Below are 57671 nucleotides of genomic sequence, written 5' to 3' on the forward strand. Positions count from 1 at the left end.
GGGTGTCCGACCCCGCGGCCACCGCTGAAACGATGCTACGTCCTCGACGACGGCCGTCCCGGGTCTGATGCCCGGGTCGGTCCGTGAGGTTCCACCGGCCCGTGATGTACTCGGCGAACAGGAGAGATGCGCGTTCGCGGGGGGAGATCGACGCGCCATACGGGGTCGGGGGAACCTTTCTCGCACCCGGTGGCAACAGATTCCCGACACGCTCACCACCGAGTCCGAAAGGCGCCACAGCATGTCCGGGAACCCCAGTACCAGCAGCAGCACCCCTCCGTCCGCACCGAACGGCGGCCGGGTCCTCCACACCACCGACAGCGCCGGCAACCACGTGGACGTCCACTACGACGAGGACGGGAACGTGATCCTCGTCGAGGCCGACACCGACGGGGACGGGCGCGCCGACACGGCTGCCGCTCCCACCGCGGACGGGGGATCCGTCGTCGCCACCGACGACGACCGCGACGGCACCGTCGACCGGGTCGTGCACTACGACGCGTCCGGGGACCGGATCCGGGTCGACCACTACGAGGACAGCCGCCTCGTCGCGCAGACCCTGGACACCGATGGGGACGGGCGCGCCGACACGCTCCTCGAGGACACCGACCGCGACGGCTCCCCCGACACCCTGTCCGTCGACAGCAATGCCGACGGCCGGATCGACGCGGTCGCCGTCGACACCGACGCGGACGGACGCTACGACACGTTCGCCGTCGACACCGACCACGACGGCAGCGTCGACGTGCTCGGGCGCGACCTCGACGGCGACGGCCGGATCGACGTGTTCATCGACGAGGACGGCGCGTACGGCAGCGAGCCGTCGGACCCGTACAGCGGCGGCCACGCTCACGGCCACGACGACATCGACGTCTGACCGATCCCACCGGAGAGGTCTCCGTCCCCGCTCGGACGATCAATTGATCAGACCCGAGCGGGTCAGGAAGGCGCGCGCGTCCTCCAACGAGTTCAGGTCCGACATCCTCATGACGACGCCGCTCTTGGGGTTGGCGTACCGGAACGAGTACCGCTCGGACCCCGGTGCCACCTGTGTGACCTCCGCGGCGGCCGACCGGGCTGTGTCCTCCACGAGTTCGCATCGCTCGCGATCGTCGAAACAGTAGGTGCGGTTGCGGATGTCGATGATGTCGCGGTTCGCCTCGTTGACGTCGACGTTGAAGGTGAAACTCATGATCCCCGTGAGGAATCCCTCGCCGAGTCCGGCGAGGGGACTGTCCTTGGAGATCTCGCAGCTCACCGATGTCGCGCCGTTCCCGTTCGCCCCGTTCACCCGGTTGCGCTCGCATCCGGTCAGGTAGGACTGCAGGGCGGCCGGCAGCTGACGCCGCGCCTGCTCGACGTCGGTGAGGATCGGACCCTCGTCCTCTCCCGTCGGCCACGAGTCCCGCGGGTCGGTCTCCATGGTCTCGGTCGGTGTCGACGCCTGCGGCACCGGCTCGTCGCCGCCGCGGGTGGCGGCCACGACTCCCACCACCGCCGCGACGACCGCCGCCGCGGCCACACCCGCCGCGGCGATCCGCTTCCACCGGCCCCGGGTGGCCGCGGACTGTTGACCCCCGGACTCGGGCCGGGTGTGCCAGGACGGCATGAGCTCGGCCGGCGCGGGCACCGGGCGCGGCTGCGTCGGCGCCGAGTCGGCCAGCACGGTCAACAGGGCGCCCTGGGCCACAACGGTCTTCGGATCATCGAGGGTCGCCACCGGACCGACCTCCCCGAGGCGTCGCTGGACGAGCGGGATCCTCGACGACCCGCCCGTCAGGTACAGCGCCGTGAGCTGACCGGGGTGGGTCAGGCCGGCATCGGCGAACGTCGCACGGGTCAGATGCAGCGCAGCCTCGACCGCGGGGCTGATGAGTTCGTCGAACTCGTCACGCGTGATCTGCAGGGTGATCCGTCCTGCCGGTCCGGGCACGGTGATGGTGGCCGACGGTGTCTCCGACAGCAACTCCTTCGCCTGCTGCACCGATGCCTGGAGCGCCTGGACGGCGTCGATCGGCGCCCCGCGACGCAGCCAGGACGCATGGTCGGGGTCCCGGTCGGCGACGCGATCCTCCACCCAGCGCTGCAGCAGCGCATCGAAGTTCTTGCCGCCCAGGCCGTTGTCGCCGCGCGCGGCGATCACGCGGAAGCCGTTCGTGTCGGTCACCTCGAGAACCGCCACGTCGAGGGTGCCGCCGCCGAAGTCGAACACCGCGATCCGCGCGCCGTGCTGGAGTGCGTGGGAGCGCGAGTAGTGTCCCGCCGCCGCGCGCGGCTCGGAGACGGTGGTGATCCGCTCGCGCGGGATTCCGGCGGCCATCGCGGCGTCGACCAGCACCTGGATCTGCCGGGGCGCCCACGCCTCCGGGTGTGTGAGGACGACCCGGTCGGGCATGACGCCGGCATGTGCGGCGAGACCGCGACCGACGATGGCGCGCATCACCGCCGCCACCAGTGCGGATGTCGGCACGTCGAACCCGTTCGCCCGGACGCCCGGCTGCTGTCCGATGAGCCGCTTGGGTGAGGCGACGAACCCGGCCGGGTTCTGCGCGGCGGCGTTGAGCGCCGCCGCCCCGACCAGGATGCCGGCGGGCCCGTCGACGAACACCGCCGACGGCATCAGGTTGCTCGTGTGACTCAGCGACAGTGCCTCGATGCTGCCGCTGGTGGCGCCGGAGTGCGCGGCCGCCGAGTTGGAGGTGCCGAAATCGATGGCCAGAGACCACGTGTGGGATGCAGCTGTCATGGCGTGGGGATGTTCCTCGGTGGCTGGTGGCCTGTGGCCAACATCGTGTAGATCCGGATGAGGGTGACCAGCGCGGCGTCCTCGGCGGCCGAGCGGGTCGCGAGCGTGCGCTGTTGCGCGGCCGCGAGGAGTCGCTGTGCCCGGACGGCGATCTCCCCCGGCGGGGTGGTCTCCGCGAGGCCGACCCGGCCTGCCGGTCCGGTCGCGGTGAGGATCGTGCGCAACTCGTCGGTCACCGGCGACTGCGGGTCGGTGTCGAGCATGCGCTGATAGTCCTCGAGGACGGTCACCGGCAGCAGCGCGGGATCGGCGCGCAGGGTCGCCGCGATGGTCCGGATGTGGTCGCGCGCAGGATGGTCGAAGGCCAGCCGGTCGAGGCGGGCCAGGATGCGGTGCGCCCGGTGGAGGACGGCGAACCGCGTGGTCGAGGCCCGGAGTGCGCGACGCAGCGCGGCCAGGCCGGAGCGATCCGCCAGCCAGGCGTTCAGCGCGGCCGCCCCTCCGCCCGCCGCGATCCCGCGACCGTTGAGCACCCCGTACTCCCCCAGCAGGCCGAGGAGCTCGACCCGCTCCGCGGGCGGGATCGGACCGGCCGCGGGATCGGCGGAGTCGAAGATGCGCAGCACGTCCAGCCGGCCCACACCGTGCAACCGCGCCAGCGACGCGGCGTGACGTTCGGTCAGCAGCCCGGTGTGACTGGTCTGCGCCATCAGTCCCGACACCGGGACGACCTCGCTGACGACATCGCTGAGGCGGGCGGCCAGCCGCACCGCGTGCTGTCGTGCGTGATCGAGCGGATCTGTTCTGCCCCAGGCACCCTCGCCGAAGGAATCGGCACGCGAGAGAACCCCCAGCGTGGTCAGCGGGGTGAACGGCAGACGGTTGAGGAACTCGATCTCGTCCGCGCGGGGCGCGGCGTCGAACAGGAAGACCGCGGCGTCGGCGTCGACCGACGCGTTCCGGGTCTGCTCGAAGCCGTCGATCGTCACACGGCGGGTCGCCGCGTCGTTGGCCACGGTCAGCGTCGACAGGCCGGGGGTGTCGATCAGCGTCTGTTCGCGCAGCGCCGCCGACGGGAGCCACCGGTCGACATAGGCGATGTCGCCTGCGAACAAGGGGGATTCGACGCCGCTGGCCGGCCCCAGGGCGGCGGGTCGACGGGTGCCGTCGAGGCCGACGACCTCGGCCCGCGACGGCGCACCGTCCTGGTAGACGGTGACCACGTTGGTCGCCTCCAGCGCCGCGGTCTCGGCCACCGGCGCCCCGATCAGCGCGTTCACCAGCGTCGACTTACCCGCCTTGAGGCGGCCGACGACCACGACACGGGGTGGGGACCAGAGAATGGCTCCGATCGAATTCGCTTGTGCGACACAGTCACCGCCCAGGGCGGCCAGCTGACGCAGCCCGCGGTCGAGCGCGACGTGGATGGGATCGTTCGACGCGGTCACGTGGGATCGCCCCCGCTCAGGATCGTCTCGGCGGCGACGATGCGCTTGTCGACGATGGCCAGATTCGAGGTGAGCCGTTGCGTCGTCTTCTGCCGGGCGGCGGCCGACGCGGCGGCGGCCTCCTGCACCTCGTTGATCGTCGTCTGCAACTGCTCGATGCCGGTGCGCAGGTGGTCGCGGTAGTGGATGACGATCTCCGGTCGCGCCTGCGCGACCGCGCTGTCGAGCAGGCGATTGGTCGCGGTCTTGGTGGTCGCGAGCGTTTCCCGCAGCCAGGACAGAAGGTTGGTCTTGCCCGCCCGGATCGCCCGGAAGCTCAGGTTCACCCCCACCCACACGGTGCCGACGACGATGCCCACGCCGAGCAACGCCGACAACCCGAGAAGCCCTCCGAGAGTGGACGATCCGACGACGCCCATCGTCAACAGCGTCGGGTCGAGGAGGCCTTGCGTCTTGCTCGCGACCTGGTGGGTCTCGATCCTCTTGTCCTGCAACGAGTTCACGATCCGACTGCTCACCTCGGCCCACACCGTCGGGTCGTCTGCGAAGCGGGGTGCGACGACGACGTCGTGCAACCGCCGCAGGAAGCCGGTCAGGGTCTCGGCCATCGCCATCTGCAGGTCGGCCTGCATGTCGGCGGCGAACTTCTGTTCACTCCGACGCAGCACCTCCATGCCGTTCTTGTTGATGTGGGTCGTCCACTTGTCGCGGATCGCGTCGAGCCGACGCTCGAGGTCGTCGATCGCCTCCTGTCGCAGGAGGGTCAGATCGCGGGCGAGATACTGCTCCCATTGACGGGACTGGGCCTGCAGTTCGGTGAGGCGGTCACGTTCGGCCGTGAGATCCGGGAGCGCGGCCTCGCCGGCCTCGACCGCCGCGAGTTCGTCCGCGATGGACGCACGCACCACGCGCAGTCCTTCCAGACAGGTACGCACCGCGTCGATGTGCGGCGAGGCGACCGCCCGGTCGAGGCGGGTGACGACGGCGTCGCGTAGTTCGGTGATCCCCGAGTCGGCTTCCAGACGGTCGCGCAGGCCGGGGTCGGGGCTCTCGGCGCCGAGGACGGCGAGAAGGCTCGACACCCCGATCACCGGGACCTCCCGGCCCAGGTGCTCGGCGATGAGCCGCCGGTTCTCGACGACGACCTCCCGCCAGCGGCCGAGGTTCTTGTCGGTCTTGGTCACGGCGACCACGACCGCATCGACCGTCGACCCCGCCTGCCGGACGAACTCCATCTCGGGCGCGGTGATCGGGGACGAGGCATCGCACACCAGCACCAGCACACAGGCCTGCCGGGTGGACTCGGACGCGAGCTTCGCCAGGCCGGGGTCGAGTCCACCGACGCCGGGCGTGTCGACGAGGGTGACGTCGGCGACCCGCGCGTCCCGGAGGGCGATGGCCGCGGCCGTGGGCAACTCGTCGACGGTCCGGTCGCGCACCTTCTGCCCGTCGACGGTGACCCAGTCGGCCAGTTCCGCCGGCGAGACCGGCCGCGGCCCGGACGGAAAGTACAGTTCGGCGCGCTCGGCGTCGGCCTCCGGCCCGGCGGTCACCGACACCGTGACCGAGGAGGTCACGTCGACCCCGACCGGACAGAGGTCGCGACGACCCACCAGCGCGTTGACCAGGGAACTCTTGCCCCGCTGGACCTCTCCGGCGACGACGACGATGCGCTTCGGCCGTCGGTTCAGCCGGTCCTCGGCCAGATCGGCGACCGCGTCCTTCTGGTATGCGCGCAACACCTTGACGGCATCGGCGACGACCGTCCGCGCGGACTCGGGGACCGATGCGAGCGGCGCGCTCATGCGATGCGCCGCCCTGCGGCGCCACCGCCACCACCCCACCCGGTCATGCGATCATGCTGATCGACCGGACGCCTGAGCGCAAAAAAGGGGCCGACGCGTCTCCCCCCGGCCAGTCCTCCGAACAGAGGACGCGAGTGCCGGTGACCGCCCGATGGTCGGGGCGCGGCGGACCGGCTGGGCGACCGGCGGACATCCGGCACTATCCTGCATTCACCACAGAATCGTGCAGATTCGGTCTAGGGGGAACCAGCGGGGGTTCGCGCGGCAACACATCCGGTGAGAAACATCGATGAACGCCGCCGCTCGGAGGAACTCTCCGCGGGGCAGGGCTGCAGGGGAGGACTCCGAGATGAAAGATTGGCGCCCGATCGTCGCCGTGGCGACGGCGGCCCTGGTGGTCGCCGGGACCGCGGCATGCACCACCGACGGCCAACCGGTCCCCTCCGCGAAGGACGCCGAGCCCGCGACGTCCTCCGTCGATCTCGCCGCGCTCGACACCGGCGACTACCCGACGGAGCCGCGACCGCCGTTCGACTACCCCGCCGACGACGCCGAGTTCCTCCGCGTGGAGGGCCAGCGGATGGGCCAGTTCATCATCCCTCCGTTCGAGCTCGCACCCGACGTGACGCAGCCGAACGCCCTCTTCACGGCCCCCATCGCCAGCCGCGCGGCGCTCGGCGTGCTCTTCGGCGAGGGTGCCGCGACCATCCCCGCGAACGAGCGGTTCCTCGGCGGGTTCTCGACGAGTGCCCGGACGCCGGCGAGCGGACCGCGGGAACAGCGCAATCTCCAGATCGTCGTCCTGCGCTACCTGACCCCCGGAGATGCCCGGGCCGCCGTGGACCAACTCGCCCGGATCACCTCGCGGGACTGGAACAACGCGCCGATCACGCCGCTGCAGGGAGTCCCGGGCGGCGTCTTCCTCAACGCCGTGTCGCCCGGCGACGGCGGACATCACGCGGCCGGCTACACCCAGCGCGACGTGTACGCGGTCTACGCGTGGACGAGGGTGAGCACCGCGGAGGCGGCGGCGCAGTCGGAGTCGCTGATCCGCACCGCGCTGACCCGACAGGCCGATCTGATCTCGAAGTTCCCCCGCACGCCGTCGGCCCAGGACAACAGGAACATGGGTCGGGCCCCGGTGGCGGGCCGGCCCCGCATGGACGAGAACAAGATCCTCATCTACGCGCTCCCCTACTCCGACCAGGAGATCGCCGAGAAGAAGACCGGACTCAACCCGTTGGCCGTCCGTGCCGTCTACGGTCCTCGCGGACTCGCGCACTTCGCGGCCGACCCGCCCATGACCCTCAACGCAGCCGAGCGGGCCGGTTCCCTCGCGACCGCCGTCGACCGCTCGATCGTCTTCCGGGCCGAGACCCCGGAGAAGGCCGAGGAGTACCTGATGCCCAAGGCGGACGACTCGGACAGCACCACCGCCATCGCCCCGCCGCCCGGACTCCCCGCCGCACGGTGCGAGGCCACCCCCACCGGGGGCGACCGGACCGCGTACCAGTGCGCGGTCCAGGTGGGGCGATACGTCGCGATTTTGGGCTCGTCGAGCAAACGCGACGTCTACCAGCAGACCTCGGCGCAGTACCTGATCCTCACCAAGGCCGATCAGAACGCCAACTAGGAGCGGGGAGTGGGGCATCGGCGTCGGGAGCCGCAGCGGTCGCGCCCGCGACGTGGCCGGCTCGCCGGTGTTCCGCTCCGCGAGCGCGGGTAGGAGCGGTGAGCTCGTCGAGAAGCCGGCGACGGCGACAGGGAGGCGGCCCACCAACAGATCCCGCGCCGGTATCCGATCCGGGCGACCGCCGATCAGCCGGCAGTGGACGACGCCTCGTCATCCCGCGGCGCCGGCGGACGCCAAACGAAAAAGACCAGATCGCTTGCCCGCGATCCGGTCTCGTCCGGTGAGCTTGCGCTCTCGGTGGGCGAAGGGGGACTTGAACCCCCACGTCCCGAAGGACACTGGCACCTGAAGCCAGCGCGTCTGCCATTCCGCCACTCGCCCGTGGCCGCCGGTCTCCCGGCGAGCATGTCGTCGGATGTTTTCCTCCAACGCCTGGACGACGATAACAGCACTCCGCCGTCGATTCAAAACCGGGTGGGCGGACCGGCTCCGGCACCGCCGGTGAGCTGGGAACCGACAGATCCAGGGAGAGACTGGCCACAGTGCTGGTACAGGTGTTACACACGGTGCACCAGTTGTCGTGGTGGCACAGTTGTCCTTTCTTGTCGCTATCATCAAACAAGGCCAGATGCACGGCGACACGCTCGTCCAGCCCGCGAAAGGAGGTCTCGGTGGGGATACTGCAACGGATCGAACGCAAGCTCGAGGGCGCCGTCGACGACGGATTCGCTCGGGTCTTCGGTGGTCAGGTCGCCCCGCAGGAGATCGAACACGGACTGCAGCGTGAAGCCGAGGAGTCGCTGGAGAACCTCGGCGACGGCGCGATCCTTGCGGCGAACAGCTACACACTGCTCCTGAGCCCGTCCGACCACGAGCACATCGCCGCGGAATACGAACTGAACCGCAAGACCTTCTCGAAGCATCTGGAACACTTCATCAAGGACAACGGTTGGCAGACCTACGGCCAGGTGGTCGTAGAGTTCGAACAATCGCCGACCCTGCACACCGGGATCTTCCGTGTCCGCGGGGCGGTCAACCCGGATGCGCGGCCCCGACCGGTGCCGTCACGTCCGGGACACGACGCCCCGCCCCCGAAGGCCCCGCACCACCCTGCCGGACAGCCGGCCCCGAATCCTCTCCAGGCCAACCCAGACCAAGGAGCCCCGAACATGACTCAGAACCCCGGATACGACCAGCGCAGGGGCGCCGATCCCGCCTACGACCAGGCAGCCTACGACCAGCAGGCGTATGACCAGCAGGGTTACGACCAGTACGGTCGGCAGGGCTACGACCAGCAGCAGCCCGCGTACGAACAGGGCGGCTACGAGCAGCAGGGCTACGGACAGCAGCCGGCCTACGACCAGGGCTACGGCCAGCAGGGCTATGGTCAGGGATACGGCCAGCAGGGCTACGACCAGCAGGGCTACGGACAGCAGCCCGGTTATGGTCAGCAGCCCGGCTACGACCAGGGCTACGGCCAGCAGCCCGGTTACGACTACCAGCAGGGCTACGGCCAGCAGGGCTATGACCAGGGCTACGGCCAGCAGCCCGGCTACGACCAGGGCTACGGCCAGCAGCCGGCGGGCTACGACTATCAGGGCGGCTACGACCAGGGTTACGGACGCCCGGCCGGCGGCTACGCGCCGACGACGATCACCCTCTACCTGGAGGACGGCAGCAACCGCACCTTCCAGCTCCACGAGGGCTCCAACGTGATCGGACGCGGCCAGGACGCGCAGTTCCGTCTTCCCGACACCGGTGTCTCGCGCCGGCACGTCGAGATCCGCTGGGACGGCACCACCGCGCTGCTCACCGACCTCAACTCGACCAACGGCACCACCGTCAACGATCTGCAGGTCAACACCTGGGAGCTCGCCGACGGCGACCGCATCCGGGTCGGCCACTCGGACATCACCGTCCGGTTCTCCTAGGCGACACCGCTGCCGGGGCCCGCGTACGCGATCGGCCCGGCCGGACGCCGTCGGTCGCGGCGGCGTCGGGTCGCCTGTGAGCGACTTCCGGATGCCGGTTCAGTGGCTCGTTGATACTGAACTGTCATATGTGAATGACCGGCTTCGGGAGAACTGCCCATAAGATGCACACGGGTCCGCCGGTTCGATCGGCACCGACACGGTGCGCGGCGGATCTCTCGATGACCGGACCGAGATGTGACGGCGCTGGAGGTGAACACACGACATGCAGGGCTTGGTACTGCAGCTGACCCGTATCGGGTTCCTGCTGCTGCTCTGGCTGTTCGTCTTCGCCGTCATCCGCACGCTGCGGGCCGACATCGCGACGGCCGGCGGCATGCGCATCCCGCGTTACCCCGGCGGCTCGGACAAGCGCCGGCGCGGTTCCGGTCGCGGCACCGCCCGCTATCTCGTGGTCACCCACGGCGCGCTGGCGAACACCCGTATCGGTCTCGGCCAACAGCCCGTACTCATCGGGCGCGCCGACGACTCGACGCTGGTCCTCACCGACGACTACGCCTCGGAGCGTCACGCCCGGCTGTCGAGACGCGGTGACGACTGGTACGTCGAAGACCTCGGTTCCACCAACGGCACCTACCTCGACAGGTCCAAGGTGACGACCGCGGTCAAGGTCCCGCTCAACACGCCGATCCGCATCGGCAAGACAGTGATCGAGTTGCGCCCGTGACCCTCGTGTTGCGCTACATCGCGCGCAGCGACCGTGGCCTGGTCCGGTCCAACAACGAGGACTCGTTCTACGCCGGTCCGCGCCTGCTCGCGCTCGCCGACGGCATGGGCGGACACGCCGCGGGCGAGGTCGCCAGCCAGCTCGTCATCCGCGCCCTGTCCGCACTCGACGAGGACGAACCGGGCGGCGACCTGCTCGGTCAGCTCGACCGTGCGACCCGCGCGGGCAACGAGGCCATCGCGGCCCAGGTCCAGGAATCGCCGGAACTCGACGGCATGGGCACCACGCTCACCGCGATCCTCTTCGCCGGCAGCCGGATCGGCCTGTGCCACATCGGCGATTCGCGCGGATACCTGTACCGCGACGGCGTCCTCACCCAGATCACGCGCGACGACACGTTCGTCCAGACCCTCGTCGAGGAGGGTCGCATCACCCCGGAGCAGGCGCACACACATCCGCAACGCTCGCTGATCATGCGGGCGCTGACCGGGACCGAGGTCGAACCCACGCTGACGATGCGCGAGGCGCGCGCCGGTGACCGATACCTGCTGTGCAGCGACGGCCTGTCGGATGTCGCCAGCGAGGAGACGATCGCCGAGACCCTCGGCTCCATCGCCGACCCCAAGGAGTGCGCCGACCGTCTGATCGAGCTCGCCCTGCGCGGCGGCGGTCCCGACAACGTGACCGTCGTCCTTGCCGACGTAGTCGACACCGAGTACGGCGATTCGCGGCCGATCGTCGGCGGCGCCGCCGGGGGCAACGAGGAGCACTACACGCCCGACCCCGCGACCGCCGCCGGCCGCGCCGCGGCGCTGCGTCCCCCGCCCGCCGAACCGCAGCGGCCCACCGTCCTCGCCGATGCCGTGGAGGAGCCGCGACCTCGATCACCGCTGCGCCGCTGGCTCGTCGCGGGTGTCGTGATCGCCGTCGTCGCCGCACTCGTCGCGGGCGTCTTCGTCGTCCGCGCGATCGTGCGCAACAACTACTACGTCGCCGCGGACTCTGCCGGGGACGTCCTGATCTATCGCGGCTCCCCCGCCGATGTGTTGTCGTTCTCCCTGTCCGAGCCCGTCACGCGGGTGTGCGTGGAGGACCTCGATCAGGAGAAGCCGAGGTACACGTTCATCTCGTACTCCGACGAGTGCGAGTTCCCGCTCAACCTCGAGGACCTCGTGTCGGGTCCGGCGCAGTCGGTCAAGGACGTGATGATCCGCGACCGCAGCTCCGAGGAGATCGAGGGCGTGGTCACCAGGGAGCTCACGTTCAAGTGCGACAACGCGCTGTCGGCTCCCCCGGTCCCGCCGGCCTCCTCGACCCCGCAGGCCTCCCCGGCACCGGCCTCGAGCGCACCGCCCGCCCCGCGGGCGACCCCCGCGCCGTCGGGCATCCCGCAGCGCGGCGCCACCGAGTCGGTGGCCCCGCCCGCGCCCGGCGACGCTCCCGCCGACAGACCCGCACCACCGGAGGACGCCGGTAAGAGCTGCCGGCAGCAGGTGAGATGACCCAAGCCGCACCCGCCCCTCACGCACCGCCGCGCCGGCCCGCGACGAGCACCGGCCGCAACGCCGAGCTGCTCCTACTCGGGTTCGCGATCGGTCTGGTGACGGTCGCCCTGCTCATCGTGCAGGCCGCCCAGGACCAGAGCCTGTCGTGGGACATCCTCAAGTACATCGCCGCGTACTCCGTGCTGTTCGGCGTCGCGCACGTGGTGGTCCGTCGCTACGCACCGCACGCCGACCCGATCCTGTTGCCGGTCGTGGCGGTGCTCAACGGACTCGGACTGGTGCTGATCCACCGGCTCGACCTCGGGTCGGGCAACACCGGCGAGTCGATCACCCCCACCGAGGCCACCCACAACGCCGACCAGCAGTTGCTGTGGGCGACGCTGGGCATCATCGCGTTCTCGGCGATCCTGATCCTCATCCGGGACCACCGCACGCTGTCGCGATACGCCTACACGCTCGGCCTGGGCGGACTGGTCTTCCTGGCGATCCCGGCGATCCTGCCGAGTTCGTTCTCGGAGATCAACGGATCGAAGAACTGGATCATCACGCCGTTCTTCTCCATCCAGCCCAGCGAGTTCTCGAAGATCCTGATCATCATCTTCGCCGCGGCAATCCTGGTCTCCAAGCGCGACCTCTTCATCACCGCCGGCCCGCATGTGCTGGGCGTGGACCTGCCCCGCGCGCGGGACCTCGGTCCGCTGCTGGCCGCCTGGGGTATCGCGATCGTGGTGATGATCGTGCAGAAGGACCTCGGCACATCCCTGCTGATCTTCGCGACCATCCTGACGATGCTCTACGTCGCGACGTCCCGCGTGGAGTGGCTCGTGCTGGGCATCGGTCTGTTCGCGATCGGCGCCGTGGTGGCCTGGTCGATCTTCTCGCACCTGCAGACCCGCGTGTCGGTGTGGCTCGACCCGTTCGAGGACTTCGACGGTTCCGGCTACCAGATCGGACAGAGCCTCTTCGGACTGGCGACCGGCGGCCTGTTCGGCACCGGCCTCGGCTCCGGCCGTCCGCACATCGTGCCGTTCGCCAACACCGACTTCATCGTCGCGACCATCGGCGAGGAGCTCGGGCTGGCCGGTCTCACCGCGATCCTGCTGCTCTACCTGATCTTCATCCACCGGGGACTGCGCACCGGCATCGCCGTGCGCGACAGCTTCGGCAAGCTGCTGGCCACCGGCCTGGCGTTCACCATCGCGATGCAGGTCTTCGTGGTGGTCGGCGGCGTCACCAAGCTGATCCCGCTGACCGGTCTGACCACGCCGTTCCTGTCCTACGGCGGTTCGTCGCTGCTGGCGAACTACATCCTGGTCGCACTGCTCATCCGTATCTCCAACGCCGCGCGCGAGCCGGATCCGGCCAAGAAGCGACCCGCCCCCAAGCCGGTCGACGCGCTGCCCACCCAGGTGGTGAGGCGCCGATGAACAAGCCGATCCGCAACGTCTCCATGGCGGTCATCGTCATGATCGTCGCGCTGCTGGCCAACGCCACCTATGTCCAGGTGTTCAAGGCCGACGCGCTGAAGACCGATCCGCGCAACAACCGCGTCCTGCTCGACGAGTACTCGCGGCAGCGCGGGCTGATCACCACCGCCGACGGCACGGTGATCGCCCTGTCGGTCCCGACCGACACGCGCTTGAAGTTCCTGCGCCAGTACCCGCGGGAGGGCGCCGACGCGTTCGCGCCGGTGACCGGGTTTTACTCGTTCCAGTACCTCGCCAGCCAGATCGAGCACTACGAGAACGCCATCCTCAACGGCTCGGACGACCGGCTCTTCGGTCAGCGCTTCATGGACATGTTCTCCGGGCGCGATCCGCGCGGCGGCAACGTCGTCACCACCATCAACCCGAAGGTCCAGATGGCGGCCTACCGGGCGATGCTGAACGGTCCGTGCGACGGGCCGTGCCGCGGCGCGGTGGTGGCCCTGCAGCCGAACACGGGCAAGATCCTGGCGATGGTCTCGACCCCGAGCTACGACCCGAACAAGCTCGCCAGCCACGACCAGGAGGTCCGGGAGCGCGCCTGGGAGGCCTGGAACCGACCGGGTGACACCTCCCAGCCGATGCTCAACCGCGCGATCAACCAGCTCTACCCGCCGGGTTCGACGTTCAAGGTCGTCACCTCCGCGGCGGCGCTGCGCGATAACATCACGCCGTCGATCCGCCTCACCGCGGCGCCGTCGTACCCGCTGCCCGGCACCAACGTGTCGCTGCCGAACTACGGCGGCCAGACGTGCCCGGGCTCCTCGGGGGGAACCGTCTCGCTGGAGACCGCGTTCAAGTACTCGTGCAACACCGCCTTCGCACAGCTGGTGACCGAGAAGATGTCGGACGCGATCGGGAAGTTCACCGAGACCGCGCGCCTCTTCGGACTCGACCAGCCCGGCCCCGACATCCCGATGCCCGTCGCCGACTCGACCGTGGGGCCGATCCCATCGCTCGACGTCCTGGCCCAGGCATCGATCGGACAGCGTGACGTGCGCGTCACCCCGTTGCAGAACGCGATGATCGCGGCAACGGTCGCCAACGGAGGGGTGCGTATGCAGCCGTACCTGGTGGACAAGCTTCAGTCGGCGGATCTGCGCACGTTGCAGACCACCCCGCCGACCACCGCCAACAAGCCGATCACGCCGGAGCAGGCCGCCGAGCTGACGGCGATGATGATCGAATCCGAGCGCGCCACCGCGGGCGCCGGCGGGCCGGTCTCGATCGCATCGAAGACCGGCACGGCCGAGAGCGGCTCGAGCACGGACACCCCGTACGCCTGGTACATCGCGTTCGGTCCGTCGTCCAACGCGCAGATAGCGGTGGCCGTCGTGGTGGAGAATGGACGGTTCGGTGCGGATTCCGTCGGCGGGACCGTCGCCGCGCCGATCGGGCGAGAAGTGATCAATGCACTGGTGGGAGGTGGCAGTCGATGACCCTGCAGAACGGCACCACCATCGGTGATCGTTACCGGCTCATCCGCCTGATCGCGACAGGCGGCATGGGACAGGTGTGGGAGGCGCTCGACACCCGGTTGAACCGTCGGGTCGCGGTGAAGGTCCTCAAGGCCGAGTACACCAGCGACCCGGAGTTCATCGCCCGGTTCCGCGCCGAGGCGCAGACGACGGCGAAGCTGAACAACCCGGGCATCGCGAACGTCTTCGACTACGGCGAGACCCCGGACTACAACGGCGGCGAGCCGCTGGCGTACCTGGTGATGGAGCTGGTCGACGGCGAGCCTCTGAACTCGGTCATCGCCCGGCTCGGCCGGCTCTCGCTCACCAACACCCTGGACATGCTCGAGCAGACCGGCCGCGCGCTGCAGGCCGCGCACAGCCAGGGCCTGGTGCACCGCGACGTCAAGCCGGGCAACATCCTGATCACCCCGACCGGCCAGGTGAAGATCACCGACTTCGGCATCGCCAAGGCGGTGGACTCGGCCCCGGTGACCAAGACCGGCATGGTGATGGGCACCGCCCAGTACATCTCGCCCGAGCAGGCGACCGGCGACGAGGCGACCGCCGCATCCGACGTGTACTCGCTCGGCGTCGTCGGGTACGAGGCCCTCACCGGCCGGCGTCCGTTCCTCGGCGACGGGGCGATCACCGTGGCGATGAAGCACATCCGCGAGGCCCCGCCGCCGCTGCCGACGAACCTGCCGGCCAACGTCCGCGAGCTCATCGAGATCACGATGGCCAAGGATCCCCGCCACCGGTACGCCAACGGCGGAGAGTTCGCCGACGCCGTGGCCGCGGTCCGGGCGGGCCGCCGGCCACCGCGTCCGGGAGCGGCGGGTGCCGCCGTCGCCGGGGCCGACGCCGGTACGGCCGTGCTGGGCAACACCGTCGCCTCCCGTCCTCCGACGGCTCCGGCGAGCGCGTCGCGGCCGGTCACACCCCGGCCGACGGGCCGCACCCCGGTGGCACCGCCGCCGGACGACTCCTGGACCACGGGCCAGAAGGTGCTGGCCGGAGTGGCCGGGGCGCTGCTCGTCGGTGCGATCTGCCTGATCGGTTTCTATCTGGTGAGCAGCAGCGGCGACGACACCTCGCCGCCGGCCCCGTCGACCTCGTCGACGGTCACGCAGACGTTCACCACGACCGTGGCCCCGCCCCCGGAGCCCGACGACACGACGACCACCACGCAACGGACGACCCGGACCACCTCCGAGGAGACCACGAGCACCAGCGAGGAGACCACCACCAGGACCACACCGACGCAGCCACCGACGGACAACACGACCGAGGAGAACCCCGACACCGGCGCGGCGCCCGGAACGCCGTGCTTCCCCGGTGTGCCGTTCCCGTTGTGTTAGATCAGATCCATGCCCGACCCGCATCAGCGAGAAGCGTTCCTGTCGACATGACAGGCTGACCCCCGAGGCCGATGACGACACCACACCTCCTCTCCGACCGCTACGAGCTCGGCGAAACGCTGGGCTTCGGAGGCATGTCCGAGGTGCACTACGCCCGGGATCTCCTGTTGCACCGGGACGTGGCGATCAAGGTGCTGCGTGCCGACCTGGCCCGTGACCCGTCGTTCTACCTGCGGTTCCGCCGCGAGGCCCAGAACGCGGCCAAGCTGAATCACCCGACGATCGTCCAGGTCTTCGACACCGGCGAGGCCGAGACCGAGGACGGTCCACTGCCGTTCATCGTCATGGAGTTCGTCGACGGCGAGACGCTGCGTGACATCCTGCGGTCCAACGGGCCCATCGCGCCGCGGCAGGCCATGACCTGGATGGCCGACGTGGCGGCGGCGATGGACTTCTCGCACCGCAACGGCATCGTCCACCGCGACATGAAGCCGGCGAACGTGATGATCGACAAGTCCGGCGCGGTGAAGGTGATGGACTTCGGCATCGCGCGCGCGATGAGCGACTCGACTTCGACGATGACCCAGACCTCGGCGGTCATGGGCACCGCCCAGTACCTCTCACCCGAGCAGGCGCGCGGCATCAAGGTGGATCCGCGCAGCGACATCTACTCGATGGGCTGCGTGCTGTTCGAGCTGCTCACCGGAGAGCCGCCGTTCACCGGTGACTCGCCGGTCGCCGTCGCCCACCAGCACGTGCACGAGGACCCGCCGTGGCCGTCGCACGTCAACCCCGACGTCCCGCGCGAGCTCGACTCGATCGTGCTCAAGGCGATGAGCAAGAACAAGGACAACCGCTATCAGTCGGCCGCCGACCTCCGCGCCGACCTGATCAAGGTCCTCGCCGGCGGCAAGCCGTCGGCCCCGATGCTGCTCACCGACGAGGAGCGCGCCGAGCTCATCGACACCGGGCCGCGGCGGCCCACCCGCTCGGAGTCCACCGGCCCGCGGCGCGCCATGCCGCTTCGGTCCGGCGGTGGCCACCGGCGGGAAGACTCGTACGACGCCGATGCGGGCGATCTCCCGCCGCGGCGACGCTCCCGCAAGTTGATGGTCGGCGCGGTCGCGGCCGTGCTGGTGCTGATCGCCGCGCTGCTGGTGTGGTCGCCGTGGGGTTCCGGCTCGAACCCCGACGTCACCGTCCCGGCCGTCGCTGGGCTCAGCTCAGAGGATGCACAGACCGCGCTGGAACGGGCCGGATTCACCGTCCGCGTCCTGGAGGAACCGAGTCTCGACGTCAAGGCCGGTCTCGCGACGCGCTCGACGCCGGGTGAGGGTGTGCTGGCGAGCCAGGGATCCGAGGTCGCGCTGTACATCTCCACGGGCCCACAACGCCACCGGATACCGTCTGACCTGGTCGGCAAGACACCGGCGGAGGCGCTCGACGCCCTGAAGGTGCTCGGCTTCACCAACGTCAAGACCGAGCGGGTCGACTCGCCGGCCGACATGAAGGACAAGGTCGTGTCCACGGCCCCGAAGATCGGCACGGAGGTCCCGGTCAACGGTCCTGTCGTGCTGAACGTCGGCAACGGCCCCAAGGAGGTCACGGTCCGCGACGTCGTCGGCGTGTCCGAGGACCGCGCCCGAGCCGTCCTCGAGGAACTCGGTCTCGTCGTCGACGTCGTCGCGGTCGACGGCGAGCAGCCCGCCGGCACGGTCATCTCGACCTCGCCCGGCCCCGGCTCCACCGCCGAGCAGGGCAGCACGGTCCAGATCTCGGTGTCGCGAGGCAACCTGTTCACCGTCCCGAACCTGCGCGGCAAGTCGCCGGCCGAGGCCCAGGCGGCGCTCGAGCAGGCCGGATGGGAACGGTCGACGTTGACGCGGCAGACCCGCAACGTCCCGCTGAACAGCCCCGACAACGGAAAGGTGGTGGGTCAGGAACCGCCGGCCGGATCGAAGGCGCGCAAGAGCGGCGCGATCACGATCATCGTCGGCCAGGCGAGCCTCCTGCCGAACTGATCGTCCTGAGCGCCGAAGCGCACCGGGAGCAGTCGGCTCAGCCCACGGCCGAGGCCATCTCGGCCTCGAGTGCGGCGACCCGCGCCTCGTCGATCGTGATGCCGCAGGTCTTCAGCCAGTTCGCCAGCATGCGGTGACCACCCTGGGTCAGCACGCTCTCGGGGTGGAACTGCACCCCGTGGATCGGCAGTTCGCGGTGCATCATCGCCATCACGATGCCCGACTCGGTGCGCCCCGTGACGACGAGTTCGTCGGGGATCGTCTCGGGCAGGACGGTCAGCGAGTGATAACGCGTGGCGACGAACGGATCCGGGAGGCCGGCGAGCACGCCCTTGTCCTCGTGGAACACCAGCGACGTCTTGCCGTGCAGCAGTTCGGGCGCGCGGTCGACGGTTCCGCCGAAGGCCGCACCGATCGCCTGGTGCCCGAGGCACACGCCGAGGAGCGGTAGCTCCTGTGAGGCGGCCACCTCGACCATCGGCATCGTGGCGCCCGCCCGCTGCGGGGTGCCGGGACCCGGGCTGAGCAGGACGCCGTCGAATCCGGCCACGGCCTCGCGCAGGTGCTCGGCGTCGAACGGCTGCAGACGCGGGTCGTCGTTGCGCCAGACGACGGCCTCGACCCCCAACTGGCCCAGGTACTGGACCAGGTTGTAGACGAAGCTGTCGTAGTTGTCGATGACCAGGATGCGACTCACGCACCAAAGGCTACCGGCGAAAGCGGGTACCTTCCTCGGCGACCTGGTGAGATACCGTAGAAGTCGAGTGTTATCCACACCCGGGCCGCTCGTCGATGCTCTATGTCGCAGGCCCGGCACGCGTACGACCGTCCCCGGGCGGTGCAGCACAACAGAGGATGTCATGCCGAAGTCAAAAGTCCGGAAGAAGACCGACTACACGATCAACCCGGCGAGCCGTACCCCGGTCAAGGTCAGCACCGGCCCCTCGAGCTCCATCTACGTGGGCGTGATGCTCGGCCTGATGCTCCTGGGCCTCGCGTGGCTGATCGTCTACTACCTCGCCGCCACCCCGACGACCTACGGCGGCGACGGTCAGGTCCTGCACTGGATGGCAGAGCTGAACTCGTGGAATTTCCTCATCGGGTTCTCCCTCATGGTGGCCGGCCTGTTGATGACCATGCGGTGGCGTTGAGATCCTTCACCGGTTCTGCCGTCCCAGATCACTCTGAGCAGGGAAAACACATGTGTGTAAGTTATCCACACTGTGGAAATAACATGTGTGTAATTTCTCCCCACTGTGAGTAACTCCTGTGGATAACTCTGGGAATTCTTCAACACGCGAGTGGGCGACCCCGGTTCCGGCCGGGGTCGCCGCCTGCATCGGCGGGCTGATCCTCATCGGCGCGGCGGTGGTCGTCGCCAACGACCCGGCGGGTTCGGTCCTCCTGGGAATAGCCGGGGCCCTGCTGGCCGCCCTCGGCGCCTACACCCTCGCCGTCCGCCCGCGGTTGTCGGTGTCCGCCGGGGCACCGCCGGCCCTGTCCGTCCGGACGATCACCGGCCGGCGGACCTACACGTCGGAGCACGTCCAACGGATCCGGCTGCTGACGATGCGACGCATCGGACGCCGCGCCGGTCAGCTGGAGATCGACGTCGTCGACGACGGCGCCCGCCTCCTGGTCTTCACCCGCTGGGATCTGGGCACCGATCTCATCTCGGTGGTCGACGAGCTGCGCGCGGCCGGCTTCGAGGTCGACGACGATCGCTGATCGACACGGCTGCAGAGCGCCGACCGACGTCGGGGCTTCAGAGCGGATGGCTGATCGCGACGGATCCCGGAACCGACCGGTCGAGGACGGCTCGGCCGCTCGCCGGTCGTCAGCGGATGTAGATGGGCCCGTCGTAGGCGACGCCACCGGCGACACCGAGAGCGATCGCGAGGACGAACAGCGCGGCGAGCGCGACCCAGCCGACGCGGCTCGCGGCTTCGGGTGTGCGGCCGCCCGGCGGGAGGACGAGTCCCGGGAAATAGACGACGGCGGCCGTCGCCGCGGCGCCGAAGGCGAGTCCGCCGAGATGTCCGAGCACGGAGATGCCCGGGAGTGAGAACGACAGCACCACGTTGAAGGCGATGATCGACAACACCGGGACCGGCGAGACGCGGGCCTTGAGGATGATGACCAGCATCGCGCCCATCAGCCCGTAGATGGCCCCGGAGGCGCCCGCGGTGACGGCGCGGTCGGCTTCGAAGAGCATGACCGCGGCGCTCCCGCCGAGGAGCGCAATCAGATAGATCGCGAGATAGCGGAACATCCCCAGCGCGAGTTCGAGGTCGCGGCCGAGGATGTACAGCGAGAGCATGTTGACCGCGATGTGCATCACGGAGAAGTGCAGGAATCCGGCCGTCAGCAGTCGCCAGTACTCCCCGGAGGCGACATCGCTCTTGAGGAGGTCGCCCTCGGCGAAGAGCGGCGCGGCACCGGGGTCGCCGAAGCCCGCCTGCGCCGCACACAGCAGGAAGACGAGCACGTTGACCGCGATGAGTCCGTAGGTGACGTACGGCTTGGTCGGGACCACCCGGGTGGTCGCCATCGGCCGGATCCCGCGATCACCGAAGTCCGGCGTCCGCTGGACGCCGTCCCGGGCCAGGCAGTCGAGGCAGTGTTGTCCCACCGACGCCGGCCTCAGGCACTCCGGACATGCCGGTCGCCCGCACCGGCTGCACGACAGTCCGGTGGGGCGATCGGGATGCCGGTAGCACACCGCCGTGTGACCGGCGGTGTGTCCGGGGACGCTCAGTTGACCTCGATCTTCTCGATCACGACCGGCTCGAGCGGTCGATCGGAGCGATCGGTCGCGGTGGTCGCGATCGCGTCGACGACCTGCTGCGACGCCGGGTCGGTGACCTCACCGAAGATGGTGTGGCGGCGGTTGAGGTGAGGGGTCGGCCCCACGGTGATGAAGAACTGCGAGCCGTTGGTGCCCGGCCCGGCGTTGGCCATGGCCAGCAGGTACGGGCGGTCGAACTGCAGCTCGGGATGGAACTCGTCCTCGAAGCGGTAACCGGGGCCGCCGCGGCCGGTGCCGGTCGGGTCGCCGCCCTGGATCATGAAGCCGGCGATGACGCGGTGGAACACCGAGCCGTCGTAGAAGGGGCCGGAGTTGCCGCCCGACGCGTTCGGCTGGCTGTATTCCTTGGTGCCCTCGGCGAGACCGACGAAGTTGTCGACCGTCTTCGGGGCGTGGTTCGGGAACAGGTCGACCTTGATGTCGCCGCGGTTGGTGTGGATGACTGCGGTGGATTTCTGTGTGGTCACCCCTCCATCCAACCACTTGCACCACCGCCGATGGCCGAGACGTGCCTCTGGGGTGCGCAAATGCGTCCCGTCGCGGCCGGGGCGAACTGGCATCGCCTCCGACGGGCTGGCACTCTTGACGCCATGCCGAAGAAGTACCTCGTGGCCGCGCTGTCACTGCTCGCGGCGTCGGTCGCCGCCGGTGTGGGCGTCCTCGTCCTGCGCCGGACGCGCCAGGAACCGCCGCCGGTCTCCCCGACCGTCCCGCGTGTCGAAGAGGTGAGCCGGGCCCTCGCCGAGCGCACCGAATCCCGGCCCTCGTGACGCACGGCCGTGTGGTCGATCCCGGTGCCCGCGGACGCCGCGGGTAATTTGGACTCGTGACCTCAGACGACGAGCGCCCGCCGACACCGCCCACCCGACCCGGTGGCGCGGCGGACCGGGCGCGCGAGTCATGGTCGATGCCGCCCTCGTCGGACCCGGACGCCATCCGGGACGCCGACGACCCGGCGTCGAGCAGACCGGACCCGAGCTCCCGGGAGACGAGCAGATCCGCCGTCCCGAGTTCGGGGACGACGGCTCCGTGGGAGCGGATTCCGAGCGCACCCATCACCGCACCCCCGGGCCACACACTGTCCGACGCCGGGCGCCAGGGTCCCTCCGCGAATCGGTCGGGGCCTCCCGCACCCCCCGGTCCCGGAGCACCGCGCCCCGCCTCGCCGCATCCCGGTCCGCAGCCGGGGCCGCCCCGAAGTGGAGCGCCGCAGACCGGAGCACCGCAGGGGTCGCCGGCCCCCGGCGCCCCCGGTCCCCGCCCTGCACCGGGACAGGGCGCACCAGGACAGGGCGCACCGAGGCCGACCGGCGCCCACACCACGGGCCCGCGTCCACATCCCGTCCCGCCGGGCACTCCCCCCGCTCCCGGACAGCCCGGTCGCCCGCCGGCCGGTCACCGCCCCCCACCTCCGGGGACCCGTCCGATGGACCCGAAAAACCTACCGCCGCAAGGTAATCCGACACGACCGGGCAACCCGCTGTCCGGTCCGCCACCGGCTGGTCCGGCGCATCCCGGCCCGTCCCAGTCGGGCCCACCCCGGCCGGGACGGCCGGTCGGACCCCCGCCGGGCGCACCGGCGTCACGGTCCGCTGCCGCAGCACCCCGTCACGATGCGCCGCCCGCGCGTCCCGCCCCGCCGTCGTCGCGTCCGGAGCCCGACTCCCCCGACGAGGCGACCCGCCTCGACGCCGCCGACAACACCGTGCTCGTCGACAAGCGGCCGCCGCCGCACCACGACGAGTCGCCCGGGCCGGAGGGCCGCAGCGCACCCGCGCCCGCGACGCAGGCCTACTCGAAGACCGATCCGACACCCCAGGACGAACCGGAGGACAACGTGGGTTCCCAGACCCGAGGCGTTCCCCGCCTCAACCGGACCGCGGTGTGGGCCCTCATCTGCTCCGGGCTGGGCATCACTTTTCTGCTCGGGCTGTTCCTCGGCTACCGCGCGCGTGCGCAGATCAGGCGGACCCGCGAGATCGGCAAGCCGTACGCAGATGTCGCCATCTGGCTCGGCTGGTTCTACCTGTCGGTGATCGTCTTCGGGCTGCTCGTCTACGTCTGGATTCTGTTCATCGCGTGACCCGGGCAAATCCGGCACCGCCGCGACCTGCGTGGACGCCGCGCCACCGTCGTCGAGGCACGGTTGTGAGCCCTCGTGGCACGAAAACCACCACCGAATCCACTCCTTTTCGGTAGGAAGATCCGCAGGGCGGAAAAGGGTCGCCTTCCTGCGGGTTCGCCGCCGATGGGGTCCATCCGGTGGTGGTGGCCCATTGTCGTCGTGTCGCGACCGTACTCGCGCGTAATGGCCTCGTTCCGCAACTATCGATCTGATGAACCACCTCGCGTGTGCCGAAAACACGGTCGGCACGACGAACCGAAGGAGCCGGTGATGTTCTCCCGAATCGCCATCGTCAACCGTGGTGAGGCCGCCATGCGCCTCATCCACGCCGTCCGAGGCCTGTCCGCCGAGACGGGACAGCAGATCGAGGTCATCGCCCTGCACACCGACGTCGATGCCGCCGCCACCTTCGTGCGCGAGGCCGACGTGGCCTACGACCTCGGGCCGGCGGCCTCGCGTCCCTACCTCAACCTCAAGGTGCTCGAGCGCGCCCTCCTCGAGACCGGCGCCGACGCGGCCTGGGTCGGCTGGGGCTTCGTCGCCGAGGATCCCGCGTTCGCCGAGCTCTGCGAGCGCATCGGGGTCACCTTCATCGGTCCGTCGCCGGAGGCCATGCGCAAGCTCGGCGACAAGATCGGCGCCAAGCTCATCGCCGAGGAGGTCGGCGTGCCGGTCGCCCCGTGGAGCCGCGGCGAGGTCGGCTCCATCGACGACGCGCTGGCCGCCGCGGCCGAGATCGGCTACCCGCTGATGCTGAAGGCCACCGCCGGCGGCGGTGGTCGCGGCATCCGCGTCATCAACAACGACGACGAACTGCGGGACGCCTTCGAGCGCACCCGCGACGAGGCCGCCCGCGCGTTCGGCAGCGGCGTCGTCTTCCTCGAACGGCTCGTCACCGGCGCCCGCCACGTCGAGGTGCAGGTCATCGCCGACGGCCAGGGCACCGCGTGGGCGCTCGGCGTCCGCGACTGCTCCGTGCAGCGCCGCAACCAGAAAGTCGTCGAGGAGTCCGCCTCGCCGGTCCTCGCGCCCGACCAGGTCGCCGACCTGAAGGCCTCGGCCGAGCGTCTCGCCGTCGCCGTGGGCTACCGCGGCGCCGCCACCGTCGAGTTCCTCTACCACCCGGGCGAGAAGCTGTTCGCCTTCCTCGAGGTCAACACCCGCCTGCAGGTCGAGCACCCGATCACCGAGGTCACCACCGGCTTCGACCTCGTGCGCGCCCAGCTGCACGTCGCCGCGGGCAACAAGCTCGAGGGCCAGCCGCCCGTCGAGCGCGGTCACGCCATCGAGGCCCGCCTCAACGCCGAGGATCCCGACCGCGACTTCGCGCCGGCGCCCGGTCGAATCAACCTGCTCGAGCTGCCCGCCGGCCCGGGCATCCGGGTCGACACCGGCGTCAGCGAGGGCGACACGATCCCCGCCGATTTCGACTCGATGATCGCCAAGATCATCGCCTACGGCCGCGACCGCGACGAGGCACTCGGCCGCCTGCGCCGGGCGATGCGCGAGACCCGCGTCATCATCGCCGGCGGCGCCACCAACAAGAGCTTCGTCCTCGAATTGCTCGACCAGCCCGAGGTCATCGACGGCAGCGCCGACACCGGCTGGATCGACCGCGTCCGCGCCGAGGGCGGCCTGGTCACCAACCAGCACTCGGCCATCGCGCTGACCGCGGCGGCGATCGACGCCTACGAGGAGCAGGAGAAGGTCGAGCAGCAGCGTCTGATGTCGACCGCGTCCGGCGGCCGCCCGCAGGTCCAGCACGAGAGCGGCCGGCCGCTCGACCTGAAGCTGCGCGGCGCGTCCTACCGCGTGCGGGTCGCCCGGATCGGCGCCCACCGCTTCCGCGTCACGATCGAGGCGGGCCCCGACACCCTGACCGCCGACGTCGAGCTCGAGCGCTTCGACGACCACGCGGCTCAGCTGGTCGTCAACCACGAGCGCTTCCGGCTGGTCACCGACACCCACGGCCCGGTCCATCTCGTCGACGTCGACGGTGTGACGCACCGCGTGAGCCGCGACGAGGGCGGCGTCGTCCGCTCCCCCGCGCCGGCCCTCGTGGTCGCGACGCCGCTGCAGGTCGGCGACGAGGTCGAGGCCGGGGCACCGGTCCTCGTGCTCGAGTCCATGAAGATGGAGACCGTGCTGCGCGCCCCGGTGCGCTCGCGCCTCAAGGAATGCGCGGTGTCGGTCGGCACGCAGGTGGAGACGGGCGCCACGCTGCTGCGGCTCGAGCCGCTGGCCGACGACGACTCCGACGAGGCGGCCGAGGAGGTCGCCGGCGTCGAGCTCAAGCTGCCGGCCGAACCCGAGGTCGAGGCCGACGACCGCACCACCCGCAGCCAGGAGGACCTGCGCAGCCAGCTCCTCGGCTACGACGTCGACCCGAGCGAGGGCACCCGACTGCTCGACGAGTACCTCGCCGTGCGGCGCGAGGTGATCTCCCGCGGCCAACGTCCCCTCGCCGACGAGCTCGAGCTGATCACCGTCTTCGCCGACATCGCCGAGCTGAGCCAGAACCGGCCGTCGAGCGACGAACTCGGTGTCGAACACGTCCACAGCGCGCGCGAGAACTTCCACACCTACCTGCAGAGCCTCGACGTCGAGCGCGACGGGCTCCCGCAGTCGTTCCACGACCAGCTGCTGCGGGCGCTGCGCCACTACGTGGTCACCGACCTCGAGCGCACCCCCGAGCTCGAGGCGGCGGTCTTCCGCATCTTCCTGGCCCTGCAGAACCCGGCCGGCGCGGTCGCCGTCATCACCACCCTGCTGCGTGAGTGGCTCAAGGAGCCGACCCCGCGCGACGAGCTTCGCGACGACGTGGGCCCGGCGCTGGATCGTCTCATCGCGGCGACGCAGATGCGCTACCCGGCGATCGCCGACCTCGCCCGCGGCGTCGTCTACGCCTGGTACGGCCAGCCGACCCTCCTGCGCGACCGCGCCCGCGTCTACAGCAACGTCCGCAAGCAGCTGCGCTACCTCGACGAGAACCCGGACGCCCCGGATCGCGAGGAGCGCATCGACAACCTGGTGCGCAGCACCGAGCCGCTGGTGCGCCTGCTCGGCCAGCGCATCGAGCGCGGCATCGCCGACAACCACGTCATGCTCGAGGTCCTGACCCGCCGCTACTACGGCAACAAGGGCCTGTCGGGCATCCGCAACGTCGACGCCGGCGGCACGACGTTCGTCGTCGCCGAGCGCGAGGGCGGCAGCCTCGCCTCCGCGGCCGTCGGTTTCGAGGGACTCGCCGCGGCCCTGAGCGGTCTCGGCGAAATCGCCCAGGGTGCCGCGTCGGTCGACTCCGACATCTACCTGAGCTGGGAGCAGCAGCCCGCCGACTTCGACGAACTAGCCGGCACGCTGCACGAGATCGTGTCGAACGCGCCGCTGCCCCCGCAGGTGCACCGCGTCACCATCACCGTGGCCGGCCGCGGCGACGCGCGCATGCACCATCACGTCACGTTCCGGCCGTCGTCGACCGGCATGGTCGAGGAGCGCCTCATCCGCGGCCTGCACCCGCACATCGCGCAGCGCATGCGCATGGAGCGGCTGCGGAAGTTCGACCTCACCCGCCTGCCGTCGGCCGACGACGAAGAGGTGTACCTGTTCCGTTGTGTCGCGCGGGAGAACCCGGCCGACGTGCGGCTCATCGCGTTTGCCCAGGTCCGCGACCTCACCGCGGTCCGCGAGCAGGGTGGCCGCCTGTTGAGCCTGCCCACGGCGGAGACGGCGCTGGCCTCGTGCGCGGACTCGATCCGCCGTGCCCAGCGCGGTGCGGCCCGGCCGTCGAGCGCGAACCGGATCGTGCTGTACGTCTGGCCGCCGATCGACGGCGACCCGAACATTCTGGACACGATCTCCGAACACATCCAGGGCGTGACCCGCGGCATCGGTCTCGAAGAGGTCCAGGTGATCGCGCGTCGCCGCGACCGCGAGACCGGCGAGCTGACGAAGGTGTCGATCCACTTCTCGCTCAACGCGACCGGCGAGTTCGACGTCAAGGTCGGCGTGCCGAGCAACGAGCCGATCGAGCCGATCGACGAGTACCGCCAGAAGGTCAAGCGCGCCGCGGCCCGCGGCAACGTGTACCCGTACGAGCTGGCCGAGATCATCGGCGACTTCACCGAACACGATCTCGACGACGAGAACCGCCTGGTGCCGGTCGACCGGCCGAAGGGCCACAACACCGCGGGCATCGTCGCCGGCGTCGTCACCACCCCGACGGAGAAGTTCCCCGAGGGCGTCACGCGCGTCGTGCTCCTCGGCGATCCGACCAAGTCGCTCGGCGCGCTGTCGGAGCCGGAGTGCAGCCGGGTGATCGCCGCGCTCGATCTCGCCGAGCAGATGCAGGTGCCGCTGGAGTGGTACGCGCTGTCGTCGGGTGCCCGCATCTCGATGGACTCGGGCACCGAGAACATGGACTGGGTGGCCCGCGCGCTCAAGCGCGTGGTCGAGTACACGCAGGCGGGCGGCGAGATCAACATCGTCGTCGCGGGCATCAACGTCGGTGCGCAGCCGTACTGGAACGCCGAGGCGACGATGCTCATGCACACGAAGGGCATCCTGGTGATGACCCCGGATTCGGCGATGGTGCTGACCGGCAAGCAGTCGCTGGACTTCTCCGGCGGTGTGTCGGCCGAGGACAACTTCGGCATCGGCGGCTACGACCGCGTGATGGGTCCGAACGGACAGGCCCAGTATTGGGCGCCCAACCTCGGAGCGGCCCGCGACGTCCTGATGTCGCACTACGACCACACCTACATCGCGCCGGGCGAGACGACGCCGCGCCGGGCCGTCACGACCGACCCGTCAGATCGCGACGTCTCCGACTTCCCGCACGTGCTGGCCGGCAGCGACTTCACCACGGTGGGTCAGATCTTCTCGGCCGTTCACAACCCGGATCGCAAGAAGCCGTTCGACATCCGCACGGTGATGCGGGCCGTCGCCGACCAGGATCATCCGGTGCTCGAGCGCTGGGCGGGCATGGCCGACGCCGAGACCGCCGTCGTGTGCGATGTGCACATGGGCGGCATCCCGGTGTGCATGCTGGGCATCGAGTCGCGTGAGGTGCCGCGTCGCGGCTACAAGCCGACCGACGGTCCCGACACCTACACCGCGGGCACCCTGTTCCCGCAGTCGTCGAAGAAGGCGGCACGCGCCATCAACGTCGCGAGCGGCAACCGCCCGCTCGTCGTGCTCGCCAACCTGTCGGGCTTCGACGGGTCGCCGGAGTCGATGCGCAAGTTGCAGCTCGAGTACGGCGCCGAGATCGGCCGCGCGATCGTCAACTTCCGCGGTCCGATCGTGTTCTGCGTGATCTCGCGTTACCACGGCGGTGCCTTCGTGGTGTTCTCGAAGGCGCTCAACCCGAACATGACGGTGCTGGCGATCGAGGGTTCGTTCGCCTCGGTCCTCGGTGGTGCGCCGGCGGCCGCGGTGGTGTTCGCCGGCGAGGTCGCCAAGCGGGTCGCCGCCGATCCACGGGTGCGTGAGCTCGAGGCCCGCGCCGTCGACGCGACCGGCACCGACCGGTCGAGCCTCAACGCCGAGCTCGCCGACGTCCGGCAGTCGGTGCGCGCGGAGAAGATCAGCGAGATCGCCGCCGAGTTCGACAAGGTGCACAGCATCCAGCGCGCCGTCGAGGTCGGCTCGGTCGATGCGGTGATCCGCGCCGACGAGCTGCGGCCGAGGATCATCGGGGCGATCGAGTCCTCGCCCGCGTGGGGCTCGCGGTCGCATGCCGTGAGTTCCTAGGCAGCACTAGCACAATCGCCACCTCCGGCTCGGCCCGGAGGTGGCGATTTCCGTCTGTGCGCGTGTTCCGCGTGATCGGCCGGCGGGAGGGTTACCCACAGCTTTGCCCACAGGTGTGGAATTCGGTGCGGGACAGAAGATTCACGGATCTGCACGACGCCCCCGGCCGGCTCCGGGACGCGAACCCGTTCGACGCGTGCGCATGTCGCGGCGCACTCCCGAGCGCGTTTTGCGCAGGCGGCGCCCGGCACACCGCTTTCCGGCGATCGGCCCCGGACGTCTCGGTGCAACCGGCCGGTGAGGTTTCGCCGATCCTCAGGCATTGTGGACACATGGCGGACAACGACAAGCCCGACCGGACGACGACCGACGACGATCTGCGGACGGATCCGGACATGCCCGAGCAGCCCGACGAGGCGGACGGCCCCGAATCGCTCCTGCCCACCGCCGACGACACCCCCATCGGCGAGACCGAGCGGACCGCCGAGGAGAAGGCCGTGTACGAGGCCGCGGTCCCGGACGACGAGGCGAATCCCGGGCACGCGGTCGGAGGATCGGAGGGGACCGCCGATGGCCAGTGAGAAGCGGACCATCGTCCTGACCGGGGCGAGCGACGGAATCGGCGCGATCGCGGCACGTGCCCTCGCGGGCCCGTCGACGGATCTGATCCTGGTCGGCCGGTCGCCGCAGAAGCTCGAGAAGATCACCGCGGACACCGGGGCGACCGGTTTCACCGCCGACTTCTCCCGGTTGTCCGAGGTTCGCGACCTCGCCGCACAGATCTCCGAACGCGTCGCGTCCATCGACGTCCTGATGAACAACGCCGGCGGGATGTTCCCGCCCGGTCAGCGCACCGCCGATGGTCACGAACCCTGCTTCCAGATCAACCATCTCGCCCCGTTCCTGCTGACCAACCTGCTCCGGGATCGGCTCGCGGCGGCCGACTCGTCGTTGGTGCTCAACACCGCCAGCGTCGGGAACCTGTTCGGCAGGGTGGATCTCGACGATCTCGACTTCGAGCGGCGCCCGACGCTCGGCGGCGCCATCCCCTACGGGACGAGCAAACTCGAGAACATCTTGTTCACCCGCGGCATCGCCCAGCGCTGGACCGGCGACAAGATCTATTCCGCCGCAGTGCATCCCGGACCTGCCGCCACGAGCTTCGGCCGCGACTCGCGCATGGCCGGGCTGCTCTACCGCTCCCCGGTCGCGCGCCTGGTGACCATCACCCCCGAGCAGGGTGCCGCCCCGCTCGTCGCATTGGCCGAGCGCGGTCCGGACCCGGAGGTCAACGGCGTCTACTTCAGCCGCCACAAGCCGAACGGCCGCGAGAATCCTCAGGCCCACGACCAGAGGCTGATCGACGGACTGTGGGAGAAGTCGGCCGAACTCACCGGGATCGCCTGACCGCCGCACCGACCGTGAACGCCTCCCCCTTGGCCGAAGGGGGTCATCCCACCGAAGGAGTGCACGATGACCGAAGGCAAGAACACCGGCAAGATCCTGTTCGTCATGACCGGCGCCGACGAATGGACACTCGACGACGGCTCGAAACACAAGACCGGATTCTGGGCGGAGGAGGCCGCCGCACCGCTCGAGGTCTTCCGTGAGGCCGGTTTCGCGGTGACGGTGGCGACGCCGCGCGGTGTGCGCCCGCCCGTGGACGAGGCCAGCCTCGCGCCCGACGCCGTGGGTTCGGCCGAGCGCGCCGAACAGATCCGCACGCTCCTCGAGACCGCGCCCGAGTTGCAGAACCCCATCGCCCTGTCCGACGCCGATGTCGCCGAGTACGACGCGGTGTTCGTCCCCGGCGGCCACGGCCCGATGGAGGACCTGGCCGTCGACGCCGACGCCGGTGCACTGCTGATCGCGGCCGACCGCGCCCGCAAGACCATCGGCATCGTCTGCCACGGTCCGGCGATCCTGCTCGCCGCGAAGGGTGAGGACGGGGTCAACGCATTCTCCGGTCGCACCGTCACGTGCTTCGGCAACGCCGAGGAACAACAAGCGGGTCTCGCCGACAAGGCCCCCTGGCTGCTCGAGGACCGCCTGATCCACGAGGGCTTCCGGGTGACCCTCGGCCTGCCCTGGACCGTGCACACCGAGTCCGACGGCAACCTGCTGACCGGACAGAACCCGGCGTCGTCGGAGAAGCTGGCCCGCGAGGTCGTCCAGCGGCTGAGGGGACAGACTCCCGCACGGTCCTGACGCGCCGCGGCGTGGAGGCTGTGGACCGCACCGACACGCCCGTGGGCGGGCCCGTTAGCCTCGACCCGATGAGCAGACGGACACGCCGAGAACCGCGGTGGCGCGCGGGCCGGCATCATGCGGCCGACGATCGGCGCCTCCGGATCGAACAGCCCGGGCTGATGAACCTCCGCATGTACCTGGCGGTACCGGGCTGCCTGATCCTGGGCATCTTCGCCCTCGGGATCGGGATCGGGATCGGATTGATGATCGATCCCGCGACCTGTGACAACCGGCCGATGGACCGGGGCGACCTGTGCGTGCACGGCTCGCGGGGCTCGGAGCAGCTCGTCCCGCACGGCGCCACGATGCGAACTCAGGTCTCGCGGGTGAACCCCGAGATCCTCGCGAAGGTGTCCGGGCACACCTACGACGACCAGGTCGGGCACAACCGGTGGTATGGGCCCGCCTCGGTGACCGCGGGCGTCCTCTTCATCGCCGGGGCGGTATGGCTCGGCAGTGTGCAGCTGAGGACGTTCCTCGACCGCTGGGAGCAGCACGGCTCGCTCAGGGCCCCGAAGACCGCCCAGGCCTCACCCGGGCAGGAGTCCCGCGACGAGAGCATCGATGACGCGCTCGAGCGGTTCCTCGTCGAGCAACGGTCCCGTCAGCGAGTCCAGGACCAGCCCGTCGATCGCGTGGTGGAAGAGCGCGATCTCCCGCGCGGTTCCCGGTAGTCCGGCCTGCTCGTTGAACGCGACGTCGGCGGCGAAGCCGCGGCGACGCCACTCGCCGATGATCTCGGCGACCTCGGGACGTCGAATGCCCTCCAGGCGCAGCTCGAGGAGCGCGATGGTCACCTCCCGGTTCGTCAGCAACCGGTCGACGATGTTCCGCAGATAGTCGGCGAACAGGTCCCGGCTCGGTTCTCGATGGGCGTTCGCGGCGAGGAACTCCTCGCTCGGTGCCAGCCGTTCCCCGATGCGCTCGACGAGTCCTTGGAGCAGCGCGGCGCGCGTTCGGAAGTAGTTCGTGGTGGTGCCCAGGGGCACCCCTGCCGCCCTGTCCACCGCACGGTGCGTCAACCCCCGTGCCCCCTCCCCGGCGAGGACTGCGATCCCCGCGTCGGCGAGTGCTCGGCGACGGTCGTCGTTTCTGGCCACGGGCGAACGATAGCCGAATCACTACATCTGCTGTAGTTTCAGAACCACTACACCTGAGTGTGATCGGAGACCGTGATGCGTGAACTCGTCTATTACGTGGCGGTGAGTCTCGACGGCTTCATCGCGGGACCCGAGGGACAGTTCGACGCCTTTCTCGTCGAGGGCGACCACATGGACGCCGGCATCGACCGGTTCCCGGACGCCATCCCCACCCGGATCGCCGAGGTGCTCGGGATCGACCAGGGCACCGGGCCGTTCGACACCGTCCTCATGGGCGCCAACACCTACGAGGTAGGCCTGCCGGACGTGACGAGCCCCTACCGGCACCTGGAGCAGTTCGTACTCACCCACCGCTCCTACCCGCCGGCCGAGGGCGTCACGTTCACCGACCGCGACCCGGTGGAGCTGGTGCGCGAACTGAAGGCGGCCGACGGCAAGGACATCTGGCTGTGCGGGGGCGGAACCCTGGCGTCGGAGCTGATCGGCGAGATCGACCGTCTCGTCCTCAAACGGCAACCCCTGCTGTTCGGTGCGGGCATCCCGGTGTTCGCAGCCGGGACGTACGATCCCGCGCTCTTCCGCCGGGTGAGCAACCGCGATTTCGAGTCGGGGGTGTCGATGACCGAGTACGTGCGGGCCTGATCGTCGCTCACCGGTTCCGTACCTGCTCACCCGTTCGGCGTGAGCGGGAGCGGAGAAGGTGAGCGGAAAAGCGAAACGCACCACCCCGTGGGAAGTGGTGCGTTGCCGGTTCGTGTTCAGTGGTGGAGCCTAGGAGATTCGAACTCCTGACATCCGCCTTGCAAAGGCGGCGCTCTACCAACTGAGCTAAGGCCCCGTGCCGACCGGGATCGGTCGACGGGTGCGAATCGGAGCTGTGGATCTACCGTCGCAGTGGGCCTAGGAGGACTTGAACCTCCGACCTCTTCGTTATCAGCGAAGCGCTCTAACCGCCTGAGCTATAGGCCCTTGAACCGAGCAGTGAGATTACCCGACGGATCCCCAACCAACCAAAACGGCTGGTCAGAGGCCCGTTTCAATCGAGATCGGCGAGGGTCACCTCGGTCCCGCCGACCATGTCGGCACAGATGTTGTAGATGTAGCTGCCGACCGTCGCGAGTGCGGTGATGAGGATGGCGTTGACGGCCCCCAGGAGCGCCGCCAGCCCGAAAACGGTGCCCGCCCCGATGATGTCCCCGGACGAGGTGGATTCCTCGGCCACGAGCGTTCCGAAGCTGTTGTTCAGCTGATCCCAGATGCCCATGCCGTCGAAGACGAGATACAGCACGGCGACGGCGATCATCCAGATGAAGAACCCGACCACCGACAGCACCGCGGAGATCTTGAAGGTCGCCCACGGATCGATCCGGCGCACCTGGACGGTCGCGCGCAGTGCGGTGCCCGCACCGACCTGGCGGGGTGCCGACCGCGGCGCCGCCTTCGCACCGGTCGCGGCCCCGGCCGGGCGCGCCAGATCGGCGGTGTGATGGATCCGGTCGAGATCGGGCAGATCGTCCTCGGGCAGGTCGTCGCGCTCGATGGTGCTGGTGGGCGACTCGACGAACCTGGTGTCCTCGGTGGCCGTCGCGGGCGCGGGGCGCCGGGGGCTGTCGAGCTTGGTGACCGGTGCCTGCTGCCCGCCCGGGCCCCCGGCGGCGGGACCGCCGGCGGTCGTCACGATGCCGCGCGGCGGCGGGCCGCCCCGATTCTCCTGGCCACTGCGGGTCTCCTGGGGGCTGCGGTCGAACGCCTCCGTGGGCGCCGAGCCGGACGAGTCCTCGGCCGGTCCCCGCTGCCACGGCGGCACGAGCCCACCGCCGGGGGTGCCCGTGCCCGGACCGGACTGACCCTCTGCGGGGCGTCCGTTCTTGTCCTGGTTCGGCTCGTTCGGTGTGCTCACAGGCAATCCCTCACTCTGGCGTCACCCTCCGGGGGCTGCGTCGACTTTGGACCGACGCGCCGGGGTCGGTCTGCACCGTCCCCGACGCGTCGGCTGCACGTGATGTTCACCCTACCTAGGAGGAGGCTTCCTGCTCCTGCTCATCCGGCTCGTCGGCGTTGCGGGCGATCGCGATGAGAGTCGTGCCCTCGTCGAGGTTCATCAGGCGCACGCCCTTGGTCTGGCGACCCGCCTTGCGGACCTGCTTGGCCGCGGTGCGGATGACGCCGCCGTTGGACGTGATCGCGTAGAGCTCCGAATCGTCGTCGACGATGATCGCGCCGATGAGTTCACCGCGCCGGCGATCGTGGGCGATGGTGAGCACACCCTTGCCGCCGCGACCCTGGACCGGGTAGTCGTCCATGCCGGTCCGCTTGGCGTAGCCGCCCGAGGTCGCCACCAGCAGGTAGGTGTTCTCGTGCACGACGTTGAGCGACAGCAGGGTGTCGTCGGCGTTGAACCGCATGCCCTGGACGCCGGAGGTCTGCCGGCCCATCGGGCGCAGGGTCTCGTCGTCGGCGTGGAAGCGGATCGACTGGCCCTTCTGCGAGACCAGCAGCAGGTCGTCGTCGGCGCTGCACAGCTGTGCGCCGACGAGCTCGTCCTCGCCGCGGAGGTTGATCGCGGCGATGCCACCCGACCGGTTGGAGTCGAAGTCCTGCAGGCGCGACTTCTTCACCAGGCCGTTGCGGGTGGCGAGCACCAGGTACGGCGCATCCTCGTAGGACTTGAGGTGGATGATCTGGGCGATCCGCTCCTCCGGCTGGAAGGCCAGCAGGTTGGCGACGTGCTGGCCGCGGGCGGTGCGGTTGGCCTCCGGCAACTCGTAGGCCTTGGCCCGGTACACCCTGCCCTTGGTGGTGAAGAACAGGATCCAGTCGTGGGTCGAGCACACGAAGAAGTGCTTGACGATGTCGTCCTGCTTGAGATCGGCTCCCTTGACGCCCTTTCCGCCGCGACGCTGGCTGCGGTACAGGTCGGTCTTGGTGCGCTTGGCATAGCCGGTCTCGGTGATGGTGACGACGACGTCCTCACGGGCGATGAGGTCCTCGTCGGTGACATCGCCGTCGGCGGCGATGATCTTGGTCCGACGCTCGTCGCCGTACTTGTCGACGACCTCCTTGAGCTCGTCGCGCACGATGGCGCGCTGACGCTCCGGCTTGTCGAGGATGTCCTTGTAGTCGGCGATCTCGCGCTCGATCTCGGCGAGCTCGTCGACGATCTTCTGACGCTCGAGGGCCGACAGGCGACGCAGCTGCATCGCCAGGATGGCGTCGGCCTGGATCTCGTCGATGTCGAGCAACTCGATGAGGCCCGTCCGCGCGGTCTCGGTGTTGGCCGAGCGGCGGATCAACGCGATCACTTCGTCAAGCGCGTCAAGGGCTTTCACCAGACCGCGCAGGATGTGTGCGCGTTCCTCGGCCTTGCGCAACCGGTACCGGGTGCGACGCACGATGACGTCGATCTGGTGGGCCACGTACAGGCGGATCATCTGGTCGAGGCGCAGGGTGCGCGGCACGCCGTCGACGATCGAGAGCATGTTGGCGCCGAAGCTGGTCTGCAGCTGGCTGTGCTTGTACAGGTTGTTCAGCACGACCTTCGCGACCGCGTCACGACGCAGCGTGACGACGATCCGCATGCCGACGCGATCGGAGGACTGGTCCTCGATCCGGCTGATGCCCTTGAGCTTTCCCTCGTTGACCTGCTCGGCGATCGACTGGATGAGGTTGTCCGGGTTGACCTGGTAGGGCAGCTCGGTGATGACGAGGGTGGTGGTGCCCTTGTTCTCCTCGATGTCGACGACGCCGCGCATCTTGATGCTGCCGCGGCCGGTGGTGTAGGCGTCCTTGATGCCCTGGCTGCCGACGATCAGTGCGGCCGTGGGGAAATCGGGTCCCTTCACGCGCTCCATGCACGCCGCGAGAGTGGCCTCGTCGTCGGCGTCGGGGTTCTCCAGAGCCCAGAAGACCGCCTCGGCGACCTCGTTGAGGTTGTGCGGCGGGATGTTGGTCGCCATGCCGACGGCGATACCGCCCGAGCCGTTGATCAGCAGGTTCGGGATGCGCGACGGCAGCACCGTCGGCTCCTGGGTCTTGCCGTCGTAGTTCGGGATGAAATCGACGGTCTCCTCGCCGATGTCGCGGAGCATCTCCATCGCCAGCGGCGTCAGGCGGGCCTCGGTGTAACGCATGGCCGCCGGGCCGTCGTTGCCGCGGGAACCGAAGTTGCCCTGGCCGTCGATGAGCGGATAGCGCATCGACCACGGCTGGGCGAGACGCACGAGGGCGTCGTAGATCGCCGAGTCGCCGTGCGGGTGGTAGTTACCCATCGTCTCCGCAACGGGTTTCGCCGACTTCACGTACGAGCGGTCCGGACGGAACCCGGCGTCGAAGGATGCGTAGAGCAGGCGCCGGTGCACGGGCTTGAGGCCGTCACGCACCTCGGGCAGCGCACGGCCCACGATCACGCTCATCGCGTAATCGATGTAGCTGCGCTGCATCTCCTGCCCGAGATCGACGGGTTCGATGCGGTCGCCTTCGCCGCCGGAGGGCGGAAGGGTGGTGTCAGTCATGATGTGTTCTTTCTCCGATCACTGCGCGAGTCGTGCGACTGGCGTGATCAGACGTCAAGGAAGCGAACGTCTTTCGCGTTGCGGGCGATGAAGCTTCGACGAGCCGAGACGTCCTCGCCCATCAGGATGGAGAAGAGCTCGTCGGCCGCCGCGGCGTCGTCGAGGGTCACCTGCCGCAGCACGCGGACCGCCGGATCCATGGTGGTCTCCCACAGCTCCTTGGCGTTCATCTCGCCGAGACCCTTGTAGCGCTGGATGCCGTCGTCGGGGTTGATCTTCTTGCCGGCGGCACGTCCGGCCTCGAGGAGGCCGTCGCGTTCGCGGTCGGAGTAGGCGAACTCCGGCTCGGACTTCTGCCACTTGAGCTTGTACAGGGGCGGCTGTGCCAGGTACACGTGACCGTTCTCGATGAGCGGCCGCATGAAGCGGAACAGCAGCGTCAGCAGCAGGGTCGAGATGTGCTGGCCGTCGACGTCAGCGTCGGCCATGAGCACGATCTTGTGGTACCGCAGCTTGGAGATGTCGAACTCGTCGTGGATGCCGGTGCCGAACGCGGTGATGATCGACTGCACCTCGGCGTTCTTCAGGACGCGGTCGATGCGGGCCTTCTCGACGTTGATGATCTTGCCGCGCAGCGGGAGGATCGCCTGGTACATCGAGTCGCGGCCCGACTTGGCCGAACCGCCTGCCGAGTCGCCCTCCACGATGTAGATCTCGCACTTGGTGGGATCGTTGCTGCGGCAGTCGGCGAGCTTGCCGGGCAGGCCGCCGATGTCGGTTGCGGTCTTGCGCCGCACCATCTCTCGCGCGCGACGTGCGGCCATGCGCGCCTGCGCGGAGTCGGCCGCCTTCTTGACGATGACCTTCGCCTCGGCGGGGTTGGCCTCGAACCAGTGGCCCAGGTGCTCGTTGCAGGTGCGCTGGACGAAGCCCTTGATCTCGGTGTTGCCGAGCTTGGTCTTGGTCTGGCCCTCGAACTGCGGATCGGAGACCTTCACCGAGATGACCGCCGCGAGACCCTCGCGGATGTCGTCGCCGGTGAGTTTGCCGTCCTTCTCCTTGATGAGCTTCTTCTCCAGCGCGTACTTGTTGACCGTGCTGGTCAGCGCCGCGCGGAAACCCTCTTCGTGGGTGCCACCCTCGTGGGTGTTGATCGTGTTGGCGAAGGTGTGCACCGACTCGGAGTAGCCGGCGTTCCACTGCATCGCGATCTCGACCTCGTGCCCCTCGCCCTTGGCCGAGAAGCCGATCACCGTGTTGTGGATCGGCTGCTTGGTGCGGTTGAGGTGCTTGATGTAGTCGACGAGGCCGTCCGGGTAGTAGTACGTGCGGGTCTTCGGCTTGGCCGCTGCCTCCGCCTTCTCCGTCTCGCTCTTGACCGCCTCGGCGACCTCGGCGGTGCTCGGCTCGCTGTCGCCGTTGCCGTCGCCGGGGGCCTCGACCGCCTGCGGACGCTGGTCGGTGAGGGTGATGGTCAGGCCCTTGTTGAGGAAGGCCATCTCCTGCAGGCGGCGCGCCACGGTCTCGGCGTTGAACCGGGTGGTCTCGGTGAAGATCTCCGGGTCCGGCCAGAACCGGACGACCGTGCCGGTCTTCTTGGTCGGCTCGCCCTTGATCAGCTCGCCGGGCTTGGCGTTGGTGTAGGTCTGTTCCCAGTTGTGGCCGTCGCGCTCGATCTCGAGTTCGACCTTGGTCGACAGCGCGTTGACCACCGAGATGCCGACACCGTGCAGACCGCCGGAGACCGCGTAGGAGTCGGAGTCGAACTTGCCGCCGGCGTGCAGCTGGGTGAGCACGACCTCCACGGTCGGGACGCCGGTGCGGTGCATCTCCACCGGGATGCCGCGGCCGTCGTCGACGACCTGCACGCCGCCGTCCTCGAGGAGGGTGACGTCGACGCGAGTGGCGAAGCCGGCCATCGCCTCGTCGACCGAGTTGTCGACGACCTCCCAGATCAGGTGGTGCAGTCCGCGCTCACCGGTGGAACCGATGTACATGCCGGGTCGTTTGCGGACGGCTTCCAGACCTTCGAGGATGTTGATCGAGTCGGCGCCGTATTCGGCTGCCTTCTTCTGCTTCTTCGGTCCGGTGTCGTTGGTGTCGGCCACGAGGTGCGTCCGCTCCTGTTCTGCTCACCGGCGGAAACGGGAAGGCCCCGGGATCCGCCGTCGATCTACTCGACCCGGGACGCGGTGGCTCACACGCGCACGCGGACCCCCGTCGGGGGACTCCCCGGACGGGCTGGATGCGGCGGTGTCGGTTGCCGTGGCGCGCCCCTGTCGGGACAACTCCCACCATTGTACTGCCTGACCCGCCCTGGAACGCGCATCCGGGGCCGCTAACAGGCCCTCAGACCGATTTTTTCGGGTCGGCCCCCATTCGACCGTGGTCCGGGGAGGAAAAACGGCTCACAGCGGCCATTGACTAGTAATGTGCGGCCGAGTCTGCTAGGCCGGTGCCGACCGTCGGTCGCGACCGCCCCTCAGCCGTAGGTGTCGCGCGGACCCCGACCTCGGATGTGGCGCTCCCCCTTGCGCCAGGACGGGCCCTTCGGTCCGCTGATCCTCAACTGCTTGACCATCCCGTCGCCCACGGCCGCCGCGATCTTCGCGATGATCTGCGACTGCACGTACCGCAACTGCGTCGCCCATGCCGTGGATTCCGCCTGGACGTGAAGAATGTTGTCGCGCAATGCAACCGGCTTCGCATGGGCAGCGATGTCGGCACCCACGATCTGCTCCCACATGCCGAAGACCGTGCCCTCGCCGATCTTCTCCTGCCAGCCACGCTCCTTGGCGATGCTGGACACGAGGCGGCCGAACGGCTGCGGATCCCGGCCGTCGGGGCCGGCCCCCGACCACCGCTTACGGGTCCCGGAGCCGCGATGCGTGCGACGCACCGGGGAGGCGCGACCGCGGCCCACCGACTTGCCGGCGGCCCGCGCCGCCGCCCGCGCCTCCTCCAGCGCACGCCGCGCGCGCTCGTATCCACCCAGTTCACCGGGCTCGAGCGGGCGGCCCGACTTGTCCGGCGTGTCGTTCGGTTCCGGCGGGACGTGTCCTTGATCACTCATTCGGCACCCCCTGCGGACTCGTCGGCGACGATCGTCGAGCGACGCCCTTCCTCGTCCTCGACGACGTCGACGTGAACGCGACGTCCGCCGATCTCGGCCGGGATGTCCTCGGCGACCGCGGCGGTGATGAGCAGCTGTTCAGCCCCCGCGGTGAAGGCCACGAGCTTCTCGCGCCGCTTGGCGTCGAGCTCGGCGAACACGTCGTCGAGCATGATGACCGGCTCGACGCCCTCGGCGCGGGTCAGCTCGACGGATCCGAGTCGCAGCGCCAGTGCGAGCGACCACGATTCACCATGGGAGGCAAAGCCTTTCGCCACATCTTTGCCGAGCACGATGTCGATGTCGTCGCGATGCGGACCCACCAGGCACATGCCTCGTTCGATCTCCTTGTCGCGGAGTTCGACCAGGCGGGCGGCCAGGATGTCGCGGATGTCCGCGGCGTCGGCGGACGGGAACTCGACCCCACCCGCGGCCCGGTACCGCAGCGTCGCCGGGCGGGAATGGGGGGCGATCGACGCATACGAGCGGGCGAAATGCGGTTCGAGTTCGGCGAGGACCTGGAGCCGGGCCGAGGTGACCTGGCCGCCGAGGTCGGCGAGCTGCGCGTCCCACACGTCGAGTGTGCTGATGACCGACGCCGCCTGGTCGCCGCCGCGACGAAGAGCGGCGGCGGCCGTCTTCAACAGCGCCGCCCGCTGCCGCAGCACCCGGTCGTAGTCGGCCCGTGCCGCGACCCACAGAGGTCCCCGCTGTGCCACGAGTTCGTCGATGAAGCGGCGACGGTCGCTCGGATCCCCGCGCACCAGGGACAGGTCCTCCGGTGCGAACAACACCGTGCGCAGGATCCCGAGCAGATCCCGCGGACGACGGGCCGGACTGGTGTTGATCGACGCCTTGTTCGCTCCCTCGGCGTTGATCCGCAACTCCGCGGTGAGCTCGCGGCCGTCGTTCTCGACCGTCGCCGTGACCAGCGCAGACGATACCCCGGCGTGGACCAGCGGGGCGTCGGAGCTCACCCGGTGCGACCGCAGCGTCGACAGGTAGAACAGGGCCTCGAGCAGGTTTGTCTTGCCGAAGCCGTTGCGCCCGGTGAAGACCGTCGGTTCGGGCCGCAGGTCGAGATCGACGGCCCGCCACGAGCGGAAATCCCTCAGATGCAGCTCACGAACGAACACGGGTCGGTGCGGGTGGTCGGCGGGGATCCGGTGCGGATCAGCCCGGCAGGCGGACCGGCATCAGCAGGTAGCTGAACGCGCTCTCGGGCGCGACGAAGGCGCCGGACTCGTCGGCGACGGGATCCTCGCCGCTCGCCGGCCGCAGGACCGCCGGACGGCTCGGGGTGGTGAAGCCGAAGTCGACGGTGTCGGCGTTGATCGCCGACAGGCCGTCCTGCAGGTAACCCGGGTTGAACGCGATGGTCAGCGGCTCGCCGTGGAACTGCACGGGCAGCTCCTCCTCGGCCTTGCCTGCCTCGTCGCCGCCGGCGGTGAGCAGCACGGATCCCTCGGTGAACTCCATGCGGACCTGCGCACCGCGCTCGGCGACCAGCGCGACACGGCGGATCGCCTCGATCAGCGGGGCGCTCTCGATCGTCGCGACCGAGGTGTGGCTCGCGGGAAGCAGCTGGCGGAACTTCGGGAACTCCGCGTCGAGCAACCGCGTGGTGGTCTTCTTGGTCTCGCCGAGAATGCCGAGGATGCCGTCGGATCCGATGTTGGCGCCCGAGCCGAAGGCGAGGGAGACGATGCCGGTGCCCTCCGCGCCCGCGGTCTTCGCGCTCTCGGCGAGCGTCTTGGCCGGCACCAGCACGGCGCCCTTGGTGTCCGGATCCGTCGGCTCCCACTGGAGTTCACGCACCGCGAGACGGAAACGGTCGGTGGCCGCGAGAACCACCGAGTTGCCCTCGATCTCCACGCGGATGCCGGTGAGCATCGGCAGGGTGTCGTCCTTGCCCGCGGCGACCGCCACCTGCGAGATCGCCTCGGCGAACAGCTGGGACGGGATGGTGCCGGTGATGGCCGGGATGTCCGGGAGCTGCGGGTAGTCCTCGACCGGCATCGTCGGCAGGGAGAACTTGGCGCTGCCGCAGGTGATCGCGACACGCGCGCCGTCGAGGGTGACGTCGACGGGCTTGTTGGGAAGGGCCTTGGTGATGTCGGCCAGCAGGCGTCCGGAGACGAGCACCTGACCCGGTTCGGCGACCTCGGCGCCCAGGTTCTCCTGGGCCGAGACCTCGTAGTCGAAGCCGGAGACGGTCAGGCCGGTGTCGCCGACGTTCAGGACCACACAACCGAGAACCGGCACGGGCGGACGAGAAGGCAGGCTGCGGGCGACCCAGGCGACGGAATCAGCGAACTCGTCACGTGCGACACGGAACTTCATGCTGGGTGGTTGCCCTTCTCTCTCGTGCGGATCGCCGGTGTCCGGTGGTCGGGACGTGCGTCGACCACAGCCCGATCACTCGGCTCGGATCCGCGCAACGTCGATCACATCCCACTTCCGGGAATCCCACTGTAGAACGCCGACCCCGAGACCGGGATGGTTGGGGCCAAGTCGAGGGTTCTTGTCATTCGCCGGCCGCGGCCCGGTCGGGGACGGCTCGCGGCGGCCGGTGTGTACACAGACCTTCTTACAAAAGAGTTTCCTTTAGAGAAGGATCCATCTCAGTAGTAGGGAGTGTGGAATCTGTGGACAACGGGCGGATCCGCCCAGTCGGAGCGGGTTCGGCGATGTGAATGATCGGTGGACTGACGTCGAGCAGAATCACAAGAGTTTGTGGACAACTCTCGTTGTTCGCCGGCCGTCCACTGTGGTTGCACAGGTCATCCACGGTTATCCCCAGAGTTGTCCACAACTGTGAACGATGTGATTTCGCAGGTCGCCGATCGCGGCGGGAGGGGGCTGACACCCGGGATCCGGTGCGGATCCGGGTGAGAAGGAGTCTCGAGTGGAGCGCGAGGGTTGTCGTTGTCGACCCTCGCGTTCGTCGTCGAGAGGCCTACGCCACCGGGGCGTCGTCCCGGCCGAACCCGGTGAGCACACGCACGCCGAGGACCCGCTGGGGCGCTCCCCCGTCCAGTCCGGTGCCCGCCCTCGGGCCTACTCCCCTCCAACTGGGCCTCTGCGGCACGTGGGCGCCCGATACAGACGTGCCCACCACCCCCGCCGGGTGATGGGCACGTGTGACGTCTGAAGCGATCGTGGCGGTCTCAGCCGATCGCGCGCTGCTTGATGCGGGCGGTGAGCTCCTGGACGTGGTCGTAGACCTTGCGGCGTTCGGCCATCTCCTTGCGGATCTTGCGTTCGGCGTACATGACCGTGGTGTGGTCGCGGTCGAACGTCTCACCGATCTTCGGCAGCGACAGGTCGGTGAGCTCACGGCACAGGTACATCGAGATCTGGCGAGCCTGGGCGATGGAGCGCGTCTTGCCCGGTCCGCGCAGCTCCTCGACGGAGACGTCGAAGTACTCGGCGGTGATGGCGAGGATGCTCGCCGCACTGACCTCGAGGGTGCCGGAGTTGGGAAGGAGCGCCTGCAGCACGACGTCGGCGAGCGACTTGTCGAGTGCGGCGTCGTTGAGCGAGGCGAAGGCGGTGACGCGGATCAGGGCGCCCTCGAGTTCGCGGATGTTGCGCTCGATCTTCGACGCGATCAGCTCGAGGACGTCGTCGGGCACCGAGATGTTGTCCATCTGGGCCTTCTTGCGGAGGATCGCGATCCGCGTCTCCAGATCCGGCGGCTGCACGTCGGTGATGAGGCCCCACTCGAACCGCGTGCGGAGTCGATCCTCAAGCGTCGCAAGCTGTTTCGGTGGGCGATCCGAGGAGATGACGATCTGCTTGCTCGCGTTGTGGAGGGTGTTGAAGGTATGGAAGAACTCCTCCTGGATACCTTCCTTGCCCACCAGGAACTGGATGTCGTCGACCAGCAGGATGTCGACGTCGCGGTAGCGCCGCTTGAACGCCACGCGCCGGTCGTCACGCAGCGAGTTGATGAAGTCGTTGGTGAATTCCTCGGTCGAGACGTACTTGACCCGCATGCCGGGGTACAGCCGCTGCGCGTAGTGCCCGGCGGCATGGAGCAGGTGGGTCTTGCCCAGGCCGGACTCACCCCAGATGAACAGCGGGTTGTACGCGCGGGCCGGCGCCTCGGCGACCGCAACCGCGGAAGCGTGGGCGAAGCGGTTCGACGCACCGATCACGAAGGTGTCGAACGTGTACTTCGGATTGAGGTTCGCCCCCGAGGTCGACGGTGTGCTCGTGGGCCGCTCGGCGAAGTAGGACGCCCAATCGCCCGAGGGGCGGTGGGTGTCGGTGCCCGGGGCGGTCGGCCCGCCGGCCGCACCCGCGGTGAAGCCGGCGCCGAAAGTGGTCCCGGGCGGCGCTGCCGAGTGGTCGATGCCGGCGCCCACGGCGTTCACCCGGGGATCCGGAGGCGTGGTCGGTGCGGGATCGGCCGGCGGCTCGTCATTGCGCGGGGTGGCGACCCGGACGCCGAGGTCGACGGGTTCGTTGAGGTGTCGGCTCAACACCGATCGGATGGTCTCGCGCAGGTTGCGCTCGATCTGTTCCTGCACGAGAGCGGTCGGAACCGTCAGCAGTGCAAAACCCTCGGTGAGCGTGAGGGGTCGAACCAGTGACAGCCAGGCCTTCTGCTGGCGGGTCAGTGGTTCGTGGTCGCGTGCGGCTTCGTCGTCGTTGAGTTCGGCGACGACTCGCTGCCACACCTCGCCGAAAGTGTCGCGGTCTGAAGTCACGGGGCTGGCCTCCTGACCCGGAAAACTACCAGCGTTGACGAGGGCAGTGGCATCGACGTCGTCGAACCCAACTGTCCACAGAGTTATCCACACCTGTGTACAAAGGGTTGACGAGCTGAGGACTTCGGTCGGTCACCCGGCTCCTGCGGCATCTGTCCCTGTCAGTGCCCGCGGTCCACCGCGACCGACGCTCTGAGCAAATTAGCAGAGCGGCGGGACGGTCACAAAGAGTTCGGTGCAATTGGTCCGGGGTGATCGGGCGCCGCGGGTGAGGTGGTGCAGAACACACCTGGTGAGGGGCCATTCCCCGGGTCCGGGGACCGCGTTTGATTTGAGCGGCCGCTCTCAGTAGTCTCGACTGGTCATCCAGGTTGCGGATTTGCGCGGCGATTTGTCATGTTCGCCGAGTTCATCACCGACAACAGTTCGGCACCGTCCTGGATCAACCGACCAACGACAACATGTGGGTCACGTGCGGGCAACCGCCGTGCTCACAGGGAGCACCAAGGAGTCACCGTGGCCAAGGGCAAGCGTACTTTCCAGCCGAACAACCGTCGTCGCGCTCGCAAGCACGGCTTCCGACTTCGCATGCGGACCCGCGCCGGCCGCGCCATCGTCAGCGCTCGTCGCAGCAAGGGCCGCGCGAAGCTCACCGCCTGATCGTCGGCTTCCCACCGGATTCGCAGCGGATCCGGTCAGCTGATCGATGACTGCGTCTTCTCATCGGATCACTCGCGGATCCGACTTCTCACGCACCCTGAAGTCCGGTGCGCGGGTGAACGCTCGTGACTTCGTCGTCCACCTCGCGCCGGTGGGCCCGCGCTGGCCGGACCCGAGTGGTCTGCGACGCGACGTGGCCATGACCGGTGGTCCATGGCTGGGCCTGGTCGTGAGCAAGTCCGTGGGAAACGCGGTGGTCCGTCACACGGTGGCCCGACGCCTGCGAGCCGCTTTCGCGGCGACCCGACACCTCTGCCCGAGCCCGGAGACCTTCGTGGTGCTCCGGGCTCGTCGTAGTGCGGCCGAGTCGAGCAGTGACGAACTGGCCGAGCAGCTCCGTTCGGTGCTCACCGGCCGGAAGGTCGCGGAGCTGACGCGAACGATGACCGCCCCGGTCGACGTGGGTGTCGGACGATGATCGACGCCGAGCTGGACGACCGGGCGGACCACTCCCCCACTTCCTCGTCGACACCTGCCGCTCGGCACGATCCGTCCACCGACACGCCCTCGCTCGCCGCACGGCTGAGGACGGGCATGCGTCTCCTGCCCCGGCGGACGGTCATCTTTCTCATCGAGCTCTACCGGACCTGGATCTCGCCGATGCGGCTGCCGACCTGCCGCTTCGAGCCGACATGTTCGGGCTACGCGGTCGAAGCCCTCGAACGGCACGGATTCGTGTACGGCTCCACGCTGGCGGTCATCCGTCTCCTGAAGTGCGGTCCCTGGCACAAGCCCGGATACGACCCGGTCCCTGAACGGGGGCCTCGCGATCTGTGGCATGACCTGGTGAGCCGTCTCCGCACCGGTGGGCGCGGCCACGACACACAGCACCCGTCCCGACGGGATGATTCCACCTAGAGAACAACAAGTGAGGGGTATCTGACCCGTGCTCGACTTCATCTACTACCCGGTGTCCGGGATCATGTGGGTCTGGCATTGGCTGTTCAGCCATGTCACGCCCGACACGCCCGGTGGCAACGGCATCGCCTGGGCACTGTCGGTGGTCTTCCTCGTCTTCACCCTGCGCGCGATCCTCTACAAGCCCTTCGTGAAGCAGATCCGCACCACGAAGAAGATGCAGGAGATCAACCCGCAGCTCCAGGCGATCCGGAAGAAGTACGCCAAGGACCGGGTCAAGATGACCGAGGAGATGCAGAAGCTCCAGCGTGAGCACGGGTTCAACCCCCTCCTCGGCTGCCTGCCGATGCTCCTGCAGATCCCGGTGTTCATCGGTTTGTTCCACGTACTGCGTTCGTTCAACCGCATGGGCACCGGCATGGGGCAGCTCGGCATGAGTGCCGCGGAGACCCGCTCCACCGGCAACTACGTCTTCAGTGCCGACCAGGTGCAGAACTTCCTCGACGCCCGTCTGTTCGGCGTTCCGCTGTCGGCCTACCTGACCGAGCCGGTCACCGAGTTCCAGGCGTTCGTGACGCCGGGCGCCGAGGTCGACTTCACGCGCATGAACATCGCGTATGTCGTCGTGCCGATGATGATCATCGCCTCGATCGCGACCCACATGAACTCGCGCGCGTCGGTGTCCCGCCAGCCGGAGGCCGCTCTCGAGAACCCGCAGACCCGGATGATGAACAACCTCGCGCTGTACATCTTCCCGATCGGCATCCTCGTCACCGGCCCGTTCTTCCCGGTCGCGATCCTGCTCTACTGGATGAGCAACAACATCTGGACCTACGGCCAGCAGCACCTGGTCTTCGGCAAGATCGCCAAGGAAGAGGAAGAGGCCCGTCGCCTCAAGCAGGAGAAGCTGAAGGCGAACGCCCCCAAGCCGGGTGCGCGTCCGGATCCGCAGAAGAAGAAGGGCGGCGCCCAGCCGAAGCAGTCCGGGTCGGTCTCCTTGGCCAAGGGTGGCGAGGAGGAGTCGGCGACGGAGGCCGACGCGTCGTCGAAGACCGAGGACTCCCCCACCAGTGGCGCAGCCGGCAGCAAGCCCAAGCCCGGTCAGAAACCGAACCGCTCCGGCGCGGGAGCCGGTCCGGGTTCCAAGAAGCAATCCGGCAACAAGGGCGGCAAGCCCAACGCGAAGCGCGGCGGCGGCAAACGCAAGCGGTGACGCGACCGCACAAGACTTGTTCGAAGAAGCACACAGTTAGGTGATTGAGATGACAGCTGAGACTGCAACTCAGACCGGTTCGAAGCCACAGGCGCAGGACGCCGAGAACCAGACCAATATCGACGAGACGACCGACACCGGCGTCGAGGATGTGGCCGACGACGACTTCGAAGACGACGAGGATCGGCTCGTCGAAGAGGGTGAGATCGCCGGCGATTACCTCGAGCAGTTGCTCGACATCCTCGATTTCGACGGCGACATCGACCTCGACGTGGACGGTGACCGTGCGGTCGTGAGCATTGACGGGGGTGACGATCTCACCAAGCTCGTGGGCCGCAAGGGCGAGGTGCTCGACGCTCTCCAGGAACTGACTCGGCTCGCGGTTCAGCAGGTGACCGGCGAGCGCAGCCGCCTGATGCTCGACATCTCGCGCTGGCGCGCTGATCGCCGAGAGCGTCTGGCGCGTCTGGGTCGCGAGGTTGCCGAGCGCGTTCGCGACTCGGGCGAGCGTGAGGCCCTCGATCCCATGACCCCGTTCGAGCGGAAGATCGTGCACGACGCCGTCGCCGCCGTCGACGGAGTGATCAGCGAGAGCGAGGGTGCGGAGCCGAAGCGCCGAGTCGTCGTCCTCCCCGAGTGATGTCCCACGGCTGACCGGAAGCCCTCTTCAGGCCCCGACCGAACAGGTCGGGGCCTGAAGTGTATGTAGGGGGTGTGCGCGGCTGAATTACATCGGTGTTGTTCGGCGGCTTGTTTCACGTGAAACCGGGCTCGTCTCTGTCACCGCTTCCCTCCCCCAGCACGGCTGTGCACAGCGGGATTGGTGGGAGCCGGAGTCGCAGAACCGGACATTTCGACGCCGTTGACGGGTGTTCCTACCACTAGGGGTTCGAATCATCACGTGACGAAACGCGGTGGGCCGACTCTGCGATCTTGGTCGGTGGCGACATAGATCGGGCATAGATGTCGCCGGCAATTGCTCAGTCCCTTCCTCGGATAGCGACCGGGGGATCGCGTGCGACACGGAGGCGCGTCGATGCCGACCTGGCGGTCGACCTCGGTGCCCACCCTCCGGGTGAGCCGCCCGCACCGCACGGCGTACCGAGTCGTCGACGAAGCCCGTCGGCGCGGGTCGGGGCGGAAGGAACTCTGGCACGGCACACGGGCACGGCACACGGACGGGCGTCAGGGCGCGTCGTGCCCGGGTTACCCCGGCGACGGCGGCGGGCCGCTTCTCTCGCGGCGGCACAGCGACACCGCTGCCGTTGAAACGGTGAGGATGTCGGGCGACAGAGATCGGCCGACCTTCGATACCCGAGGGCCTCGGCTCGAGGATGATGTCCCGTGAAGTCGTGACTCTTCGACCGGTCAACGGGTGGCAGTCCCGGTGGAACCGAAGCCGACCTGCGGGACATTGGACGGACTGGTCCGCACGAACGATCGCGGGATGCGGTCGCTTGCGGGCCGCGACTCGGAGGCTCGACCTGCCGAAAGTGACGGCGCCGGTGGGTTCCGTGTAGATGACCGACGTCGACCGTGCGCGACGTCGATTGCTCGGACGCGCTGGCGTCCGGTCGTGTCTCCCTGGGGCGGTATGGGGCGGTGCGGCGCGGTGCGGCGCGGTGCGGAGTGGTGTGTGTGGGTCGAGCGGATCCTGGCGACCGTGGTGCATCGACGGGGCGTGAGGCATGGGCAATACCACCACCGACTGCCCGGGACTACCGCGAAGGCGGTGGTGGGCTACCGCTCCCCTGGTCTGCGGTTCGAGAGGCGGTTCGGACGGTGCCGGGGTCGGTTGGTGCTCGGTTGGCCGGGGTCCCGTCGGTGGGTGTCTTCATGAGTCGAAGCCCTCACGCGGCCAGCGGGGGTTTTCCGCAGGCCGCGTGAGTGGCGACTGAGGCGGGTTCGGAGACCTGTCGCGCCGGGTCTCCCCTCCCCCGGTCGAGTGGGCCGTCCCGGGAGAATTCGGTCGGTGTTTCACGTGAAACACATCGGTGGAAGTAGGTGGACGAAAGTTGCTGTCACGTTGTGGACGGTTCGTCGCCCGGCCGAAGACTTACGCGTCGTCCTCTGTGGCCGACGGGAACACCCGCCCCTGCCGGTGGGTGAGTCTGTTCCAGTGCATGGTGTCGACACGTGGCAGGCGGACAGCACATAGGTCAGGAGATCGCAGAGTCGGCGGAACCGGGATAGAGGACGGGTGAACTTCGAGCCCTGCCACGACTGCTGCGCGCTGCGCAACGCCATCACCGTCGGCGGAACGGTCAAGCCTCGGCGCCGATCGCGTGGCACCAGAAGCGCGGACCAGCGCGCGGCTCCGCCGCTTTTGTGCTGTGGGTGTCGGATCCCGACCGAAGCACATCTCCTGTCCGCGTGTCTCGGACGGACATGCTCGGTCCGGGTTCCCCACTGCTGTAGGCGGTCGGGTCGAGACGACGCAGATGTAGCCCATGAGGCGCCGTACGACTCGGCTTTCCCGTGCCAGGGTGCGCAGGGCGCTCTGGTTGCCGGCTCCGACGCGGGGCGGTACCGAATGCCGGTCGCTACCGCGGAGGGCACGCAGGCTCTCGTGCCGTCGCGTGACAGTGGTGGCCAAGTCTGCTCGCTCGGTCCCACGCCGGCGGGCTCTCCTTGACGCACAGGCCTGTCGTGCCGATCGCGCGAGCACCTATTCCGCGGCGAGCGACTGAGATCGCCGGCATCACGGTTTCGGAGCGGGAGCTCCCCTTCCCGACTGATAGAGCCGGGGACCGATCCGTCGACGGGCAGGCTGTGCAAGCGGGGGTGGCTGCGCCGAGTTGCCGGCGCGGTGGTCTCCCTCGCAACGTTCACCGACGCACCGTGGTGCACGGACCGGAGGGTGCTCGGCAAGGCTCCCGCGTCGCTTGTTGTCCCCGATGCCGAGGTGACGGTTACTGGGGACTGGCCGACGTCGGCCGGGCTGAGGTTCAGATCGTCGAGGAAGGACTCGGTCGGTGTGCTGGGCTTGGATGTGAAGAGCGTGCTCGGCGGGACTCTCCCTGAGTGACGGGTCCGGGTCCCACGCGACTGCGGTCGATTCAGCAATGTGCGGTGGGACTTGTCGCGGGCAAGACCATCGAGATGGGATGCCGAGGGTGGGCGAGATGACGACCTTCGAGCGGCCTGATCAGGCAGTTGGATTCCGCGCTCTGTCGATCCTTGTCTCGGAACCGAGTCCTCGACCGGAGCGTCTTACATCCGTGTGTTTCACGTGAAACAGTGCCGTTCCGTGCGGATCTGGACGGACCCTGTGGAGCCGTCGGTTCCACGTGAAACACTAAAGTCTGACCCCGATCAGAAACGGAGGCCCGGTGTCGGCAGACGCTCAACCCGAAGACCATTCCGACCTTGACGCATTGCAGGTTCCGCCGGGTAGTGCCCGAGGCGTCTTCGGTGACCGACTGGAGTTGGCTGAAGGGTACTGGCGCATTCTCGCGACTGACGGCATCGACCATGGTTTGATCGGACCCCGAGAGGTGCCGCGACTGTGGGATCGTCACATTCTCAATTGCGCGGTCGTAGCCGAACTGATCCCCGACGGCGTCAACATCTTCGACATCGGTAGCGGGGCGGGCCTCCCAGGTGTGCCTCTCGCGATTGCCCGGCCAGACCTGGAGATCACCCTGATCGAGCCGTTGCTCCGTCGGAGTACGTTCCTCGAGCGAACCGTCGAAGCGCTCGGGTTGACGAACGTTCGTGTCGTCCGGGGGCGAGCAGAAGAGAAGGCGGTTCGTTCCGAGGTGGGAACTGCAGAAGTCGTCACGTCCCGCGCGGTGGCTCCGCTGGAACGTCTGGCGAAGTGGTGCGCTCCCCTCGTGGCCGCCGGCGGCCAGATGATCGCCATCAAGGGGTCATCGGCGGCAGACGAGATCGAACGCGATCGTGCAGTTGTCGGGCGTACCGGGATCACCGATCTACGGGTGTCAACCTGCGGTGAATCGTTGGAGACGCCGACCACGGTCGTCATCGGCACGAAGACCGAAGCCGTCCGATCCAAGAAGTCGCGTCGGCGCTGACCGACACCGACAGACCCATCCGTCTGGGTTCGGCCCGAAGACGGCGCGCACAGAGGAGATCCGAATTGGTGTGGAGTCCGCGCAAGGCGCAGAATAAGAAGCGTTCCGGAGGCACGGTCCAGCCCGCCCCCGTGGACGATTCTGCAACCGTCGAAGCCGGCGCCACCACTGCCGGAACCGACGACCCTCACGCCCATCTGGTCGGTCAAAGGAGTGCCCGCGTGGTCGACAAAACCCGGAAAGTTTCACGTGAAACGACGACCACCGGAGGCTCGCCGATCGCCGACGAAACGTACGCCGACACCCCCATCGCGATGGCGGCCGCCCGTGCGAGCCAGGTGCTGACTCCCGGTGGCGCGGGGCAACTCCCCCGCCCCGCTCACACCCGCATCATGACCGTCGCGAACCAGAAGGGCGGCGTCGGCAAGACCACGACAGCCGTCAACCTCGCGGCAGGCCTCGCGCTCCGCGGTCTCCGTGTTCTGGTCGTGGACCTCGATCCCCAGGGCAACGCCAGTACCGCGCTCGGGATCGACCATCGTGCGCAGGACATCGCGTCGGTCTACGAACTACTCCTCGGCGAGGTGACGCTGAGGGAGGCCATCCAGGAGTCCCCAAGCCAGAAGGGGCTCTACTGCGTGCCGGCGACGCTCGACCTGGCCGGCGCGGAGATCGAGCTCGTGTCCCTCGTCGCCCGCGAGAACCGACTTCGGAATGCCCTCTCGGACGAGCTTCTCGCCGAGTACGAGATCGACTACGTGTTCATCGACTGCCCGCCGTCGCTGGGGCTGCTGACGGTCAACGCGATGGTTGCCGCGCGTGAGGTTCTGATCCCCATTCAGTGCGAGTACTACGCGCTGGAAGGTGTCGGTCAGCTTCTACGGAACATCGAGCTCGTCCAGGCGCACCTCAACCGCGAACTCCATGTCTCCACGATCATCCTCACGATGTACGACGGCCGGACCAAGCTTGCCGATCAGGTGGCCGAGGAAGTGCGTAGCCACTTCGGCGACAAGGTGCTCAGCACGATCATTCCGCGCAGCGTCAAGGTGTCGGAGGCGCCCGGATACGGGATGACCATCATCGAGTACGACCCCGGTTCACGTGGCGCGATGAGTTACCTCGACGCCGCACGTGAGCTCGCTCTGCGCGGCGCCTCGGAGACCTCGGCATGAGCGATGAGCCGATGAGTCCGAGACTTCAGTTCACCCCGGTCTTGCTGTTCCGAGTGGAGGTAGAGGCATGAGTCAACGAGACACTGCGACGCGGCGTGGCGGACTCGGTCGCGGACTGGCGGCCCTCATCCCGACCGGTCCGACGGAGGATCAGAGCAACGCTCCGCGTCTCGGGAATGCGGCTGCCGACGTCGTCATCGGGGCCAAGAGTGCAACGGCGAATGGTGCCGCCGCACCGACGACCGATGCGCCCACGGCCACCACTCCCCTGTCGGCCGAGGAGACCGGTGCGGTGTATCGCGAGATCCCACCGGCGGAGATCCAGCCGAACCCGAAGCAGCCGCGCACCGTCTTCGACGACGAGCAGATGGCCGAGCTCGTCCACTCGATCCGCGAGTTCGGCCTCATGCAGCCGATCGTGGTGCGCCGCCTGAAGGAGCCGACTCCGGAGGGCATCAAGTACCAGATCATCATGGGCGAGCGTCGCTGGCGTGCGAGCCAAGAGGTCGGCCTCGACGCCATCCCCGCGATCGTCCGTGAGACTCCCGACGGCGACCTCCTACGCGATGCGCTGCTGGAGAACATTCACCGGGCACAGCTGAATCCCCTCGAAGAGGCTGCCGCGTACCAGCAGCTGCTCGAGGAGTTCGGGGTCACCCACGAGGAACTCGCCGCGAAGATCGGACGGTCGCGGCCGCTCATCACCAACATGATCCGGCTGCTGAAGCTGCCGATTCCGGTCCAGCGACGCGTCGCGGCCGGTGTGTTGTCTGCGGGTCATGCCCGTGCCCTGCTTGCTCTGGACGCGGGAAGCGAGGCGCAGGAGGCTCTCGCGGCCCGCATCGTCGCCGAGGGCCTGTCCGTCCGGGCGACCGAGGAGGCGGTCACCCTGATGAACCGCGGTGACGGTCCCGAGGCCAAGTCGCCGGCCCAGAAGCGCAAGCCGATGCAGATGCCCGGCCTGCAAGACCTCGCCGAGCGACTCTCCGACACCCTGGACACCCGGGTTACAGTCAGTCTTGGGAAGAGGAAGGGGAAGATCGTCGTGGAGTTCGGGTCGGTCGATGACTTGGAGCGCATCGTCGAGTTCATCAACCCGAAGAAGTGATCTCACGGCGAGGTTTCTCCAACCAGGCACACGCGGAAGTAATGTCACTGTGACGATAGATGGACCCGGCACCCGCTGGTACGCCCAGAACGGTTGCAACGCAATGACTTTCGTAGCGTCGTGCTGTCGGGCCGGAGTTCGCTGACATGAGCGTGTCGATCGTGCGCCTGGAACTCGGATCCTTCGAGTCCCTACCCCAGCACACTCGCCGTTGTGTCTTCTGGGAGGTCGAGCCGGCCACCGACGGAGCTCCGTACGAGAGCGAGTTCGACAAGGAGGCGTGGTTCTCCGGTCTGCTCCTCGAGTGGGGCGCGTGCGGGCAGGTGGCAATCGAGTCGACGACCAACGCGGTCGTCGGAACTGCGTTCTATGCACCTCCCGGCCGGGTGCCACGGTCGCAGTACTTCCCCACATCCCCGGTGAGCCCCGACGCGGTCTTGCTCACCAGTCTTCGTACGGAGCCGGGTCATGAGGAGGTGGCACCGATCCTACTCGACGCCGTGGTCGGTGACCTCATCCGCCGCGGTGTGCGAGCAGTGGAGTCGTTCGGCCTGGTGCGTGGGGGTTCCGACGCCGGTACCGCCGACGACCCCGGGACGGGCGAATCGGCCTCGGTCGAAAATGTCTCCATCTCGTCTACGAGCTTCACCAGTACAGGTGCTCTCCCCGACCTCGACTTCTGGACCGATCAGGTCATCATCGAGGTGGTTCGCGAAATCCTGGAGGGTCCGAGGTCCGATCTTTGCCCGGAATGCATGATCGACGCGGCGTTCCTGAAGGATTCCGGATTCGATGTCGTGGCATCGCATCCGAGGTTCCCGCGATTCCGTCTGGAACTCGATGCGGGTCTCGGCTGGAAGTTCGAAGTCGAGAGCGCGCTGGAGAAGCTGGTGATCATGGCCGAGATCGAGCTGACCAGCCGAGAGCGCACGGCGGTCCCGGTGGGCGCGGGACGGCCGCGGGTCAGTGCGAGGCGTTCTCCGCGGCCAGTAGTTCCGCGAAAGTGTAAGTGCCAGTAGGGCGATCGTCCTGATCGAGCAGGTACAGGCGCTTCACCGCGACCAGAATCGCATCGGCCATCACGTTGCGCCAGTCCGAATCAGCGAGGATCGCCGCGTCGCGCGGATTGGTGATGTACCCGACGTCGATGAGCGCGACGGGCATTCTGGTGAGCCGCAAGACATCCCACGTCCGTTCGTGGGTACGGCAGTCGGTCAGCGGTGTGCGGGCGACGATCTCGCGCTGGATGAATCCGGCGAGATTGCGCCCGATGGTCGAGTACGAGTTGTGGTTGTTCCCGAAGTAGAAGCTGGCGACGCCGTTGGCGCGCTCGTTCTTGTAGTGCGCGCAGCGCAGCGAGATCATCAGATCCGCGTCCATGAGGTTGGCGACGCGAGCACGTTCGTTGTCCGTGGGACGACCGCGGCCGTCATGTGACAGGAACGTCTGCATGCCGGCGGCGGACATCCGTCCCTCGAGGCGGGCGCCGAGATCCCACAGCAGATCCGACTCGCGTTCGGCGAGCTCGCCAGTAGACAGCGGGTGCAGCCCGCCCGAGCCGGGATCGATGAGGATCCGCTTGCCGGACAGCTGGGGGCCGGAACGGCGGACCTTTTCTTCCTGGCGGATGGCGTACGGCGACCCGCCGGTCACCCGGGTGCCCAGGCGCTCGAGGGAGCGGAGCGTGGCCGGTCCGCAGATGCCGTCGGACGCGAGGCCGTACTCGCTCTGATACAGACAGACCGCGTTGTGGGTGTTGGGGCCGAAGATGCCGTCGACGAGCGACGTGTAGTAGCCGAGGTTCTGGAGACGACTCTGCAGGGTGGCGACATCGTCACCGACCATCGGTGCCGAGAGCTGGTACGAGAGCACACGGGCGCCGAGACGGTAGGACGCCTCGCGCAGGACCCGGTAGGTCTGGGGACCGACGATCCCGTCGACGATCAGGCCGCGCTGCTGCTGGAACGCACGGATGGCACGGTCACACTCGTCGTCGAAGACGTCTCTTTCACCTTCGGGCAACAGTCCGAGCCCGACCAGGATTGCGCGGATCTCGGCAACTGCCGAGCCGTGATCCCCGAGTCGGAACAATGGCATGTCGTCACCCCTCATACGTTCGCCGCAGATATCTCCTGCTCGCGAGGTCCGGTGGTCCGCGTCGGCGGCACCGGTCGGTATCAGCCAGAATTGTCTCAGCTGAAGTTCACTACACCAAACTCACCGCCGAGCGACAGCAGTGACGCCGGAGATACGCCCCCGACGGGTGAGACCCGGGCCGAGACTACCAACGACGAGAGCCCGCGGGCGGACGACCAGGTCGTTCACCCGTCGGACTCTCGTCGTCGAAGTGATGAGCTCTGCAGGTCAGGCGGTCTTGCCGACCACCGAGTCGAGTTCGCGAAGAAGTGCGGCCTTGCCCTTGGCGCCCACGATCGTCTTCACCGGCTGACCCTTCTCGAACAGGATCATGGTCGGGATCGACATGATCTGGAAGTCGCGGGCAGTGGCGGGACTCTCGTCCACGTCGAGCTTGGCGACGGTCAGCTTGTCGCCGTGATCACGCGCGATCTCCTCGAGAACCGGCGCGACCATGCGGCACGGGCCGCACCAGGTCGCCCAGAAGTCGACGAGGACCGGCTTGTCGGCGTTCAGGACGGTGTCCTTGAACGTGGTGTCGTTCACGACGACGGTGTGTGCACCCATGATGTGTCCTCCTTGGTGGACGAGGAAAGTTCGAAGAAGTCTGGTCGGGACGGGTCAGGCAGGGGCCTGGACCGAGTCGACATCGGAGACCGACGCGGCCTCGGAATCGACGGTGTGGGCCGGCGCCTCCCCCTGCTCGGCGAGCCAACGCTCGGCGTCGATGGCCGCCGAACAACCGCTGCCTGCGGCGGTGATCGCCTGGCGGTAGGTGTGGTCGACCAGATCACCGGCTGCGAACACGCCGGGCAGCGAGGTGTAGGTGGTACGGCCCCGCACGACAACGTAGCCGGCGTCGTCGAGCTCGACCTGTCCGCGGACGAGCTCGCTGCGCGGATCGTGACCGATCGCGACGAACATGCCGGTCACGTCCAGCGTGCTGACCTCGCCGGTGCGGGTGTCCTCGATCTCGAGACCCTGGACGGAGCCGTCACCGATCACCTTCCGCACCGCGGCATTGGTCACGAAGCGGATCTTCTCGTTGGCGCGTGCGCGTTCGAGCATGATCTTCGACGCGCGGAACTCGTCGCGGCGGTGGATCAGGGTGACGCTGCGGGCGAACTTGGTGAGGAAGGTGGCCTCCTCCATCGCCGAGTCGCCACCACCGATGACGGCGATGTCCTGGTCCTTGAAGAAGAAGCCGTCGCAGGTCGCGCAGGCGGAGACGCCGCGGCCGAGCAGTTCCTGCTCGCCCTCGACCCCCAGGTAGCGGGCCGCGGCACCCATGGCGAGGATCACCGCACGGGCGCGGAACACCTCGCCGCCGACCTCGACCTCCTTGATGTCGCCCTCGAGGCGGACGGTGTCGACGTCCTCCATGCGCAGGTCCGCGCCGAAGCGAATGGCCTGCTCACGCATCTCGTCCATGAGTTCGGGACCCTGGATGCCGTTGCGGAAGCCGGGAAAGTTCTCGACCTCGGTGGTCGTCATCAGCGCGCCGCCGAACTGGGTCCCCTCGAAGACGATGGGCGAGAGTTCGGCGCGCGCGGCGTAGATCGCCGCGGTGTACCCGGCAGGACCCGATCCGATGATGATCAGTTCGTGGATCTGCGGGGTCTCTGCCTGGCTCATACGTCCTCCGTGCTGGTGGGATGTGCGGGATACGCCGGACGTACCGGCGCGGTCACGCTGCTTCAACACAAGACTATGCGGAGATGTTCCCGGTCAGGGCGGGCCCGTGCAGCGTGGTGACGCAGCTTACGCGCAGTGGCGACCGAAAGTATTGCCTGGTCGATGCGGTCGGGCCAAGCGTCAGCCGCCGATGGTTCCGCGCGTCAGCAGCGACGGGGTGTCGGTGTCGCAGTCGAGTCCGACGATGAGCGCGTCGAACAGGCCTGCCACACCGGTCGACAGCAGGATCGCC

At 68.5% G+C, this 57671-nt stretch carries 45 protein-coding genes and 3 tRNA genes (1 of these 48 cut by a window edge); 27 read left to right on the top strand and 21 right to left on the bottom strand.

Going from position 1 to position 57671, the window contains the following annotated elements; translation table 11 throughout:
• The first annotated feature begins 241 nt into the window (after positions 1-241).
• Positions 242-877 (top strand): hypothetical protein, encoded by a 636-nt coding sequence (locus E1P53_RS12215; protein ID WP_131734432.1) that lies wholly within the window; start codon positions 242-244, stop codon positions 875-877.
• 39 nt (positions 878-916) lie between these two features.
• Here the strand turns inward: E1P53_RS12215 and E1P53_RS12220 are convergent, their stop codons facing one another.
• From E1P53_RS12220 to E1P53_RS12230, 3 genes are read right to left on the bottom strand one after another with little or no spacing between them, the layout of a single operon-like run.
• Positions 917-2746, bottom strand: coding sequence for an Hsp70 family protein (locus E1P53_RS12220; RefSeq protein WP_131734433.1), 1830 nt, complete (start codon positions 2744-2746; stop codon positions 917-919).
• Complete coding sequence (locus E1P53_RS12225) at positions 2743-4194, bottom strand: GTPase (RefSeq protein ID WP_131734434.1); 1452 nt, start codon at positions 4192-4194, stop codon at positions 2743-2745. The genes E1P53_RS12220 and E1P53_RS12225 overlap by 4 nt, the downstream gene beginning before the upstream one ends.
• A complete protein-coding gene (locus E1P53_RS12230; protein WP_006900272.1) occupies positions 4191-5999 on the bottom strand; it encodes a dynamin family protein in 1809 nt (602 codons plus the stop codon). The genes E1P53_RS12225 and E1P53_RS12230 overlap by 4 nt, the downstream gene beginning before the upstream one ends.
• Before the next feature lie 349 nt (positions 6000-6348).
• Here E1P53_RS12230 and E1P53_RS12235 point away from each other — a divergent pair, with 349 nt between their 5' ends.
• Entirely contained in the window at positions 6349-7632 is a 1284-nt protein-coding gene (locus tag E1P53_RS12235) for a DUF7373 family lipoprotein (RefSeq protein ID WP_131734435.1), read from the top strand.
• 298 nt (positions 7633-7930) lie between these two features.
• Here the strand turns inward: E1P53_RS12235 and E1P53_RS12240 are convergent.
• A tRNA-Leu gene (locus tag E1P53_RS12240) sits at positions 7931-8013 on the bottom strand.
• Between the two features lie 290 nt (positions 8014-8303).
• Between E1P53_RS12240 and E1P53_RS12245 the strand changes: the two genes are divergently transcribed.
• The 7 genes from E1P53_RS12245 to pknB all read left to right on the top strand — a co-directional run bounded on the left by E1P53_RS12245 (position 8304) and on the right by pknB (position 18118).
• A complete protein-coding gene (locus E1P53_RS12245) occupies positions 8304-9563 on the top strand; it encodes an FHA domain-containing protein (protein WP_131734436.1) in 1260 nt (419 codons plus the stop codon).
• Positions 9564-9828: 265 nt separating this feature from the next.
• Positions 9829-10290 (top strand): FHA domain-containing protein FhaB/FipA, encoded by a 462-nt coding sequence (locus tag E1P53_RS12250; protein WP_131734437.1) that lies wholly within the window; start codon positions 9829-9831, stop codon positions 10288-10290.
• A complete protein-coding gene (locus E1P53_RS12255; RefSeq protein WP_131734438.1) occupies positions 10287-11792 on the top strand; it encodes a PP2C family protein-serine/threonine phosphatase in 1506 nt (501 codons plus the stop codon). The genes E1P53_RS12250 and E1P53_RS12255 overlap by 4 nt, the downstream gene beginning before the upstream one ends.
• Complete coding sequence (locus E1P53_RS12260; RefSeq protein WP_131734439.1) at positions 11789-13222, top strand: FtsW/RodA/SpoVE family cell cycle protein; 1434 nt, start codon at positions 11789-11791, stop codon at positions 13220-13222. The genes E1P53_RS12255 and E1P53_RS12260 overlap by 4 nt, the downstream gene beginning before the upstream one ends.
• Positions 13219-14718, top strand: coding sequence for a peptidoglycan D,D-transpeptidase FtsI family protein (locus tag E1P53_RS12265; RefSeq protein WP_006900266.1), 1500 nt, complete (start codon positions 13219-13221; stop codon positions 14716-14718). The genes E1P53_RS12260 and E1P53_RS12265 overlap by 4 nt, the downstream gene beginning before the upstream one ends.
• Positions 14715-16097, top strand: a complete 1383-nt coding sequence (locus tag E1P53_RS12270) for a protein kinase domain-containing protein (RefSeq protein WP_131734440.1) — start codon at positions 14715-14717, stop codon at positions 16095-16097. The genes E1P53_RS12265 and E1P53_RS12270 overlap by 4 nt, the downstream gene beginning before the upstream one ends.
• Positions 16098-16168: 71 nt before the next feature.
• Positions 16169-18118 (top strand): Stk1 family PASTA domain-containing Ser/Thr kinase, encoded by a 1950-nt coding sequence (gene pknB / locus E1P53_RS12275; RefSeq protein ID WP_006900264.1) that lies wholly within the window; start codon positions 16169-16171, stop codon positions 18116-18118.
• 37 nt (positions 18119-18155) lie between these two features.
• Here the strand turns inward: pknB and E1P53_RS12280 are convergent, their stop codons facing one another.
• Entirely contained in the window at positions 18156-18815 is a 660-nt protein-coding gene (locus E1P53_RS12280) for an aminodeoxychorismate/anthranilate synthase component II (protein ID WP_006900263.1), read from the bottom strand.
• Positions 18816-18978: 163 nt separating this feature from the next.
• Between E1P53_RS12280 and crgA the strand changes: the two genes are divergently transcribed.
• Together crgA and E1P53_RS12290 are read left to right on the top strand one after the other, a co-directional pair.
• Positions 18979-19269, top strand: a complete 291-nt coding sequence (gene crgA, locus E1P53_RS12285) for a cell division protein CrgA (RefSeq protein ID WP_006900262.1) — start codon at positions 18979-18981, stop codon at positions 19267-19269.
• A 118-nt stretch (positions 19270-19387) separates the two neighbouring features.
• Positions 19388-19846 (top strand): PH domain-containing protein, encoded by a 459-nt coding sequence (locus E1P53_RS12290; RefSeq protein WP_131734441.1) that lies wholly within the window; start codon positions 19388-19390, stop codon positions 19844-19846.
• A 109-nt stretch (positions 19847-19955) separates the two neighbouring features.
• Here the strand turns inward: E1P53_RS12290 and E1P53_RS12295 are convergent, their stop codons facing one another.
• Both E1P53_RS12295 and E1P53_RS12300 read right to left on the bottom strand, forming a co-directional pair.
• Positions 19956-20669, bottom strand: a complete 714-nt coding sequence (locus tag E1P53_RS12295) for a rhomboid family intramembrane serine protease (protein WP_131734568.1) — start codon at positions 20667-20669, stop codon at positions 19956-19958.
• Between the two features lie 203 nt (positions 20670-20872).
• On the bottom strand, positions 20873-21394 hold the full coding sequence (locus E1P53_RS12300) for a peptidylprolyl isomerase (RefSeq protein WP_006900259.1): 522 nt from the start codon (positions 21392-21394) through the stop codon (positions 20873-20875).
• A 123-nt stretch (positions 21395-21517) separates the two neighbouring features.
• Here E1P53_RS12300 and E1P53_RS12305 point away from each other — a divergent pair, with 123 nt between their 5' ends.
• From E1P53_RS12305 to E1P53_RS12330, 6 genes are all read left to right on the top strand, one after another.
• Positions 21518-21697, top strand: coding sequence for a hypothetical protein (locus E1P53_RS12305; protein ID WP_040526697.1), 180 nt, complete (start codon positions 21518-21520; stop codon positions 21695-21697).
• A gap of 656 nt (positions 21698-22353) precedes the next feature.
• On the top strand, positions 22354-23010 hold the full coding sequence (locus E1P53_RS20785; RefSeq protein WP_230824414.1) for a DUF4190 domain-containing protein: 657 nt from the start codon (positions 22354-22356) through the stop codon (positions 23008-23010).
• A 312-nt stretch (positions 23011-23322) separates the two neighbouring features.
• Complete coding sequence (locus tag E1P53_RS12315; RefSeq protein ID WP_131734442.1) at positions 23323-28806, top strand: ATP-binding protein; 5484 nt, start codon at positions 23323-23325, stop codon at positions 28804-28806.
• Between the two features lie 332 nt (positions 28807-29138).
• Positions 29139-29387: a hypothetical protein gene (locus E1P53_RS12320; RefSeq protein ID WP_131734443.1), complete on the top strand. Its 249-nt coding sequence runs from the start codon at positions 29139-29141 to the stop codon at positions 29385-29387.
• Positions 29377-30213: an SDR family NAD(P)-dependent oxidoreductase gene (locus E1P53_RS12325; protein ID WP_006900253.1), complete on the top strand. Its 837-nt coding sequence runs from the start codon at positions 29377-29379 to the stop codon at positions 30211-30213. The genes E1P53_RS12320 and E1P53_RS12325 overlap by 11 nt, the downstream gene beginning before the upstream one ends.
• Before the next feature lie 66 nt (positions 30214-30279).
• Entirely contained in the window at positions 30280-31014 is a 735-nt protein-coding gene (locus E1P53_RS12330; RefSeq protein ID WP_006900252.1) for a type 1 glutamine amidotransferase domain-containing protein, read from the top strand.
• Between the two features lie 572 nt (positions 31015-31586).
• Here the strand turns inward: E1P53_RS12330 and E1P53_RS12335 are convergent.
• Positions 31587-32156, bottom strand: coding sequence for a TetR/AcrR family transcriptional regulator (locus E1P53_RS12335; protein ID WP_006900251.1), 570 nt, complete (start codon positions 32154-32156; stop codon positions 31587-31589).
• 75 nt (positions 32157-32231) lie between these two features.
• Here E1P53_RS12335 and E1P53_RS12340 point away from each other — a divergent pair, with 75 nt between their 5' ends.
• Entirely contained in the window at positions 32232-32798 is a 567-nt protein-coding gene (locus E1P53_RS12340) for a dihydrofolate reductase family protein (protein WP_006900250.1), read from the top strand.
• Between the two features lie 120 nt (positions 32799-32918).
• On the opposite strand, the gene E1P53_RS12345 is transcribed toward E1P53_RS12340, so the two are convergent.
• The 9 genes from E1P53_RS12345 to dnaA form a co-directional block, all read right to left on the bottom strand.
• Positions 32919-32994, bottom strand: a tRNA-Ala gene (locus tag E1P53_RS12345).
• A 57-nt stretch (positions 32995-33051) separates the two neighbouring features.
• A tRNA-Ile gene (locus E1P53_RS12350) sits at positions 33052-33125 on the bottom strand.
• Positions 33126-33192: 67 nt separating this feature from the next.
• Positions 33193-34056, bottom strand: a complete 864-nt coding sequence (locus E1P53_RS12355) for a DUF3566 domain-containing protein (RefSeq protein ID WP_131734444.1) — start codon at positions 34054-34056, stop codon at positions 33193-33195.
• A 115-nt stretch (positions 34057-34171) separates the two neighbouring features.
• Positions 34172-36667 carry a DNA gyrase subunit A gene (gene gyrA / locus E1P53_RS12360; protein WP_131734445.1) on the bottom strand — a complete coding sequence of 832 codons (2496 nt, stop codon included), beginning with the start codon at positions 36665-36667 and terminating at the stop codon, positions 34172-34174.
• Positions 36668-36714: 47 nt separating this feature from the next.
• Complete coding sequence (gene gyrB / locus E1P53_RS12365; RefSeq protein ID WP_131734446.1) at positions 36715-38775, bottom strand: DNA topoisomerase (ATP-hydrolyzing) subunit B; 2061 nt, start codon at positions 38773-38775, stop codon at positions 36715-36717.
• A 374-nt stretch (positions 38776-39149) separates the two neighbouring features.
• Positions 39150-39740, bottom strand: coding sequence for a DUF721 family protein (locus E1P53_RS12370; protein WP_131734447.1), 591 nt, complete (start codon positions 39738-39740; stop codon positions 39150-39152).
• Entirely contained in the window at positions 39737-40915 is a 1179-nt protein-coding gene (recF, locus tag E1P53_RS12375) for a DNA replication/repair protein RecF (RefSeq protein ID WP_131734448.1), read from the bottom strand. Before recF ends, E1P53_RS12370 begins: the two co-directional genes overlap by 4 nt.
• A gap of 37 nt (positions 40916-40952) precedes the next feature.
• Positions 40953-42122 carry a DNA polymerase III subunit beta gene (dnaN, locus tag E1P53_RS12380; protein WP_006900244.1) on the bottom strand — a complete coding sequence of 390 codons (1170 nt, stop codon included), beginning with the start codon at positions 42120-42122 and terminating at the stop codon, positions 40953-40955.
• Positions 42123-42949: 827 nt separating this feature from the next.
• Positions 42950-44497, bottom strand: coding sequence for a chromosomal replication initiator protein DnaA (gene dnaA / locus E1P53_RS12385; protein WP_131734449.1), 1548 nt, complete (start codon positions 44495-44497; stop codon positions 42950-42952).
• A gap of 516 nt (positions 44498-45013) precedes the next feature.
• Between dnaA and rpmH the strand changes: the two genes are divergently transcribed.
• From rpmH to E1P53_RS12430, 9 genes are all read left to right on the top strand, one after another.
• Positions 45014-45157, top strand: coding sequence for a 50S ribosomal protein L34 (rpmH, locus tag E1P53_RS12390; protein ID WP_006900242.1), 144 nt, complete (start codon positions 45014-45016; stop codon positions 45155-45157).
• 46 nt (positions 45158-45203) lie between these two features.
• The gene (gene rnpA / locus E1P53_RS12395; protein WP_006900241.1) at positions 45204-45635 is read left to right on the top strand and encodes a ribonuclease P protein component; all 432 of its coding nucleotides are present in this window, start codon (positions 45204-45206) and stop codon (positions 45633-45635) included.
• Positions 45632-46075: a membrane protein insertion efficiency factor YidD gene (gene yidD, locus E1P53_RS12400; protein WP_109237916.1), complete on the top strand. Its 444-nt coding sequence runs from the start codon at positions 45632-45634 to the stop codon at positions 46073-46075. The genes rnpA and yidD overlap by 4 nt, the downstream gene beginning before the upstream one ends.
• A gap of 28 nt (positions 46076-46103) precedes the next feature.
• Positions 46104-47288 carry a membrane protein insertase YidC gene (gene yidC / locus E1P53_RS12405; RefSeq protein ID WP_006900239.1) on the top strand — a complete coding sequence of 395 codons (1185 nt, stop codon included), beginning with the start codon at positions 46104-46106 and terminating at the stop codon, positions 47286-47288.
• Between the two features lie 49 nt (positions 47289-47337).
• Positions 47338-47928 carry a Jag family protein gene (locus E1P53_RS12410; RefSeq protein ID WP_040526695.1) on the top strand — a complete coding sequence of 197 codons (591 nt, stop codon included), beginning with the start codon at positions 47338-47340 and terminating at the stop codon, positions 47926-47928.
• Between the two features lie 2692 nt (positions 47929-50620).
• The gene (gene rsmG, locus E1P53_RS12415; RefSeq protein ID WP_006900236.1) at positions 50621-51325 is read left to right on the top strand and encodes a 16S rRNA (guanine(527)-N(7))-methyltransferase RsmG; all 705 of its coding nucleotides are present in this window, start codon (positions 50621-50623) and stop codon (positions 51323-51325) included.
• Positions 51326-51546: 221 nt separating this feature from the next.
• The gene (locus E1P53_RS12420) at positions 51547-52500 is read left to right on the top strand and encodes a ParA family protein (RefSeq protein ID WP_006900235.1); all 954 of its coding nucleotides are present in this window, start codon (positions 51547-51549) and stop codon (positions 52498-52500) included.
• A 67-nt stretch (positions 52501-52567) separates the two neighbouring features.
• Entirely contained in the window at positions 52568-53608 is a 1041-nt protein-coding gene (locus E1P53_RS12425) for a ParB/RepB/Spo0J family partition protein (protein ID WP_131734450.1), read from the top strand.
• Positions 53609-53754: 146 nt separating this feature from the next.
• Positions 53755-54627, top strand: a complete 873-nt coding sequence (locus E1P53_RS12430) for a hypothetical protein (RefSeq protein WP_131734451.1) — start codon at positions 53755-53757, stop codon at positions 54625-54627.
• On the opposite strand, the gene E1P53_RS12435 is transcribed toward E1P53_RS12430, so the two are convergent.
• The 4 genes from E1P53_RS12435 to E1P53_RS12450 form a co-directional block, all read right to left on the bottom strand.
• Positions 54572-55705 (bottom strand): N-acetylmuramoyl-L-alanine amidase, encoded by a 1134-nt coding sequence (locus E1P53_RS12435; protein WP_131734452.1) that lies wholly within the window; start codon positions 55703-55705, stop codon positions 54572-54574. The genes E1P53_RS12430 and E1P53_RS12435 overlap by 56 nt on opposite strands.
• Before the next feature lie 267 nt (positions 55706-55972).
• Positions 55973-56311, bottom strand: a complete 339-nt coding sequence (gene trxA, locus E1P53_RS12440) for a thioredoxin (RefSeq protein WP_006900231.1) — start codon at positions 56309-56311, stop codon at positions 55973-55975.
• Positions 56312-56365: 54 nt separating this feature from the next.
• Positions 56366-57379, bottom strand: coding sequence for a thioredoxin-disulfide reductase (trxB, locus tag E1P53_RS12445; RefSeq protein WP_006900230.1), 1014 nt, complete (start codon positions 57377-57379; stop codon positions 56366-56368).
• A 180-nt stretch (positions 57380-57559) separates the two neighbouring features.
• Positions 57560-57671 carry the 3' end of an anti-sigma factor family protein gene (locus E1P53_RS12450; protein ID WP_131734453.1) on the bottom strand. 650 nt of this gene lie beyond the right edge of the window, so 112 of the gene's 762 nt are visible here — the last part of the coding sequence; the start codon falls outside the window, past its right edge — the gene reads right to left on this strand; it ends in the stop codon at positions 57560-57562.

The sequence above is a fragment of the Gordonia paraffinivorans genome (assembly GCF_900683595.1).
Classification (GTDB): domain Bacteria; phylum Actinomycetota; class Actinomycetes; order Mycobacteriales; family Mycobacteriaceae; genus Gordonia; species Gordonia paraffinivorans.

Bases quoted from the DNA above. Each gene is read 5' to 3' on its own strand.
- E1P53_RS12215 (WP_131734432.1), top strand. From the start codon at position 242: ATGTCCGGGAACCCCAGTACCAGCAGCAGCACCCCTCCGTCCGCACCG.
- E1P53_RS12220 (WP_131734433.1), bottom strand. From the start codon at position 2,746: ATGACAGCTGCATCCCACACGTGGTCTCTGGCCATCGATTTCGGCACC.
- E1P53_RS12230 (WP_006900272.1), bottom strand. From the start codon at position 5,999: ATGAGCGCGCCGCTCGCATCGGTCCCCGAGTCCGCGCGGACGGTCGTC.
- E1P53_RS12235 (WP_131734435.1), top strand. From the start codon at position 6,349: ATGAAAGATTGGCGCCCGATCGTCGCCGTGGCGACGGCGGCCCTGGTG.
- E1P53_RS12250 (WP_131734437.1), top strand. From the start codon at position 9,829: ATGCAGGGCTTGGTACTGCAGCTGACCCGTATCGGGTTCCTGCTGCTG.
- E1P53_RS12260 (WP_131734439.1), top strand. From the start codon at position 11,789: ATGACCCAAGCCGCACCCGCCCCTCACGCACCGCCGCGCCGGCCCGCG.
- E1P53_RS12265 (WP_006900266.1), top strand. From the start codon at position 13,219: ATGAACAAGCCGATCCGCAACGTCTCCATGGCGGTCATCGTCATGATC.
- E1P53_RS12270 (WP_131734440.1), top strand. From the start codon at position 14,715: ATGACCCTGCAGAACGGCACCACCATCGGTGATCGTTACCGGCTCATC.
- pknB (WP_006900264.1), top strand. From the start codon at position 16,169: ATGACGACACCACACCTCCTCTCCGACCGCTACGAGCTCGGCGAAACG.
- crgA (WP_006900262.1), top strand. From the start codon at position 18,979: ATGCCGAAGTCAAAAGTCCGGAAGAAGACCGACTACACGATCAACCCG.
- E1P53_RS12295 (WP_131734568.1), bottom strand. From the start codon at position 20,669: ATGGCGACCACCCGGGTGGTCCCGACCAAGCCGTACGTCACCTACGGA.
- E1P53_RS12305 (WP_040526697.1), top strand. From the start codon at position 21,518: ATGCCGAAGAAGTACCTCGTGGCCGCGCTGTCACTGCTCGCGGCGTCG.
- E1P53_RS20785 (WP_230824414.1), top strand. From the start codon at position 22,354: ATGGACCCGAAAAACCTACCGCCGCAAGGTAATCCGACACGACCGGGC.
- E1P53_RS12315 (WP_131734442.1), top strand. From the start codon at position 23,323: ATGTTCTCCCGAATCGCCATCGTCAACCGTGGTGAGGCCGCCATGCGC.
- E1P53_RS12320 (WP_131734443.1), top strand. From the start codon at position 29,139: ATGGCGGACAACGACAAGCCCGACCGGACGACGACCGACGACGATCTG.
- E1P53_RS12325 (WP_006900253.1), top strand. From the start codon at position 29,377: ATGGCCAGTGAGAAGCGGACCATCGTCCTGACCGGGGCGAGCGACGGA.
- E1P53_RS12330 (WP_006900252.1), top strand. From the start codon at position 30,280: ATGACCGAAGGCAAGAACACCGGCAAGATCCTGTTCGTCATGACCGGC.
- E1P53_RS12340 (WP_006900250.1), top strand. From the start codon at position 32,232: ATGCGTGAACTCGTCTATTACGTGGCGGTGAGTCTCGACGGCTTCATC.
- gyrA (WP_131734445.1), bottom strand. From the start codon at position 36,667: ATGACTGACACCACCCTTCCGCCCTCCGGCGGCGAAGGCGACCGCATC.
- E1P53_RS12370 (WP_131734447.1), bottom strand. From the start codon at position 39,740: ATGAGTGATCAAGGACACGTCCCGCCGGAACCGAACGACACGCCGGAC.
- dnaN (WP_006900244.1), bottom strand. From the start codon at position 42,122: ATGAAGTTCCGTGTCGCACGTGACGAGTTCGCTGATTCCGTCGCCTGG.
- rnpA (WP_006900241.1), top strand. From the start codon at position 45,204: ATGACTGCGTCTTCTCATCGGATCACTCGCGGATCCGACTTCTCACGC.
- yidD (WP_109237916.1), top strand. From the start codon at position 45,632: ATGATCGACGCCGAGCTGGACGACCGGGCGGACCACTCCCCCACTTCC.
- E1P53_RS12410 (WP_040526695.1), top strand. From the start codon at position 47,338: ATGACAGCTGAGACTGCAACTCAGACCGGTTCGAAGCCACAGGCGCAG.
- E1P53_RS12425 (WP_131734450.1), top strand. From the start codon at position 52,568: ATGAGTCAACGAGACACTGCGACGCGGCGTGGCGGACTCGGTCGCGGA.
- E1P53_RS12430 (WP_131734451.1), top strand. From the start codon at position 53,755: ATGAGCGTGTCGATCGTGCGCCTGGAACTCGGATCCTTCGAGTCCCTA.
- E1P53_RS12435 (WP_131734452.1), bottom strand. From the start codon at position 55,705: ATGCCATTGTTCCGACTCGGGGATCACGGCTCGGCAGTTGCCGAGATC.
- trxA (WP_006900231.1), bottom strand. From the start codon at position 56,311: ATGGGTGCACACACCGTCGTCGTGAACGACACCACGTTCAAGGACACC.
- trxB (WP_006900230.1), bottom strand. From the start codon at position 57,379: ATGAGCCAGGCAGAGACCCCGCAGATCCACGAACTGATCATCATCGGA.